The sequence below is a fragment of the Butyrivibrio sp. INlla14 genome (assembly GCF_900102515.1).
Classification (GTDB): Bacteria; Bacillota; Clostridia; order Lachnospirales; family Lachnospiraceae; genus Butyrivibrio.
Genome location: NZ_FMVS01000009.1, coordinates 1 through 57506 on the forward strand (window position 1 = coordinate 1; position 57506 = coordinate 57506).

Here is a 57506-nt window from a genome sequence, read left to right on the forward strand (position 1 = left end):
ATTATACTACCATTATTGAAATTGCAGATATATTTATACGGATGAAAAATGAATTAAAGAGAAAGGCAAGCATGAGAACTGCTTCTTTGGGAAGAATGACTTTTTTATACTTATTATTTATCCCTGCAGACATAAGTCTCCCAGGGTCAACTGTCATAGGGGGCTCTTTTTTTTATTGACATATATCGAACAACGATATAGTATATAGATAAGCAATATATAGACAATCTATATAAAGGAGGACATCATGGCAGTTGATAAGTCACTTTTGACCGGGAGCATGACGATGCTTGTGCTTAAGCTTTTGTCGGAAAAAGACATGTACGGATATGAGATGATCGATACTCTCAGAAAGAAGTCCCAGAATGTATTTGAGCTAAAGGCGGGTACTCTTTATCCACTTCTTCATGGTCTTGAAGAGAAGGGTATGCTTACTGTTTATGAGCAGGAGTTTCTTGGTAAAACAAGGAAATACTACAGCATTACTAAAGAAGGAAAAAAACTCCTCAAAAGCAAAACAGAAGAGTGGAATGAGTATTCAGGCGCAATAGCAAATGTTTTGGCATTGGAGGTGTGACAATGGAGGAGTATATCAGAAAACTTCTTGAACAGGTGAGGTTTAAGAAGGCTCATAAAGGCATTGAAGGGGAAATACGTTCTCATATTGAAGATCAGATCAATGACAACATGGGTGTTGGAATGGACAGGGAAGAAGCCGAAAAAGCAGCCGTAGCTGATATGGGAGATCCCATTGAGGTAGGAATTTCCATGGATAGGATACATAGGCCGAGGATTGCTTGGAGTGTAGTTGCTATCGCTGTTCTGATAGGAATTGCAAGCAGTGTAGTTCATGAACTCATGGTTTTAGATGCATCAGCACATGATGCAAGTATAAGTGTCATCGGAAGCCATGTTTTTTATACTAATGTCCTGGCAGGATTAATTGCCATGATCGTTATATATATGATCGACTATACTGTTATTGCTAAATATGCAAAGGTTATAGCTATTGCCATGTTCGTGGCTTTGCTCCTTGGAAGTCTGGGATTAACAATCAATGGGGTGCATATGTATCTGACAGTGGGACCGGTACGCTTTCTTACGTCAGCGTTTATGCTTTTATATGTTCCGCTTTATGGGGCAATAGTTTACAAGTATCGTGGAGGGAGTGCTGGCGCATTCCTTAAGGTGCTTATCTGGATGATAGTTCCGGCAGTATTTGTATTAAAATGGCCGAGATTTATGACGGCATTGGTACTTGTAATGACTATGGCAGTTCAGCTCTCAATAGCTGTTGCTAAAGGATGGTTTAAAGTTCCTAAGAAGATTACGATTGCTGTGCTATGGGCTTCAATCACTGTGCTCCCATTAGCCATACTTGCATTGCTTTACAGAACAGGCTCTCTGGCAAATTATCAGATGGAGAGGATCAGAGCGTTTCTTTATCTTGATAATGATGCTGCATTTTTAACACGAACTGTACGCTCATTTAATGAAGTTAACATGGTGGGGGATTCCGGAAAAGAGCTTTTGGGTGCGTTGCCAAATCCTAACAGTGACTTTCTTCTTCTTTATTTGGCTAACAAATATGGTCTTGTCATCGTGTTAGTTGTAGTTGCTGCTGTGGTAGCAATGATTGTAACCGGATGTATAGCATCAGCAAAAAGCAAAAATCAGCTAGGACTTGTAATGGGAGTTGGATGTATGAATGTCCTACTTGCAAATCTGATCATAAATGTGTTCCAGAATATGGGAGTGGTCCCATATGCAGATTCGTTTATGCCGTTCTTTTCAGCTGGCGGAAGCAATATTGTTTTGGCATATATCTTTTTGGGAATCATACTCAGCATATACAAATATAAGGATGCATATCCGCAGAATATGGATATAGGCATACGCGGAAGATTAAAGCTTGGTAATATGGAAATCATGAAAAACTAAGAATTGGTTAAAGGGCATTCCTTAAGCGGAGTGCTCTTTTTCGTTAGGTTATGTGAAATGGCAATATTCCGCTTTTTTCCCTGGTGTAAAAAGTATATAATATTCTTATGTGTTTTTGTTGGAGGGGCTTATGAAAAGAACTGTAATAGCGGCGCTAACGTTATTTATAGCCATAGCAGCTATTGGATGTGGTGCCAAGAAGGATGATAATTTAGATATAATTGGTGGTGCTGATGGACCAACATCAATATTTCTGGCATCAAAGAGCAAAGAAGACAAAGCTCTTAGCTGGTTATATGAAAAGGGTGGAATAAATGTAATTTGGGGAGATAAGATTTCCTCTAAGGACACTCACGGTGGCTTTCATGGAGACGGAAGCAGTTTATACAGCTATCAGTTTACTGATAGCTCGATGGAACCGGAAATGGAAGAATCTGAATACTGGAAAAGTTTTCCTATTTCTGAAGAGGTTTCCAATTTGATCAATAATTCCATCGGGGATGAATGTGCTGAAGCTATTCCGGAAATATCTAATGGCTATTATTTCTTCTATGATCGCCACACTGAAGCTGCGGATCCTTATGATGAGAGTGAATTATGGAACAGAGCTTCAATAAACTGTACTGTAGCTTTATATGATGCGGATGAAGATATACTGTATATTTTTATGAAAGATACATGATTAAGCTGAAAAGGTAAAAGCGTTGTCTTTATGGAGGGGAAAAGATGGCTTATGAAGATCCACAAATAGTACAGGAGTGGTTAGATGCACTTATCGAGCTTGATGTGAAAGTAAAAAAGATGTTTGGGTGCTATTGCTTGTATTGCGATAACCAAGCTGTTGGCTGGATTTATGATAGTGTCATGAGTTTAAGGGAAGTTGGGCTGGATTACTTACCAGACGATATCAAGAGACCCGGCAAGGACGACAAGATACAAGAGTTGGTTATTCCGCTTGATTATGTCAAAGCAGATTGGCTGCCTAAGGCAGTTCAGGATACTGCTGATATAAGAAAAGCTCAGGCATGAAGGCTTTAGCAAAAGGTATAGTGAGCGGAGTGATACTTATGAAAAGAGTAATGGCAAGTGCATTGACACTGGCTCTAATATTAGGAGCTGTGGGATGCGGGGAAAAGAAAGATGATAACGCTTCGATAATCGGGGGCGCAGACGGGCCTACTTCAATTTATCTGGCACCAAGTACTGGAAGTGATAAGGCTTCAGAAGACCAGACAGCGGATGTTCTCGAGGCGGAAGAAATAATTGTTACGCCAAAAGGAGTACCTGAAGAGACAACACACGAATATAAACCTGGCGAGGGCGGTTTTGGTAATCTACCAAACGCTGAAGGACAGGAAGGTGAGTGGATAGACCTTAACTATGCTTCTGTGTCGGAGTATTTTCCAGATCCACACGAGCATGAATCCATGAAGGATGGCTATACTAAAGAGGCAGACCTTGATGGAGATGGGACTCTTGAAAAGATCGTGATTGAGGATTTGAAATATAATGGCGGGGATGGAGGCTACCTTCCTCATGTATACAAGGCAGATGGAGAAGAGATAAAGCTGCCCATAGATTCTGAATCTAATCCTTATGCTACTCTGTGGGGAGATGAAGACGTAGAAATATTCCAGGAAGATGTAGGAATAGGAGCCCTCAGCTGGGATGAAGTTAAGCAGATATATCAGAGCAAAGGATATACTGAAGAGGCATTTGAGGAACTAAGGAACAATCTGAGCAAAGACGCATGGATAAGAGGCGATTTTGCCAGTGGCTTTGTTATCAATGATGATGGAAAAAAGCCGGAATTGATAATCAAGTTCTATATGCAGGGTATGGGTGGACATGCAGATACGCTTGGTTACGTCCTTATGCATCTGACGCTTAATAGTGATGGCACTTGGAATCAGGAGAAGGCCGAGTTTGTGCTGGATAAGTAACTTGCAGCTTATTGAATAAAGGAGATGCACATTATGGCAGGAACAATTATTTCCGGAGTAGTTTTTGGTTTTGTTGCACTGATTATGTTTGGGATAGGGATCAGCCAATTGAAGAGCAAAGATCCTGTTGGATTTTATACAGGAGAAAAGCCACCTGAAAAAGAACGATTGTCAGATGTAAATGCTTGGAATAAGAAGCATGGAATGATGTGGGTAATCTACGGAGGATGCATTTTATGCTCATGGTTGTGTTCAGCTTTTATCAGGAATAGTCTACATCCGGTGATTCCTTTGGTTGTAGGGGTTCTTGCACCTATAGTTATTATGGTGATTTGTCATCATATACTTGTAAAAAAGTATGTTTTAACTAAATAGTTATTTTCGTAAAATTCTATAGCATAATATATTACGATAAAGATGGTATCTGTCCTGCTTATCAAGAAGAATGGCAAAACAAAATGACATTTGACTAGTAAAATGATCAGAAGTACAACAAAAAATCACAACTGATATTTAACGCTGCCACGAGGCTGAACTCCAGTAAACAAGCGGATGTCAAAAACTTTTGACATGGCTATAAATGCTAATGTAAAAGCCTTTTGATGGCAGCATTTTCAATATCTCGGTATTCTGAGGTGGAAAGAGAGACATACGACTATGGAACTAGGAAGCAGAATTAAAGAATTAAGGAAAGCACAAAATATTAACCAGGATGAATTGGCTGAGAAGCTTTTCGTTTCAAGACAGACAATTTCAAATTGGGAAAATGATAAAAGCTATCCTGACATTCAGAGCGTATTGCTTCTAAGTGAAATATTTGGTGTCTCCGTAGACCAACTATTGAAGGGAGATGTTGAAAAGATGGAAAGAATCATCACGGAACAAACGCAGGCAGACATTAACAAGATGAACACCTATGCGATAGGAATGCTGATTTCTATAATAGCTCTTCTTATCACAACACCGGTGCTGGCGTTTACAATTGGCTTTTGGTTTTTTATACCATTTGCAGTGCTGTTTGCTTGCACAATGTATTTTGCAACAAGAATTGAGAAGTACAAAAAAGAATATAATGTCCAGACATACAAGGAGATTATAGCTTTTACAAAGGGAGAGATGCTTTCTAAAGAAGATCAGATAAGAGAAGAGGCAAAAAGACCTTATCAGAAAGTGTTATCCACCATATTGTCAGGCGTTATAGCTGCGGTTTTGTGTGGAGGTATAGGACTTATGCTAATGCTTTTATTTAAGTAATAAACAAGATATTGAAAATATAGAAGATTTAACTTTGAAGGATGAAAAAATGGCGAACTTTTTAAATAATAAATATGGATATGCAAATTTTGTTGGGCTTATGATGATTGTATTTGCAGGCTTTTTCAATATACCTGTATTCCTTAAAATGTTCATGCTGGCGGTTGGCTTTGGACTGTTTTTGGGTCCTATCATAATCACAATAGTTACGATATTCAAGCGTTACAATGAAGAAAAGAAAAAGGCAGAGCAGACCGAGGAATAAATCCCCTGTTGTGCTTCGATAAGGTCTCACATTGGCTGGTTCTCAGCTGATGTGGGGTTTTTTTTATATGCTGAAAAAGGATATAGTAGATGATAAGTGTTTATAATTATGCGGAGGAAGAGGTATGAATGCAAGGGAGTATTTGGAGATTTTACATGTGGCTGAGAGGTTAAAAGACACACCTCGTCACTGCACAACAACGAAGCGCAGGACAGAGAGCGTTGCAGAGCACAGCTGGCGTATATCACTCATGGCATTTCTCTTAAGACATGAGTTTAAAGATCTTGATATCGATAAGGTGGTTGATATGTGTCTTATTCACGACCTTGGCGAATGCTTCACGGGAGATATTCCTACATTCATTAAGACTGACGCTGACAGGGAAGTTGAAGATTCTCTTCTGGATCAGTGGGTCAAGTCTCTTCCCAAGGAATTATCGGATGATATAGCGGTTCTGTATAAAGAAATGGATGCGCAGGAGACGAAAGAAGCTAAGCTGTACAAGTCGTTGGATAAGCTTGAGGCTTTGATCCAGCATAATGAGTCTCCAATCGATACCTGGTCTGAAAATGAGTATGAGCTTAATAAGACATATGCATTTGATACAGTAGCCTTTTCAGAATGGCTTACAGATCTAAGAAAGGTGATTCTCGAAGATACCTTGGAAAAGATTAAAAAAGAAGGTCGGAAATGATTATCTTGGAAGATAATATCACTATTCTTTCAGCCGAATGGTTTTTAAAATGTATTCTGTTGGGGTCATTCCATACTCTTTTTTAAAACAGCGGTTGAAGTATGTAAGCAAGAGGTGACGCAAGCCGGCAAGCCTATTCACACTTTTTCAGAAGTAGAACTTGCCCAAATGTGATTGATCTGAATAGTTTAATATTCTATGAATTCTTTCAAAAAAGAAAAATGCTGCATAAATGGAGAAAATTCACAAATAACGTTAAAAATCTCCAAATATAAAGCGAATATTGACTATAATTGGCAGATGCGATATAATCCGTCTTGTGAAAAACTTTATACAAGGAGACTGCATATGGCCATTATAGGGCGAAAAGAAGAAATCAGAGAATTAGAAAAGTGTGAAAAATCAAAAAAATCGGAACTGATATGTGTATATGGCAGAAGGCGTGTTGGGAAAACATATCTTGTTGAACAGACATATGCGGATTATTTTGCGTTTCGTGCAACCGGAGTAGAAAGCGGCAATACACGCACACAGTTAAAATCTTTTAAGCAGAGGCTTGCAGAAGCTGGAGATAAAGAAAAACGCATTCCGGCAAACTGGTTTGAGGCATTCTCGAGACTTGAGAAGGTTTTATCTGCGGAGGAAACAAAACGTTCTGTTCATGGAAAGAAAATAGTTTTTTTTGATGAATTCCCGTGGTTCGCGACTGCAAGATCGGATTTTTTGGAGGCATTTGGAGAGTTTTGGAACAGATGTGGAACGGTTAATAGAGATTACGTATTTATAATATGTGGAAGTGCGACTTCGTGGATCATAAAAAATGTTTTAGAAGATTCAGGAAGCCTGTATGACAGAGTTACAAGCCAAATATTCCTGCGCCCGTTTTCACTGAAGGAAACAGAAATGTATATGCAGGACAGAGAGTTTGGGTGGTCGCGAAGACAAATAGCAGAATGTCAGATGGTATTTGGCGGGTTGCCATATTTTTTTAGTCTGTTGAATCCGGATGAGAGTCTGAATTGGAATATTGATGCATTGATATTCAAGCCTCATGCTTTACTGCGTCATGAATCAAAGAAACTTCTGGAGGCAACGCTAAAAAAATCGGCGGCATATAATACTATAATGGAATGCCTGTCTTCCCATCTTTATGGTATGACAAAAGCGGAGTGCTTTGAAAGTCTGGATATATCTCAAGGAACATTTTCCAGGGCTGTGGATGACCTGGTGAAATGCGGATATGTGCATGAGAGTGTAGATAATTATTCGAAAGGGCATCCATTAAGACTGCAGCTTGTGGATCCGTTTTTGCTCTTTCATTATAAATTCCTGACCAATGGCATATCCGAAAATACAAGATTTGAAAATTTTAAGAGCGACACCGGAAAGTATACGAATTGGCGTGGACATGCGTTTGAGATACTTTGCATGTATCATATAGATAGCATTAAGAATGCTTTGGGTATATCGGGAGTACAAACTAACGAGTATGCATGGGTCAGCGAAAAAAATGAAGCTCAGATAGACTTGTGCATAGAACGGGATGACGGGATAATAAACCTCTGTGAAGAAAAATATACTGATACTGCATTTTCTGTCAGCCCGGAATATGAGAAAAATTTATTAAAAAAGAGAGATATTTATCGTAAAGAAACTAAAACTGATAAGGCACTTAAAATTGTGGTTATATCAGCTGAAGATATAGCAGGAAAAGCCAATACGGAACATATTACAAGAGTCTTGACATTAGATGATTTGTTTATATAAGGCAACCTTGTTAAGGAGGTGAGTACGGTCAGAAAGATAAGATGATGGCTTGGGTTAATCTCATGAAGGAAAAAGCTGAGGGAAAACATGTTAATTCTAAAGATCTGAAAAAGCATAAAAATGATGTCTTTCAACTGTTTCAAATCCTCCCGGAAGGAGAACGGGTTGAAGTAACTGGGGATGTGGCTGATTCAGTGGACAGCTTTCTTGAGAACATTAAAGGAGAAAATATTGTTTTTGCAGATCTTGGCATTGATTCTGATATTGATACTGAAATAAGTGCGATAAGGGAAACATATGTAAGGGTTTGAAGATTATGAGCAATTGTTCTACGGCGGATTCGGAAGCGTGGATGCGGAGAGACTTCTGAAGAAATATCTGACTCCGGAGCTGTGGGAAATTTTGAATATGTAATTGCATGAAGATTTTACGTGGGCTGGAGCAATCCAGTCCATTTTTTGTGGGAGGAATAGGGCTGTTGGGGTTATAATGGATGTGTGTTATGAAAAAGTTGTATGTGTGTGGGGGCAAGAAGCTTTGTTCTTCTTGATGGTTTTATCATAGAACTTGAACTTTAATCCAAGCTTAAAACATTGTGAAAAGATTGTGACGAGAATTAACCAACCAACTAAGGGGATTGTTGTGGATTTTTTAGATGAGAGAATGAGCTTACCAATTCAAGGAGTAAGCGTTGACTGGGATAAGATAGATGGAGGCAGTTACCTTCGTGGGATAGAGGCAATCAAAGGTCTGGACTATCTTTCTTTTAATAATAAAATCACGATATTTGTTGGCGAAAATGGTAGTGGAAAGTCCACCATGCTGGAAGCGATTGCTGTGAATTATGGTTTTAATCCTGAAGGCGGAACCAAGAATTACAGCTTTTCAACGTATGATTCGCAATCTGAATTGTGCGATGCAATTAAGCTTTCCAGAGGGATTAGAAAGCCTAAATGGGGATATTTCCTGAGAGCAGAGAGCTTTTATAATGTTGCTACAGCAGAGGAAATGTACGCAAAAGAGGATCCGAGAGGCAGGCATGAACATTTTCATGAGAGATCACATGGGGAAAGCTTTCTGCAACTTGTACAATCCAATTTTCAAGGTAATGGATTATATCTTTTGGACGAGCCAGAGGCAGCATTATCGCCGCAGAGGCAGCTGACTCTTTTACTGGAGATTGTAAACTGTGCAAAAGAGGATTCTCAGTTCATTATGGTAACTCACTCTCCTATACTGTTAGGAATTCCTGGGGCGGAGATACTAAGCTTTGATGATGGGCAGATTCATACGATTGATTATGAGGACACGGATAGTTACCAGATTACAAAGATGTTTATAGAGAATAAGGAGCAACTTTTAAAGAGGTTGTTAAGTGATGAGCTTGATATAGATCCCTGGAATCTGGAGGATGAGTGATTGCACTAAGCAATGGAGGAGCCGTATGAAAAGATTATGTGTTGCTATGGTAATGCTTATGACGATTGCCGCTGTTGGATGTGGAAACAATAAAGTGGCAGATAGCAGAGCTGCTTCCAGCACAGTGAGTGAACCGGAAACAGTTGAAGTTGATAGTCTTGGCGTGCCTGCGGTTAAAGACGGCATTTTGAGACCAGGAGAAGACTGTGCAGAGGTTGTTTTCGATTGGGATCCGGTTGAGGGCGCTGATGGATACGAAGTCTCTGAGGAGAATAAGTACTATTCAGAAAAGGAATACAGAGAACCTGAAACTGTAGAGATTTCAGATAATTCTTATGTTACCGGTGCCCAGGATTATTTCGATTTCAGAATAAGAGTAAGGGCATTTAAAGGCAACGGAGCCGAGAGAGTTTATGGCGAATGGAGCTCTTTTGCCACAGGAAGTGCTTATGAAAAGCAGCTAGTTTCAGTGGGCGGACCCTATGGAGAGATGTCTATAGTTGTTCCGGAAGGATGGACAGCGGAGATTTCTGCAGTGGATGACGGGAAGCTCACTTATGGTCTATATGGATTGATACTAAAACCAAAATCTGCAGATGCAGGGCAGATAGAGCTCTTTTGCTCAGATAGCTTTGGCGTTTGCGGTACAGGTCTTTCCCAGGAAGAGATTACATTAGCGGGATATACCGCGCGTGTTGGCACATATGATGATCATGAGCACTGGGATTTCATTACGTTTGGCGATGAACGTCCGCAGATAGTTGCCCAGAGTATAGACTGCGATTCCTGGATAAGCCATATGTGGGAAGAAGCAGATACTATTTTGGATACGCTTAAGTTTGATCCCAGCAAGACTGAAGGCGGAATAGGACAGTACATTTCAGATTCTGAAGTTGAAGCTCTTGGGCTCATGATGAGCGTAAGTAATGTTACTCCTTCAGGACTGACTGTTCATTTCAGGCAATATGATGATAAGAATACCGGTGAGCTGATATATGGAGAAGACTACACCCTTGAGAAACGTGAAGGTGAGAAGTGGGAAGCGGTTCCAACGATAATCGATAATGGAGTTTTCACTGATATTGGCTACAATATTCCAAAGAATGGGGAAGCTGAGGTTGAAACTAACTGGGAGTGGCTTTACGGAAAGCTTGAACCTGGAACATATAAGATAACCAAGACAGTTTTGGATTCAGGAGCCAGCGACGAAGGGGATAGTTTAAATCGGTATACTATGAGCGCACAGTTTTTGATTGCCGGATGAGGGAGATTAAAATATGTCATATTGTTCCTGGGATCAGTCTTCTGAACTGATTATAAAGTATCACGACTCTGAGTGGGGCGTGCCTTTGCATGATGACAGGGGACAGTTTGAGTTCCCGATGATGGAAGTAATGCAGTGTGGCCTCAACTGGAACATGATGATCAATAAGAGGGAGATATTCCGGTGAGTAACGGCCTTTCAGATATGATTAGCAAGGATTTGAAGAAAAGAAGGCTTTAAGGTGGTATCAGCTGAGTTCCTAGAGGATGGAATTCCGCATGTTCAGATGGAACGGAGAATAGTATGAGAATAGATAAAAGAATGTTGGAAGATATTCCAGCGTGGCTTGAAAGACAAGATGACATCCCAAGTGGATGGCTTTATATCGGGGATGAGAAGGAAAGATATCTTCTTGGACAGCCCGGCAGAAGGAACATGCTCGTGTTTGGCGTGAATCCCAGCACAGCTTCTGCAGGAGAGAACAATCTGGATCCCACTATTAAAAGAGTGCGTAAGTTTGTTCAAAAAGATCCTGCCTGTGATGGATGGATCATGGCGAATCTTTACCCGCTAAGGGCAACAAATCCCGATGATCTGCCTGCCAAGGCAGACAAAAAACTTATCGAGAAGAACCTGAAGGTCCTGGAAGCTCTTCAGAAATCTTACTTCATTGATAAGGTATGGGCTGCATGGGGAGATCTTATTGATTCCAGGGATTATCTTGGTAACACACTTTTTGACATTCAGGATATGATAGAAGAGGCTGAGTGGTACCACCTTGGAACTACGACCAGATGGGGGAATCCCAGACACCCGCTGTATTTGAAAGGGAATTCTGAGTTTCAGTGGTTCCCGGTTTTTGATTATGCCTGCGAATGTAGAGATGGGGATATTTGGTGATGACTGAGGAGACTATTAAGTGAAAAGAAGATATTTAGCCATTGGGATGCTTACGCTAGCCATAGTATTGACGGGCTGCGGATCTAAAACTGAATCGGATGTAACAATTATCGGCGGGGCTGATGGACCGACATCTATTTTCCTTGCGTCAAAGAACGATAAAGACAGCTACACGCAGATTGATCAGGAAACAGCAAAGCTGATGATGGATCTTAATGATGGCCATGTGATTGTAGATGTCAGGCGCCAGGATGAGTATGATGAAGGGCACATTCCGGGAGCTATATGTATCCCTAACGAAAGTATTACTGATTCTATGCCATCGGAACTTCCTGATCTTGAACAGATAATTCTTGTTTATTGCAGGAGTGGAAGGCGCAGCAAAGAGGCAGCACAGAAACTTTTTGATATGGGATATACTAATGTCTTTGAGTTTGGTGGAATTATCGACTGGACTGGAGAGGTTATTACAGAGGAGGCAAAAGAGACAGCTATGACACTTTATATTGATGGAAAAGAAATGCAGGTTACATGGGAAGATAATGCCTCGGTAAATGAGCTGAAGGAAATCTTGCCTCTCAAAGTAAACATGTCAATGTATGGCGGCTTTGAGCAGGTTGGATCAATAGGTCAGAGCATAAGCCGGGATGATAAGCAGATCACAACAGAGTTTGGGGATATCGTGCTTTATTCAGGAAATCAGATTGTGGTTTTCTATGGTTCAAATTCCTGGGCATATACTAAGCTCGGGCATATTGATCTATCTGAGGAAGAGCTGACACAGCTTCTTGGTAATGGTGATGTTGTTTTAGAGATAAAGTAAGGGGCAAATTCGCACTTTTATGGAGAGTGAATCTGATGAAAATAGAGCAGATGGCTATGAAGTTGTCAGCGGGCCGCGTACTACAGGAGATGGATATTATAAACATCGTGCGAGAAAATCCCTTCCGATGAAATCGGTTGTGGGATGAATCGCACTAGCTTTTCTTTTTGTATTTCCCCGTCTTACTGTATTTGCGTTTGTGTTCTTCTGTTCGCTGATCTTCAATGTATTTCTTAACAGTATCAAGAGAAACGCTTCCGGTAGTTGCACAAAAGTAACTTGCACTCCAGAAGGGTGAATCTCTCCACAGATACTTTTCTATATGAGTCCTATATGTATTTCTCACTTCTTTGGAAAGCTGTGATTTTAACGAGTTGATGAGTTTTACAGGTGCCACATCAGGTGGCATGGAGATCAGCAGATGCATGTGATCGACATCTGTCTCTGCAGAAATGAGTTCACTGTTCATGCGTCCGCATAGGTAATGCTCTTACTGAAAAGAGGAACAGAAGGATAAAGGATCAGTTCCATAAGGTGAGCAGACAGCTTGCAGCCTATGCAAGGGATAACCATGTAGATGTAGTAGTGATGGGACATAATATATACCAGAAACAGGAGATAGGTATAGGACATGTCAATAACCAGAATTTTGTGCAGATACCAATGCTGATATTTGCAGACATGCTCAGATACAAACTTGCTGAATATGGTATAAAGTTTGTTCTCACGGAAGAAAGCTACACATCAAAGGCAGACTTTCTTGCAAAAGACTATATCCCTGCGTATAAGAACAGTTCAGGAAACTACTTTTTCTCAGGAAAGAGGATACAGAGAGGACTTTACAGGCACTACGATGGTACAATAACAAATGCAGACATAAATGGAGCTGCAAACATCTTAAGGAAAGTATTCCCAAAGGTAAGCCAATGGGATAGGGGCATAGTGGACATGCCCTGTTCTGCAGGCTGCATAGAGCATCCTACAGGTTCATGCCGCCATTCCGGCGTGACTTGAAAGACAGGATGAGGATATTTGGTAATGGATACGATTGATATTGTTGTAAAGCGTATTATTGAAATGGAATCCATTCTGGAAGAGGCATTGAGAAGAATGGATAAGGCTGAGGAGGTACCAGAAGCTCTTTTGGCCTATCAGTCAGAGATAAAGAAACTTGATGTGTATTACTCCAGCCAGGATTGGAAAGATGATTTTGCCTTGGATGAAGATGGGCGTTTACCAAAGGATTTGAAGCGTGGAGTTCTTTCTGAAGATGGAATCTATGATGCGCTTGAGCGGAACAAAGAATTGATGGAAAGGATAAAGGGAACGAGAATGGTTAAGCATGTGATTTTATGGACACTTAAGGATGAAATTTCAGCAGAGGAGAAGGAAACTATCAAGCAGGGAATAAAAGAAGGTCTTGAAGGATTAAAGGGCAAGGTTCCTGGAATTATTGATATCAAGGTTAATATCAATGGTCTTGAGTCCTCTAACGCAGACCTGATGCTTGATTCAACTTTTGAAAGCGTAGAGGCACTTAAGGGATATTCTGTACATCCTGAGCATGTAGCAGTAGCTGATTCCAAGGTAAGACCTTATACCAAGATCAGAAGCTGCCTGGATTATGAGGTTTAAGAGGCTTGTTTTGCATAAAGGAAAGGATAATTAAAATGGCAGAAAAAATCGTACAGACAGCTGGAAGAAATCAGCTTGGTGAATTTGCACCAATGTTTGCACATTTAAATGATGATGTACTCTTTGGAGAGGTATGGAATGAAGAAGCGATTGACGTTAAGACCAAATGCATTATTACAGTGGTTTCACTTATGGCTTCCGGTATTACAGATTCTTCCTTGACCTATCATCTTCAGAATGCGAAGGCTCATGGAGTTACAAAGGAGGAGATTGCTGCAATTATAACACATGCCACTATGTATGTAGGATGGCCAAAGGGTTGGGCAGTATTTCGTCTGGCTAAGGAAGTATGGAATGAAAAGTCAGATGACAATTACAGTTAATTGAAATACATATGAGACCAAAGCTGCACAGAAGTACACAGATGCTGATCTTAACTGGAATGAATTATGTAATAGGGGACATACACAATGATAAGCCCGATAAACATAATCATTGTTGCTTCTACCCACTGTTTGGTGGTAAGCGTAAATGCAGCTTCTCCCGACTCATATTTAAACCTACCGAATTCGGTAGGTTTAAAATTTGGATTATGCAACTGTTCCCATAATCCCAAAAAATCTATAGTAGACCGATTTCTTAGCCAATGGCTGATAACAAGAAATTCATCAGATCATCAACGAACAGACACTAATGTAATGAGGAAACTAACGAAGAATACAAATAAGGATGAGATATGAGCAGAGTTTTACGACCACATCATGGGATGTGTTTTCAGTTTTATGAAGGAAAAGGATACAGTGAGGACTTCACTGATCACATGGGCAGGATAATCAGGGAAATGGAGGCGGATCCTTCTCAGATCATAAAGCTTCAGGTGGAGACAGATATTGTCTGTGAGAACTGTCCCAACAATGAGGCAGGAGAATGCACTACCGCTGATAAGGTTAAAAGATATGACGAGGAAGTCCTCAAAGCTTGCAATTTAGTAGAGGGTGAAGAGATTTCTTTTGCTGAGTTCGCTAAAATGGTAAGGGATAAGATCATTAGCGCCGGTATTAGAAGTGATATTTGCGGAGATTGCAGCTGGGATTACATCTGTAGTGCAAAGTAAAATGAGAGCGAGAAAGGTTTCAAGGACTATAGATGAGTAAGTGTGCTAGAGGCTGCAAAAAGGAAGAGAGACAGCATATAATGGGATAGGACCGCGTAATTACGCGGCCCTATCGGAGATGTTCTCTGATGCCAGTTCACTGTTTATGGTGTCTTCACAAGCTAAGAAAACTAATAAAGTAGGAAGTATTGCTCTGAAAATGAAACATGGACCGGCATGGGAATAGTGGGAACGACATTACATAGAAGGAAAAGAGGTAAAAAAGTGGTATCGTTAATTATTTCTTTTGGCGTGTTGGTAGTAGGATATCTGACTTATGGTAAATTAGTCGAGAGGATTTTTTATCCTGATAACAGGAAGACTCCCGCGTATGAATTTAATGACGGAGTTGATTATGTACCACTTAAATCCGGCAAGGCTTTCTTGATTCAACTTCTAAATATCGCAGGCACGGGGCCGATCTTTGGGGCAATAATGGGAGCGTGCTTTGGACCTGTTGTATTTTTGTGGATAATCTTTGGGTCAATTCTCGCAGGTGCAGTACATGATTTTATGGTTGGCATGATATCTGAGAGAAACGAAGGCAAATCCATAGCTGAATTATCGGGCATTTACCTGGGACAAAAAGTTAAGTGGGGGATGAGGGTATTCTCGGTACTACTGCTACTACTGACAGGAACAGTGTTTGTCACAAGTCCTGCGGCGCTTATAGCCAAGCTTACACCAGAGAGCCTTGGAGTAACCTTCTGGGTTGTTGTAATCCTGATATATTATGTGCTTGCAACACTCTTGCCAATAGATAAGATAATCGGCAAGCTCTATCCGGTATTTGGAGTTGTTCTGATAACAATGGCTGTTGGAATTTTCGCAGGTATAATTATAGGCGGATATCACATTCCAGAAATAAGATTTGAAAATCTCCATCCAGAGGGGCTTCCTATATGGCCGTATATGTTTATCACAGTTGCCTGCGGGGCGATTTCTGGCTTTCACGCTACTCAGTCTCCAATGATCTCTAAGTGCATATCTTCAGAACATGATGGAAGAAAAGTCTTTTACGGAGCAATGCTCATGGAATCTGTTATTGCACTTATCTGGGCAGCAGGTGGCGTAGCTTTTTATGGAACTACACATGCGCTCAATGATGCAATCGGTACGCTGGGGCAGTCCGGAGTAGTATATGATATATCAACGGGTATGCTGGGAGAAATTGGCGGAGTCCTGGCTATAGTCGGTGTTATCGCCTGTCCTATCACATCGGGCGATACAGCCTTTAGAAGTGCGAGACTAATCCTAAGTGAAATCACAGGCCTGGAGCAAAAGCCTATAGTAAACCGTCTTATTATAACGCTTCCTCTTTTAGGAGCAGGGGCTCTTCTTACTCAACTTGATTTTAATGTTTTGTGGAGATACTTTTCCTGGAGCAATCAGACACTGGCCATGATAAGTCTGTGGGTATCAACTGCTTATCTTTTAAAAGAGTCAAAGAATAAATACCATAGTCTCATCACCGCAGTTCCAGCCATATTTATGTCAGCAGTCAGTATCACATACATTCTGATTGCTAAAGAGGGCTTTGGTGTCAACGTACACATTGCCTACTGGATAGGCATCGCCTTCGCAGCACTTTGTGCTGTAACGTATGCCGTTATCTGGAAGAAAAAATATTGAGGATGCTAGAAGAAAAATGAATACAATAATAAAAGAATATTAATACGTTACCTGATATACATCGTCATTGGAATGACTTTATATCTGCTATATTACATCACTCACCGGGGTATGATGTTCATTCCTTCGTATGCGTTGCTGATTGCAACGACATATTTTGCTGACTATCTCTTTCAGGATTGGCTGCATAAGAGATTTGGAAAAGCGGCTTTTTTTATCACAGTTATAGTATTGGTGGTAGGCTATTTTATAGGAGTTAAGATCATGGGAGCGATTAGCGACGCAGTTGAGGGATGGGGTGGCATAACGGTATTGATCATCTTTTTCATGATTCTTTTTGTCTACGTTAGTGGATATTTGGCCTATGAGGCAGAAGTCATGATCCGCAATTTTTTCACAACAAGGTAAAAGAAGTGCTATCCGAACATTGAAGACCATCAATCAAAGATTAAGATTTTTTTTACAGATACTTTATCGCATTACAGATGATTTTTTATGCGTAAAAATATATACTATGATATGTAAAACAAACATCTTTCAATGATAGGATGAAGTAACCATGGTAAAAGAATTTGATGAAAAAAGCGTAACTATCAGAAACCAGATATATGATGTTCCTCAGGGAATGACAATCCTAAAAGAGGGCGAGATCAATCTTGATATGTACAAAATTCTCAAGGGCCATGTAGAAATGTATACAGGTTATGGGACAGAAAATGAGGTTCTATTAGGGCTTCTTGGACCTGGAACCTGTTTTGGAGAATTTGGGATTCTGACTAAAAAGCCAGCTATATACACCATAATTGCTTATTCAGATATTAAAATCCTTCGTGTAACAGAAGAACTAATGATGGATTTTATGAAGGCAAACCCGGAAAATGTATTTCAGATCATGAAAAATATGGCCAATAATATGATGCGAATGCAGCATCAGATCGGGCAACTTACAACAGAAATTGCAAATTTGAGTAATGATCTAAATAATACAGAGAGCTATAAGACATCCATGATGATAAAAGACATGCTGAGAAACTATGCAATATATGATAATAACTCTTCAGATGAAGAGCATATTATCAGCGGATCAGGTATGAAATTCCTGGATAAGGAACATAGACAAAAAAACTTTTCGCAGAATTGACATATATTGCCAGGACTCTGATGACCAATATGGTGTCAGAGTCTTTTTTGTTGCACAAGACCGGCAAGCGTGTAATGATATAAAATTGAGAGAATAATTTATTTATGGAGCAATTCGAAGCTGATACAGGGGCTAAGCCCATGGAGGAAATATGGAATCAATACTTATAAAAGATACGACAAGAGAGCAAAGAGAACAGATAGTTGCTGAATCAATTGGAAACATCAGTGGTTCATGTGACGGATGCATGTCAGGCCTTGCGGACATGTATCAGGACTACATAGATGGCAAAAAAGAAATCCGCGAGATAAATATGGAATTCAGGGCCAATTACGAGTCTGGAGTTGAGGGCCCCAAGAAGGCTGATTGCGGGTATAAATTATGACAGAGAATCAGATTGAATGGTCCAGAAAACGAGATGAACTTGTGGCTGCCATAAGAAACCTTGGCTTCCCAAGGGAACTTGGTGAGCAGATTGCCAAACAACTTGGAAGCCCCAAGGCAATGGATAGAATGCTTGCATATCTATACAATGTAAAGCCCAGGACAGCAGAGCTTGTGGTTGATGAAATGCTGGCCATCTGCAGTGATATTGATAGCTGGCACAACAAAAAGGCTGCAGAAGAAGCTAATGCCAGATATAACGAAATGCTATACTATGGTCTTGGAACAGAGGACGAGTAAGTGGAAAGGGAAGAATTCGTAAATGAATGAAATTTGGGAAATATTACATAAACCGGACACAGTTGTGTTTTTTGATATAGATGGCACGCTGACCAGCTACAATTATGGCAGGCATCACGCCCATCATGAATTAGATGGCAAGCCTGAATTTCGAGATGTGAATATTTATGCTGACTGCAAGAGACTTGAGCCGCTCTATGCTTATATAAGCGGTCATGATGTCAACAGACTCTTTTGCATATCAAGAGAACCACATGGACACGAAGCCTGGAAGTCTGAGATGGTAGAGAGACTCTATGGTATTCCCGCTTCCCACTGCTTCTATACTCTGGAAGCCAGGGAGAAACCTCAGATTGTTATGGACAAGGTAAAGGAGTTATTTCCTAACATCTCACCGGAATCAGTAGTTCTAATGGATGACAACGATGATACTCTTGGTATGTACATGGCGCAGACACCTTTCTGCACAGCACATCCCATGCTATTTATGGAGCATCTGTAAAATCCCAGACCTTGTGTACGATCTGATCATCTTTCTGGCAGCATCTGCACAGATTTTTGATAGGTGACTTAAGCTTGTTTACAAGTATTGAGCTATTATACGAATAAATTTGCACTTTGGGAAAATTCAAATATCAGGCGGGGTGTAACTGATGGAAAAAAGATTTAGGCTATGCTTCTATGGGATAGTACAGGGCGTAGGCTTTAGGTATACAGCAAGACATGCAGCAAATATGTATAGGCTAACTGGCTATGTTAAAAATGAGTATGACGGCTCTGTAACCTGTGAAGTTCAGGGAGAAGAGGCGGCTATCAGTAGATTTGTGGAAACTATCAAAAGTGGCAGGTTCATAGAAATCTCCGGAATAGATAGAACAGAATTGGATATTATTCCAGACGAACGGTCTTTTGATGTTAGATATTAAACTTGTTGATACGATTATTGAACGTTTTATGCAGGGTAGATTATTGGACACGTTATCAAATATTATGAAAGCATAGAAAAAGTATTTAGGGGCGCGATAAGAAAGAGAGGTAGAAGATATGTTATTTTTTCTGATTTGTTTCGTGCCAGTTGCATTTGCGTTATGGATATATTGGCAGGCCATGGCTATCTGCGTACGTTACATAAGCTTTTATATCAAATGTGCAATGATAAAAAAGAAAAACCCTAAGCTGTACAGGCATCTTAGGAACAAGGAATTTAGAATGACAAATGGCTGCGGATGCTCATATTGGTGGCTTATTCATCATCATAAGTGAGCATGCAGTTTTTGGAGTATACTGTATTGTAGAGAGGTATAATGATCATGTGGAAAAATTGTTTGAATGAGATATTTGCAGAATGACAAAAGGTTCAATAACAAAAAATCTAGTATTATTTGCAATACCTCTTTTCTTCGGGCAGCTCCTGCAGCAGCTATACAATGTTGTGGATTCAGTTGTTGTTGGAAATGTGTTGGGAAAAGAAGCACTGGCTGCGGTGAGTACAACCGGCAGCCTTATATTTTTGATGGTAGGCTTTATTAATGGCCTGTTCATGGGAAATAGCGTTATCATAGGAAAAAGGTATGGCGCTGGTGATGATAAAGGAGTATCTATAGCATCGCATACCGGAATTGCCTTTGCTATCCTGATGGGAATAGTAATGACGGTCTGGGGATACTTTTTTACACCGACAATTCTAAAGTGGATGGGAACACCGGAAGATGTTATGCCAAGTTCAGTCCTGTATTTTAAGATATACTTTCTGGGCGGCTTGGGGAATATCCTCTACAGTGCATGCTGCGGCGTCTTTCAGGCTATGGGAGATTCTAAGCGGCCATTGTATTATCTGGTAGTTAGTACTGTTATCAATACCATACTTGATATAACTTTTGTTAAGTATCTTGACTTTGGAATAGGCGGAGCCGCCCTTGCGACTGTAATAGCGCAGGCTGTTAGTGCAGCCTTGGCCTTGTTTAAGCTGACAAGAGTAGAAGGACCGCATAGGATCTTTATCAGAAAGCTCAGGATGGATATTGAAACTTTGAAAAAAGAGCTGATGATAGGTTTTCCAACTGGTATCCAGAACAGTGTTATTGCTATAGGAAATGTAGTTGTTCAGTCGAACATAAATGCCTTTGGCTCTGTTGCTATGGCAGGCTGCGGAAGCTACTTTAAGCTTGAAGGGTTTGTCTTTTTGCCAATAACATGTATGTGCATGGCGATGACAACCTTTGTAAGTCAGAATTTAGGAGCCGGGGAATTTAAGAGAGTTAGAAAAGGCTCAGTTATTGGAAGCGTCATAGGAGTGTCATGCGCTGAAATCATAGGATTCATAGTATTTGCTTTTGCTCCAATACTTCTTCGGATGTTCTCAAGTGAAGCTGAGGTTTTGGCCATAGGAACAACTCAGGCCAGGACAGAAAGCCTCTTTTACTGCCTGCTGGCCCTTAGCCATTGCCTGGCAGGAGTATATCGAGGAGCTGGAAAAACTACAATTCCAATGATTGTAATGCTCTCTAGCTGGTGCCTTCTTAGAATTACCTACATTACAATCATTGTTCGCATAATTCCTGTGGTGAATGTAATATTCTGGGCTTATCCACTAACATGGTCTGTGAGCTCTGTAGTGTTCATCATCTACTATTTCAAGGGAAAATGGGTAACTGCGTGACACCTGGAAATGTCACCGTGCCCATAAAAAATATATATAAAAGAAAGGCAAGTAAGAAATTGAGAAAAGCACGTTCAGAAAAAGAAGCAGCAATGAGGGAGAAGATGATTCCGGAATTGTATGCTAATGAGTATAATAGTTTTATAGGATTTGAAATCATGGAGCTGAGCTCCACTTACAGTAAGGCCAGGATCAAGGCCGATTCAAGGCTTCACAATACCTATGGAAGTATCCATGGAGGAGCACTTCTTTCATTTGTGGATGCTATGGCCGGCGCTACAGCCAGCATGAGTGGATATTACGCAACTACTGTATCCGCAAACCTTAACTTTCTGCTACCTGCAGTAAACACTGAGTATATCTACTGCGAGTGTATGAAACTCAAGACTGGCAAGCATATCCTAGTGTTTGACATCAGGGTAACAGATGATGAGGGAAATCTTTTGGATAGCGGAGAGTTTTCGTTCTTTGCTAGTAAAGTCCCAGTTCTTGGAGATAACCTTAAGTTTGGCAAATAAGTAAATAGTTGCAAATACATAGAGACAATCAAATTACGGGAGGGCTTTTGAAATGAAATGTTGTATTGCTTATGCTTCAACACATCACGGAAACACCAAGAAGGTAGTAGATGCTATTGCTAAAGAGTTTGACGTAGATCTTATCGACGTCACTCAGGTACAGGAAAAAGATCTTTCTGAATATGATCTTATAGGCTTTGCATCCGGAATTTATGCGGCACAGTTTCATCAGCAGGTCAAGAATTTTGCACAAGTAAATCTTCCTCAGAACAAGAAAATCTTTTACATAATGACCAGTGCCATGAACAAAGATTTTTCCAAGTCAATGGCAGATTCTGTGAAAGGTAAAAATGCCGAAGTTGTAGGTAAGTTCACATGTCACGGCTATAACACTTTTGGGCCATTTAAACTGGTTGGTGGAACCAGCAAGGGACATCCCGATGAGAATGATCTGATAGATGCAGTTGAGTTTTTCAGAGGCCTTATAAGAGTAGGAAGAGCAGAATAAATAATAGAAATAGAAAGAGATTCTACCAGTCAGGTAGAATCTCTTTCTATTATTCTGCAGGGAAGACGTACCTCGCCCCGGAGAATGTCATCTTTATGTTCGATTTTTGAAATCAGACCCTCGGCTGATTTGTAGCCGATGTCGAAAAGTGGAGGCTCAACGGTTGTGAGTGTTGGACGACACACAGTTGATAATTCCCTGTTATCAAAGCCAATAAGTGCAATATCCTTGCCGACTTGGATTCCTGCATCATTGCAGGCATCTATTACGCCCATGGCCATTTCATCGTTATGGGAAAAAATAGCAGTAACATGCTGCTTGATAAGCTTTTTAGTAGCGCTGTATCCGCTGTCTCTTGACCAGTCTCCGTTGATCACATATCCGGGATTGTATGGTATGTTGTGATCATATAAGGATTCCTGATAACCTGTAAGTCGCCATCTGGTGTGAACACTGCTCACCTTGCCAGTTATGGTGGCTATTTTTTTATGTCCTTTTTTGATCAGAAGCGAAACAGCTTCATAGGCAGCGTGCTGGTCATCGTACAAGACAGAAGGGATAGCCAGCGATGGGGAGATGCAGTAGGCACATACAAAAGGGATGTTGTTATCAAATATGCTAGGAACTACTCGGTGAGAATGACAACCAAGATAAATAATGCCATCTACCTGCATGGAATTCATATGTGATACGGCATTATTCTTGATTTCTGAGTATCTGTCTTTGTCTTTATCAGGATCAATACCGAGAGTATTTATACGCAGATTTTCCAAGAGATAACGATAACCCTTTTCCTCGCAACAGGCACCGATTCCATCTATTACAGGAGGTGTATTGAATACTGTAAGATCTTCCGCAAGGATACCTATTGTTTTGCTGGAACCAGTCTTCAGGTTCCTTGCATAGAGGTTGGGATGATAATTAAGTTCCTCAGCAATGTCCAGAATTTTCCTGGTGGTTTCTTCACTTATATTTCCGGTGCCATTTAAAACCTTGGATACTGTTGCGACAGATACCTGGGCCTTTTTGGCAATGTCCTTCATGTTAGGCACAATTCATCCTCACTTCCAAAATACAAATTATAAACTAATGGTAAACGTTTTCTTAATAAAAAACAACCAAAAAATTGCTTGTATTATTATTGAAAATTGCTATTTACATATATAATGCAACAATATAAAATCCAAATCAAGGTAAACGTTTACCTAAAACAATGGTGGGGATGAGTTAAAAGAATATCGTGAGTTGTAGCGAATACTACAACTTTAAATATGAAAAAGGAAAACGTTAACTTTGCACACAACTAGAAGGAGGAAAAAATGGGGAAAAAAGTTGGTGTGGGTAAAAAACGTGGCGCAAAATGCCTTGCAGCAATCCTTTCAGCTGGAATGCTTGTGTCACAGATGTCTATTGGGGCAATGGCTGCGGATCAGGGGAATCTGACCACGATTGCAAGCGCAGCTGATGAGGCATCTGAAGAATTATCTGTAGGATCGACAGACAGACAATCTGACGAATCATCAAAAGAATCATCACGAGAAACAAAAGAAGAAAGTAAAGAAGAGCCTGGAGATGCATCTAATGAGGCAGCAGGCAACTCATCAACCGAGGAGGCTGAAGATAATGCGTCAAACAATACGTCAGGCAACGCATCATCAGTGGCTTCATCAGAAGCATCATCCGATAGCGCATCGGCGGAAGAGTCAGCAGAAGCATCTACAGAATTATCGTCACAAGAAGCTACAGACAGTGCATCAACTGAGAATTCTGCAGATCAGGAGGTGCTTGGAGCAAGGAAACTTGCCGAGAACTATGACGGCGAACTATCAGAAAACGGTGGAACAATTTCTAACGAATATTTCAAGGTTTCAGTTGGCAAACACGGCCAGATCACAACTCTTAAGCTGGTTGGAGATGAGTATGACACCAACTATGTTATGAATGAGAGTAACACTCCTTCCCAGAACACGTCAGGCCATGAATGGCTTGGAGAATTGATGCTGGCAACCAAGAGTGGAAATGACACATCATATAGGGATGAGAGAACTGCCAATTCTGCTGATATCCGCAGAATTTATGTTGACGATCAGCAGAACAAGATTACAGTTGTCTACAATCCTTTAATGGACGATAGCGTTTCTACAAAAGAAATAAATGATCTTCTTATTGTTGAGACCTATCAACTGGTAGGTGAAAAGCTAAAGTGGGATATCAGTTTAAAGAACGTGACAGATAGTGATGTCACTGTTGGAGATTTGGGACTGCCTCTTCCTTTCAATGAATTTTGGACAAGAGGAGATCAGATTTATGAGACAAGATCCGTTGATCACAGCTTTGTGGGACAGAATGGTTCTTACATTTATGTAACAAGGCCAAGCGGAGAGGGAAGATACCTTCTGATGACACCAGACCAGAGTACTGATGCAGGATTTGAGTATCAGGATCACTGGCGCACTAATGAGCGTGAAAGCTATGAAGCTGCGTGGTGTCAGGATCAGTCAGGATGGCAGAACGGACTTAATGTCTTTTACATTCATTCTGATAACATCAAAAAGACTAACAGGGGATACCTGCCTAATACCAGTCTTACCCTTGGACAGGGAGAGGAAAAGAACTACACCTTTAACTTCAGTGCAGTTCCAAACCAGGAGTCTCTTGGATCAGCCCTTTACAACGAAGGAATTATTGATGCAGTAGCTGTTCCAGGCATGACTTTTGCAAGAAATATGCCTGCGAAAATGTACCTTCACACGACAATAGATCCAGAAGATATTTCTATAGACATAAAGTGTCCGGATCAGCTTAATCTTTTTGCAGGGCACGCCTCTACTGTAAGTTCAACACTTCCTCATCAGGGCGATGCAACAATGACCTATGAAAAGACGGTAGAAAAAGACGGTGAGCAGTATCACGTATATGATCTTAAGTTTTACGACCTTGGTCACCATAACGTTACTGTGAGCTGGCAGGATAAAAAGACAACCTTTCAGTTCTACATCATGGATGACATAGACGGGGCGCTGGAAACTCATTCAACTTTTATGGTCGACAAAACGCAGCTTGATCTTCCAGGCCAGACCGGAGATAAAGTCTTTGATGATTGGATGATGGATCAGAAGACAACCAGAAATAATGTAGAGCGTGACTACTTTAACATGAGTTATTGGGGCTGGGGAGATGACTGGGGATTGACCCATGGAACTTTCCTTGCTGAAAAGAATGTATATCAGCCCAAGGCATCTGAAGTTGAAGCTCTTGATGAATATCTGGATAAAGCTATTTGGAACGGTCTCATGCAGGAACATCATAATGACTACCTGGTACATGATTTCCTTATGAATGAGCCAAACGCATCACCTACTTATAGAGGATATGCTTATCCTCATATTTACAATACATACTTTATGATGTACAAGATAGCCAGCAAGTATCCTGATCTTGTGGACTATAAAGAAACGCCAGATACATACCTTTTAAGAGCTTATAATATTTTGAACGCTCTATATTACGGAAACGGCGTAGCTTATAACTGGAGCACTGGTGTAATGGGAGAGAGTACAACACCGGCAATCATCGATGCTCTCAGAGCAGAAGGCTTTGAAACTCAGGCACGTAATGTGGAAGCAATAATGAACGAGAAATATAGTAGCTTCAAACGCCAGAGATATCCGTATGGTTCTGAATATTCATACGATAATACAGGTGAAGAAGCCGTTTATGTGTTGGCTAAGATGCAGCTTGAGGCGGGAAAAGATACAGCTAATGCCGCAAGAATGTTGTCAGCTATCGACCTCAAGACAAGAGCCTGCAGAGGAACTCAGCCTATATGGTACGAGTACAGTGTTCCTGTAACTAACTGCGGTGAGAACTGGTGGCAGTTCCAATACTCGATGTCTCTGGTTGGATTCTGTATGGATGACTATATCCGTTATCAGAATAACGGTCTGTCTGACGCTGAAAAGGCAGAGGCTCAGAGACTTAGCTATGCAGCCAAGCTTGGAAATCTGACCTGTATCAATTCAGGACAGATAGATGCAGATGCAGAGAATATTGGTGCCGCAGCCTGGACCTATCAGGCTGAGATGGGTAACCTTGGCGGACAGGGAACTGGCGGTGGAAAACTCCATAATGGCTGGAGACAGATGACAGGAGAAGCAGACCTTGGATTATTTGGTGCTGTACAGATTCTTTCATCAGATGTGGCTGAGGATCCTATATTTGGACTCTTTGGATATGGCTGTGAAGTATCTAAGAATAACGGTCAGTATGTAGTAACACCACTTGATGGCCTTTATACAAAATTAAATCTAATAAATGAAGAATTATATCTTGAACTTGAAAGAGATCAGTATACTACCGCAACCATAAGTGACAGCAAAGACGCTCTTTCTTTTACCATCAAAAATCTAGAGGAAACAGGTCACACTTCAGAAGTTACTCTATATGGTTTAAACGAAGGGGCCTACACACTTCTGGTTGATGGGCAAGCTCAGTGCGGATTTGTAGTTAATTCTTCAAAAGAAGAAGTTACAGTGCCTGTAAGACTTTCAGGTGTTCAGTTCCAGGAGGTGCAGGTAGTGGCTGGAGCCTTTGAAGGCGGCGTGGTAGTAGATGCAGGTAAAGATTTAACAGCTGATATCTATGACGAAGTAAAGCTTACAGGAACTATAACAGATAGCAGTAATGCAGCTAATAAGGTTTCTGGAACATGGACAGTTACAGCATCTCCAGATGATGGAACTGCAACTCTTGCAACACCCGATAATCTAAGCACTTATGTAACCTTTAATAAGTCTGGCGTCTATGAGTTTACACTTACAGCTTCTACTGGAGAGTCAGACAGCGTAGTAGTTACTATTACAGATGACAATCAGCTTCCTGAACTTATAGCAGAGTATACCTTTGACAATGTAAGCGGCAAAAAGATATTAAACGAAGTTGAAGGTGGCAAGGCTGCTGAGGCAGTTGGAAACTTTGCTACAGGAAATGGAAAAGATGATACAAAGGGCCTAAGCGTAAATGGAAGCAATTCAAGTGGCTATGTAAGACTTGAGGAGAGCCTGTTCAAGAGGCTTAGCGCAAGCACCATAAGTGCAGATATTAAGCTCAACGCATCTCAAGGTAATGGGGCCAAGGTATTTAGCCTTGATGATAATGCAGGCAAAAAGATTGCAATTTCCTTTGAAAATGGAAATGAACTTGTTCTTTCAATAAATGGAACAGCCTACAAGACAGGAGTGGCTATATCCAAGGATTTCTGGAAGAATGTAGCACTTACACTTGATGGACAGACAGCAGTTGTTTACGTGGACGGCTATGAAAAGTTCAGTGAGCCTTGCACACTTACGCTTGGACAGCTTTCTTCTAACCAGTCAGATTACATTGGAAGAGGAACAAATCAGACCGATCCATACTTTGATGGAATTATAGATAATTTCAGAATCTATTCTGTAGCACTGGATTCCCAGAGAGCACTTGATATTTTTGGAACCGGTGAAGAAGTTACAATAACTTCCGCGATAGCAGGAGATGTGGTTACTCCAGTAGGTAAGGCACCTAAGCTTCCTAAGCAGGTACAGGTTCTATATTCAAATGGACTGTTTGAAAAAGCAGATGTTACATGGGATGAGATCGATCCTGAGAAATATAGCAAGGCTGGAGTATTTACAATAACTGGCCAAGTAGCAGGATATGATGTAACAGCTACAGTAACAGTAATGGTTGTAAATGGAAGCCTTGTAAATCTGGCTGAAAATGCAGTGCCTTCTGCTATTTACGAAAACAGAAACGATCTGGGCGGATGTCCTACACTTAACGATGGTTATGAACCAACCTCCAGTAGAGATACAAGCCATGGCGCATGGCACAACTGGGGTGGCAATAATGGCGCACAGGCATGGGTACAGTATACTTGGGAAGAGGAACAGATACTTACAGAAACTGACGCTTATTATTTCAGAGATGGAAATGGAAACTTCAATCCTGCATCAGTCAATTACTATTATCTTGATGCTGACGGAGTAACATGGAAGAACTTTACAGGTGTTGAGGGACTTGGAGTTGAACTAAACAAGTATAACAAGACCACATTTGATCCTGTCAAGACTACAGCAATCAGGATGATCATGAATCCACAGAACCTTGGAAGTGGCGTTATCGAGTGGAAGGTTTATGGATATGGAGATGCACTTTCAGCAGCCAAGCAGGCGCTAAAGGATGATATCAAGGCTTATAAGCTGGTAAAAAAGACACATGTAACAGAAGGCTTTGATGATCTTACAGATGCAATAGCTGTTGCAGAAGAACTTCTCAAGAAAGAAGATGCAAGTGATACAGAGCTTAGAGCAGCTGATGATGCTATGGCTTTAGCATTTGCAAATCTTAAGGTTGAAGGAGATAACCTTGCATTTATCGCACAGCTATCAGCTTCCTACACATCCAGCTGGGAATCACTTCCTGCAGTTAACGACGGCAATCTTCCAATAGATTCCTACAACAGCAGGTATGGTCACTGGGGAACCTGGGGGAATACTTCTGCAAGGGAGCATCTAACATACCTTTGGCCAACAGAAGTTACTTTTAATACTTCCAATATGTACCTGTGGTATGACGGATCTGAGATTGATAATGGCGGAATCAAATATCCTTCACAGATTACCTACGAGATCATTGATGAAGATGGTAAATGGCAAGAGATTGCAACTGTATCTGATGGTGAGCTGATGGTTGATGACTTTACTGTATCAGAATTTGAGAGCATCACTACAAAAGGTATCCGTGCTACATTTACAAAACTCGAAAACGACTACACAGGAGTAGGTGTTCATGAGTGGCAGATAGTAAATGTGGTAAAAGAGGAACCTGTAAAAACGACACTTATAAATAAATACGGTTCTTATTATCTACTTACTGAGGATGGAACAAAACTCACAGGACTGCAGATGGTAGATGGCTCTTATCGCTATTTCAAGGAGCCAAGGGGCACAATGGCTATTAGCCAGTTTGTAACGATTGACGATAAGACCTACTACTTTGACGCAGAGGGCCGTATGGTTACAGGATTTATGACCAAGTGGACAAGCACCTATTATTTCGATGAAAATGGTGTTCAGGTTTCAGGCAGAGTTTATGAAGTAGACGGCGAAAAGTACTACTTTAATGAAAAGGGACATATGGTAGTAAGTTCCTTTGTTGACCTTGAAGATGGAAGACATTATTTCGATTCGGAAGGTCATATGGTAATAGGCAAAACTATTACAAAATGGTTTAAGAAGTACACCTTTGATGAAAACGGAGTACTTATTAACTAAAAAATATGAAGGGGCATTGGGCATGGAAAAAGAAATAAGGCCATTGAAACTTCAGCAGGTAAAAGTCACTGATCCTTTATTCGGGCATTACATCAATAAAGTAAGTGAAGTCATGCTGGTTCATCAGTGGAAAGCTTTAAATGATGAACTGGAAGGAACTGACCCTACGGGGTGTATCAGAAATTTCCGCATAGCTGCCGGACTACAAGAGGGAGAACGGCAAGGAGTAGTTTTTCTTGATACTGATCTATATAAGTGGATTGAGTCAGCTGCCTATTGCATAGCAATAGGTAGCGGGGCTCAGTTTGAAACCAAAATTGATCAGGTGATAGATATTTTGGAAAAAGCTCAGGAAAAAGACGGATATTTGAATACTTACTTTCAGATAACAGCTCCGGAAAAGAAATGGACTAACCTGGTTGAGGGACACGAATTATATACCTCAGGGCATATGATTGAGGCAGCAGTTGCTTATGCACTGGCCACTAATAAGGAGAAGTTTCTTCAAATCGCAATCAGGAATGCAGATCTTATTTGCAAGGTCTTTGGAACCCAAAAAGGACAGATTCCTGGAGTCCCTGGGCATGAAGAAATAGAACTGGCTTTGATAAAGCTTTATAGGTGGACCAAGGATGACAAGTATTTAAAGCAGGCTGATTATTTTGTCAGGCAGAGGGGAACTACACCCAATTATTTGCAGAATGAGATTGATGGCAGAAAAGGCCCGGAGTTCTTTCCTGAGTTCAGAAACTATTCCATGAAATATGCACAGGCTCAGAAGCCTCCGGTAGAACAAACTGAAGCAGAAGGCCATGCCGTAAGGGCAATGTACCTATACAGTGCTATGGCTGACCTGGCTGATTGGCAGCAGGATAAAGAAATGGAAAAAGCCTGTGACAGACTATGGGATAACATGGTAGGCAAGAGAATGTACATTACTGGAGGAATTGGTAGCAGCGGATTTTTAGAGTGCTTTACCACAGATTACGATCTGCCTAACAGTACAAATTATTGTGAGACCTGTGCTTCTGTTGGAATGATGATGTTTGGACAAAGGATGGCGGCATTAAAGAAAAATGCAAGCTATTATGATACTGTTGAAAGAGTATTGTACAACACTATTTTAGCAGCTATGAATCTTGAAGGAGACAGATACTTTTACGTAAATCCATTAGAGATGGTTCCGCAGTTTTGTACTGAGAACACCTATATGGATCATGTCAAACCTACCAGACAGAAATGGTTTAATGTAGCCTGTTGTCCACCCAATCTTGCAAGGACTTTGGCTTCTTTATCACAGTATTTATACTCCTGTGACGAAAAGGGCATTTTCATTAATCAGTTTGTATCATCTACAGTTTTAATAGATGATCCGGGGCAGGAAATATCTGTGAATCTTAAGTCATCTCTTTTGACAGATGGAACAGTAGATATCAGGATTTCAATTTTGCAAGCTGCAGATATCAGGATAAGAGTTCCTGCCTATGCCAAGGATATGACGATAGTCCTTGATGGTGAAAAGCTTTCCTATAAAGCTGAAAATAATTATGCCGTAATTTCTCTTGAGGGTGGCAAACACGCAATCGAGCTTAATATGGGAGTTCATCCAAAATTTGTGGCAGCAGACCACAATGTCAGAGCTGATGCAGGGAAGGTTGCTGTAATGCAAGGACCTATGGTTTATTGTTTGGAGGAGGCAGACAATGGACAGAACTTATCAGATATCTATGTGGATGCTGGTGCCAATCTGCACATGGGCAAGGCCTGTGAAGAATTCCCGGGAGATGTACCGGCGATAGAGTATGAGGGATACAGGGTAAGTGCTGTAGGAATCAAGGACGGAAGCCTTTATGGAGAAGCAAGATTTACTAAAAAGCCTGTGAAAATCAGAGCTGTTCCCTATGCTTTTTGGAATAACAGAGGTATTGGAGAGATGGAAGTATGGCAGAACATTTCTATTTGAAGGATAGAATATTACTGCTGAAAAATAATTTTCTAAAGGAGGATATTTCAAGTATGCAAAAGAAAAGATTGTTGAGCATGGCATTAACAGTTGTTACTACTACGGCAATGTTGGTAACAGGTTGCGGTGCAAGTTCTCAGAGCGCACAGGGGGAAGCACAGGACACAACGCAGAACGCAGTAGAGACACCTAAAACAGAGACAGAGACTGAGACACCTGCTACGACAAGTGAGAGCACTGGAGACAAAGTACATATTACTTATGCGCAGTGGGGCAATGAGACAGAGACTGCTGCAACTCAGGCAGTGGCTGATAAATTCAATCAGTCACAGGATGAAATTGAAGTAGAAGTAATCAAGATTGACCACGATACTTATGTTACTAAGCTAAATGCAATGGCTACAGCAGGAGAACTTCCTGATACAGCCATCATGAGCGAAGCTGGCGTTTTGAAATTTGCAGAGAATGGCCTGCTTGCAGACATCAGCTCAATGTACGGTGAAGGCGATTCCAAGCCTCTTGATTCCATAACCTTTAAATATCAGGGAACACCTGTGGCATATTCAGCAGCTAATGAGGTACTTAACCTTTGGTACAACATAGATCTTTTGGAAGAAATATGTTCAAAGCAAGGATTAAATGTTGCTGATTTCACACCTCCAGCAAGTGCAGACAGTGCATGGGACTGGGATACATTTGTTAAGATAGCTCAGACACTTACTGTTGATATTAACGGCAATAATGCGCTAAGTCCAGATTTTGACCCAGCAAACGTTGATGTTTATGGCTGCACAGTAAACACTCTTCCATGGCAGCTTGAAGTATGGGCAAAGAGTAATGGCGGTGGATATTATAGTGCTGATGGCAAGGAATGTACTATTAACGATGATGCTACAGTAGAAGCACTGCAGAAGATCGCAGACCTTTCAGATGTGTATCACTGTGCACCTCCTGTAACAAGCGCAGCTAACGCACTTGAATCCTCACTTGGTTCCAAGAAGGTTGTTATGGCAACAGATGGAACCTGGAATGTAGGAACCTTCCTTGGACCATCTGCTGATTTTAAATATGGCGTAGGCGTTCTTCCTTACATGAAGGAGAAGGTTACAATTTGTACTGGCGGACCAAACGTGGTATTTGCTACAACCAAGCACCCTGAAGAAGCTATGACATGGCTTAAGTGGTACTACCAGGAAGAAAACAGCTGGTCACTTATTGAAGCAGGAACATGGATGCCTATCCTTGATAAGTGGTACACAGATGATGAATTTACAAACAAGTGGATTGATAATCCTAATTACCCTGACCATGATATGTACAAGAGTGCTGTAGTTGACTACGCAAGAGAAAATTCTCAGTCAACAGCCTGGTATTATATCAACGCAACAGATGAGTTTAATGCAACACTGGATTCTGCATTCTCAGCTGTTTGGTCTGGTGATCAGACAATGAAAGAAGCAATTGATGAGTATTACGATGAGTTAAATGATATTTTCAGTACAAATAATTAATATTTGATATAGTGCCGTGCGAAGACAGTTCATGTAACTTTTGAAACATGGTCAAAAGTGCAGTGTAACTGTCTTCGCCGGCGTTGATATCAGGGGAGAGGGATTATACAATGGAAGTTGCGGGGATATATAGTACAAGCGAGGCGAAGAGTATGAAAAGAGCATCCGGCAAAAGAAAAATACGTACTTCTCAGTCCAAATATAATAGAAAAGAGGAAAGATGTGCCTATTTGTGCCTGATTCCGGCATTCCTTGGAATCACCTTTATTAGTTATCTTCCTACAATTGCTGTGTTTGTGCTAAGCCTTTTTAGCTATAACGGTTTATCCAGCCCGGAATTTGTGGGCTTGGACAATTACATAAGAATTTTTACTAAAGATGTATATTTTGCAAGTGCGGTAAAGGCAACAATTTTGTATGCATTTTTGGCGGTTATCGGCGCGGTTATCTATTCTCTGGTTATAGCCCTTATTCTAAACATGGATATTTTTGGAAGAACAATCTTCAGATCTATTTTCTTTATACCCTATCTGCTACCGGCAATAGGTGTTTTCAAAGGCTGGCAATGGCTTTATGAGCAGAACTACGGACTTTTTAATTTCATCTTCAGGATGCTAGGAATTCCACCTCAGAGATTTTTGGACAGTCCAAGGCAGGTAATACCGTCCCTTGTCCTCATTGCAATATGGGCCAGTGGAAACCTCATAGTAATATTCCTTGCAGGACTGCAGAATGTTCCTACAGTGTACAAGGAAGCGGCTCAGATAGACGGTGCCAACTCCTGGCAGAGGTTTTGGAACATTACCATTCCATGCATCAAGCCTATTATCTTTTATAACATACTGACTGCCCTTATTACGCATCTGCAGGTAGTTAATCCGGCTTTAGCCCTTACAAATGGAGGTCCGGCCAAGAAATCTATGTTTTTGTCTTATGTTATCTACATGTATGGATTTGAAAAAAATAAGCTTGGATATGCAGCAGCTTTTTCAGTTATATTCTTTGTTCTAGTAGGTATTTTCACAATAGTATTATTTGTAACACAAAAAAATAGCATCTTTAGTGATGAAGCATGAGAAAGGGGGAGCAAATATGACAGCAAAAGAAAAAAGGAAACTGGCAAACCGCTCAGTTGTAACATTGATTGCCTTATTTTTTGCATTTCTAACACTCCTTCCAATATGGTGGATATTCAGATCTTCACTTATGAGTGTTGCGCAGGTTAACGCTTATCCGCCATCCTTTATTCCAACTGAGTGGCTGTGGTCCAACTATGCCAAAACTCTTCAAACCTTCGAATATTGGACATATTTTAAAAATACATTTTCAATTATTATTCCGGCTGTGACATTTGGCGTTATTACTGCTATTTTTTGTGGATATGCTTTTGCCAGACTGAGATTTAGAGGTAAAAACCTTATATTCAAGATCTGCGTCAGCACAATCCTCCTTCCAGGTATGGTTACTCTGATTCCGCTTTACATTGTGTGGACTAAATTTTTTGGATTGGGTGACACATATTGGCCTCTGATCCTGCCGTTTTTAACAGGTGGAGGATTCTTTAACATTTTCTTGATAAGGCAGTTTCTGATGACGATACCAAGGGATCTTGATGAAGCTGCATCTATAGACGGCGCCAGCCGCATGAGGATATTGTGGACAATTCTTGTCCCTGCAATAAAGCCTGCAGTAGTCGTTGTTGGAATGATGTTATTTATACAGATCTGGAATGATATGCTCCAGCAGATAATCTATATTAACAGTATGAGCAAGTTTACTTTTGCTATCGCACTCACTAATTTCACAGGTTCTTTTGGAACAAACTGGCCAATGGCTATGGCGGCCACTTTTATGACTATCCTGCCTGGTATAGTAATCTATATATTTGGGCAAAAGAGCTTTGTTGAAGGTATAGTTCTGACCGGTATGAAAAATTAATATATAGGGGAAAAAATGAAATATTTGAATCGTTTTATGAAATGGTATCTTGGAGAAAACGATGTGGAAAAAGAGCCGCCCAAGGACGGCTTTTTCCGCATCTTATATCTTGTTGTTAATTTTCCCGGAAAGATGCTAATGATAAATCTTGTATTTATCATCACCTGCATTCCCCTGATTACAATTCCGTCAGCATGGGCAGCACTTTGCGCCTTTACCGGCAAAATGTTCTTAAAGGGTTATGACTTTACTCTTGAGGATTATCTTGCAGAATTTAAAGAAGGCTTTGTTAAAAAGCTTGTCTTGGGCATTATAGGGTTTGCTGTCATTTTCTATGGCTATTATCTCATGAGTCTTGCTGGAAATTATAAAGCTTTATCTGACAATATATCCTACATGATCATTATGGGAGCTGGGTGCGTAATATTTGGCACTGGTACTCTTTTTTCTGTATGGACCTTTGTGATGGCTGCTCATCTGCGCCTTGGATTATCAGGAATAATCAAAAACGCAGCCATACTCCTTATTCTGGAGTGGAAGAGCAGCCTAAAGCTTATTATATATACAACAATTTATCTATTCATAATTCTTGCATTTATGCCGTACTCAATTCTTGTTCCAATGATAATTGGTAACTCTCTTTATAGCCTGATCTGCAGCAGCATAATATGTCCAGTGATAAAGCGGAGAATTACTGATCCTTATGAAGAAGCTGTGACGCCATCCACTCCCACATATTAACGCCGTTTTCCTCACACTGATTGTTGAAGAAATAAATCCATGACCAGTGGCCCATGTACTGATATGCGCTGCCATCTTCTGCAGTGTAAGTGCCGGTTGTATCGTGTACATCTGCAAAGACACTTGTGTGAACATCGGCATTTATAGCACGAAGCCTCTCGATTGTAGGAGCTTCAAATGTCTTAGGATCAACTGTTGGGTCATTTTCAGCGTACACAAACCAGATAGGAAGGTCCTTGATAGCCTCTAGCTGATCATCTGTGATACCTGCATCCATGTAAGCTTCGCAGATTGGATAAGCAGCTGCAAAATAATCAGGATAATTAAGAACCATATCCATAGTCATGTAGCCACCATTTGAGCAGCCGCCGATGATGATTCTGCTAGCATCAACATCTTCGTGTTCGGCAACATAAGCATCGATAAGTTCTTTGAGATCGCCAAGGTAAACAGAATCTACGCCCTTATTATCTGCCCAGTTTCCCTCCTCGTCATACTGCATCCAGAATGTTGGACACTGTGGAGCCAGGATATAAGCGCCTCCCATGACCTTCTGGAATTCATCACCAAAAAGAGAAGTAACTTCATTGCCAAGAGTATTAAGTCTTGGATCACTTCCGCCCTCGCCTGCGCCGTGGAGCCAGATTACAAGAGGATGCTTGGCACCATCACTTTCAGGAGTAAATGATGCATATTTAATTGTGTGGCCCTGACTTCCTGTAAATTGGCCGTTCATGTCAACTTTTTCAAGCTGTGGATAAATCGCAGAGTCAAGATCTACTGTATTTGAAATGGTAAAAGATGTAATCTCACTTCCATCAGAAGTCTTAATAACGGAACTATCCTTTAAAGATACTGCGAGCTCATAAGGTGAGCAGATTGTATTATTACCTACAAAGATATCGTAGCAGAAAGGATTTCCTGTGTTAGGATCATATCCAAGTTCAAGAGTTATATACTCAGAATCCCCACTCTTATTACCCAAATCATCACTAGTATAAGCAGCAACTACAGTAAGCTCTGTGTCGGCTGTGACGTGCTTACTGGGATCTTCTGTAGATCCTTCTGCAAGTGCTGCCCAGTTAAAAGATTCCTTGGTTTCAACAACAGAGAACAGATCACTGTTGATTGAATCTGCTGAAACTGAAGTGTTTAGCTTGATAATAGTCTTTGTTACTGCAGGACCCCAATCCTGCCCTTCAACAACAACCATCTGATTGCCAGTCAGCTCTGTGACTGCATCTGCGATTGTCTGATTTTCACTTGATGCCATTACGGTTACCTCCTCTGTACTTTCTGTACTAGTACTTCCGCATCCTACTGCCTCCATAACAACTGTTAATGCCAGCAGTGTTGCCATTACTCTTTTCTTCACGTATGTGACCTCCCAATAGTTTTTTTTGCATTTCCAATTCTAGCAGTAAAGAAACAGAATAGAGTGATTTGTCACAAAATGTATTAAAAGTGGCATGAAATGCAGGTTATTGGTGAAGCCACCTGGTGGAAATTAATTTCAATTATAACACATTTTACACAATTAAATTACGTGTTGACGTTTATCTTTCGTTATGGTAATTATATTGTCCGTAGCAAAAATAAATTTTTAATAACGTTTTTATAAAAATGAAATTACGAGGTGAGAAATGGAAATAAATCAGTTAACCGTGCTGGACGGAGAAGCTGTAGACAGTTCACAGGCTCTTATAGTCGGAGTTAGAAATGAAAGACTGGCAATTGCCCTTTCATCAGTTACTGCAATTGAAAAGGTGCCTGTTTCAGACATTAAATCTGTTGATCAGGAAGATGTTTATGACCATAGAGGCAGGGTAATTCCTCTTGTATATCTTGATCAGGTGTTTGAACTAAAGGGAGATAGCGAGGATAAGGATTTTATCAACGTTGTGGTCTGCACTAAAGATGATGCTGCAGCAGGTCTTGTTGTAGATTCTCTTTACGGACAGTCAGAGATTGAGAGTAAATCACTAGGGGCGCTTAGCGACAACGAGTATTTTACAGGTGTATCAATCCTTCCAGAAATGGATGAGGTTGCACTTATTCTTAATCTTGAGTCTCTTGTGGCTTAAATCATGGAGGATTGAAATGGAAGAGTTAGCAGTTTATCAGGAAAAGAAAAAAGAAGAAAAGAAGTATGTTGTTTTTGGAATAAAAAATGAAAATTTCGGAATAGATATTTCTTTTGTCAATTCAATCATACAGATGCCTCATATAACGAGTGTTCCGAAATCTCCTGAACACTATAGCGGGATCATAACTCTTAGAGGTGAGGTTGTTCCAGTTATCAGCTTGAGGCGAAAGATGAATCTTGATGATGAGGCATATACAGACAATTCAAGGATCATCATAACAGATATAGAAAAAGATAAGCAGGTTGGCCTTATTGTTGATGAGGTAAAAGAAGTTGTGGAGATTCCAAGTGACGAGATCATGGAGCCATCTCCATTTCTCAAGAAAGAAGAATCTCTGATAAGTGGAGTAGGCAAAAAGGATGATGAGCTTATTTCAGTTTGTAACATTGAAATGTTGATATAACAAGAAACAGGAGGTCATATGAACAGGAAAATTAAGGCGCTTAGCCTTTCAATGATCATGACAGCCTTATTACTAACAGCTTGTGGTAGCTCAGTAGAAGCTGCCTCAGCCAGTAGTAAAGGACTGACAAACAGCCAGGTTGTTGGAAGTGTTTCCAATGACGCTGTTAAACCAGCATCCATAACTATTATGGTGGATGGAACTTTGGTTACCCAGGAAAATGGAAGGGATGAATTTGAAAAAAGGTGGGAAGCCCTTACAGGGATTGATCTTATAATAATCCAGCCTGAGCATGACGTGTACTACGAGGAAGTTTCAAAAGCATTCGAAGAGGGTAATCTTCCAGATGTGGTTCTTTTAAGCTCTACTTACTACACCACTTATGCTGCCCAGGAAATGCTTGCTGATATCACACCTTACTACAGCGGATCTGAACTTGAAAAGAGAGTAAGCGATGCAGGAAAAAGCGCTCTTATTGATGGGCTTAAGATAAACGGTAAGTTATTTGGAATTTCTCCTACAAGAGGAAACGGCTGTGTAACTTATATTAAAAAGGCATGGCTTGATAATGTGGGGCTTGATGTACCTACAAATTATGCGGAATATCTTGATGTGTTGAAGGCTTTTACTGAGGGCGATCCTGATGGAGACGGTGTAAATGGAAATACTTACGGTGTGTCAGCTGCTGGAATCATAAACAACGAGGCTCCATACATCAACTATCTTCCAGAGTTCTACCAGGATGCATATCCATCTTTTTATCAAAAAGAGGATGGAACCTGGGCTGATGGATTTACTGAAGAAGCTATGAAAGAAGCGCTTACAAGACTTCGTGATGCATATTCAAAGGGCTATATAGATAAAGACATCGTGGATAATGGAACAGGCGACTGTAGAGATAAATTCTATGCTAATGAGTATGGTATTTTTACTTACTGGGCTGGAACCTGGGCCAAGACTTTGTCAGGTAAGCTAATTGACGCAGGTGTTGATGGAGAGCTTGTCACAATGCCTCCTATAGAGGAGACAGGTAATTATCTTGAGAGAGTTGCCCCAGTATGGTGTATTACTTCAGCCTGCGATAATCCTTCCGGAGTATATAAATACTTTTTGGAAACTATGAATGATGGTGGTGAAGTTGAGGAGCTTTGGACCTATAGTCCTATTTCAGACAGCTATGCCAAGAACCATATAGATCATTTGCTTGCGACTGTAGCTCTTACAAATGATCCTGGAGCAGACAGCATTACTGAGGAACAGGCTAATGCTCTTAAGATATTTAATGATAACAGTAAAATGGCGGATCTTCCCTATAGTACAGATGCATATTCCACCTATAACGAGGATCTGATGGGGCTAAAAAAAGAGCTTATTAAGAAGGTTGTAGTAGAAGGAGCAGACATAGAGACTTCTTTTGCCGAGTTTGAGGCTGCAAACGGAGCTTATATGTCACAGGCAATTGTGGATTCACTCAATGCAGAGTAAGGAGCAGAAAATGGAAAAGAATAGAGGAATGAGATTTAGCATTAAGGCTAAGATCATGCTGGGAAGTATATTGTTAAACATCATTACATGTGCTGTAATGGGAGTTTCAATTTATGGATTTGTACAAAGCAGTTATGTTGAGAGCGAAGCAGCTAATACTCTTGCAATAACTCAGATTGCTGCTAATCAGCTCAATGGAAATCTTTTGGGATTATTGGAAGCAGGCTCTGATGATAGTTATGCAAACACAGTAATGCTGGAAGACATGGGTAAAGTAGTTAGTTCTGCAAATGTCAGCTCTATATATACTGTAGGTGAAAGAGGAGGCTCACTGGTTTACCTTTCTCGTCCTGCATCTGATGGTGTAAGCATTGGAAGCGCAGTTGAAAGTGAGTATATGGAAGGGATGAAGACAGCCCTTAGCTCAACAGGATATGTTTCAACTGATATTAAGAAAACACCTGCCGGAGTAAACTATATTACAGCTTATGCGCCTGTATTTAACAAGGCGGGTGAGGCAGTTGGTATTCTTGGAATAGATTATATTGTTGATGAGCTTGTAGCTTCACTTAATGCAATTGTTAGAACTACAGTCCTTATTGGTGTGATTATTTCACTCCTCTCAGCAGTAGTTTCTATTATCCTTGCAAATGGAATTGCAGGCGGACTTAAAAAGGTAGATGACAAGATTGATGATCTTGTAAGTAATAATGGTGATCTTACGCAGAAGATTGAGGTTAAAGGTAATGATGAAGTTTCTGATATTGCAGATAGCATAAATCACCTTCTTGAGTATATAAGAGAAGTGGTAAGCTCTATTTATACAAGCTCAACAAGCCTTTCTGGTTCTGTTGATACTGCGCTTACTACTACTATTAAGACAAATGATCAGCTTGATGGCGTTTCAGCAACTATGGAAGAGATGAGTGCAGCTATGGAAGAGACTTCTGCATCACTTCAGCAGGTTCAGAATTCAACCAGCAAGATAAAAGACGATGTTCAGGGCATGTATGCAAGCGTTCGTGAAGGTACAGATTACGCAAGCAATATGGAACAGAGAGCTATGGAGATGAGACGCAATGCTGAAGAGGAGACAGAGTCCGCCAAGGCAGCAGCTGATGAAATGACAAACAGCCTCAATGAAAAGATTGAAAAATCTAAGGCTGTAGAGGGAATCAGTAATCTTACACAGACTATTCTGGATATCGCTTCTCAGACAAATCTTTTGTCACTTAATGCAAGTATCGAGGCGGCAAGAGCTGGTGAGCATGGCAAAGGATTTGCAGTTGTTGCTGGAGAAATCAGTTCACTTGCAACAAACTCTGCTGATACAGCCAAGAAGATTCAGACAATCTCTCAGGAGGTTATCGGAACTGTTAAAGAACTTGCTGATGAGGCAACCAAGATGGTTGATTTTGTACGTGAAAAGACAGTTGGCGGATATGTTCAGCTTATGGATACAGGACTTCAGTACCAGGAAGATGCACAGAAGATTTCAGAGATGTTAAAGAATGTAGAGAAAGCTTCTCATAATATCGAAGGATCTATGAATGTTGTTTCTGAAGCTATGAGTGATGTTTCTACAGCTGTAGATGAGAGCGCAAGAGGAATCAGCGATGTAGCTGGAGCTGTTGCTGAGATGTCTGATAACATGAAGCAGAACAAGGACGTAGTCAATGAGAATGCAAATATTGCACAGCAGCTCGATGATGAAGTAAATAAGTTCAAGTTCTAAAACTGTATAAGACTAAAAGATAAGGGACGAAAACCTGTGGCTAATAATCATGCCATGTGGCTTTCGTCCCTTTTATTCTTAATAAAATTCAATTATTTACCAATTGTGGCGTTCATGCTGCCAACCTTGTAACCCTTCATGTCTATAGTCACGAACATGAAGCCAATCTTTTTAAGCTCTTCATAGATTTCTTCTCTGACACCATCAGCTGAAAGTCTCATGATATCCTTGGCTGGAACTTCAATCCTTGCAAGGTTCTTGCCGTGAAGTCTGACTCTTTCTTCCAAAAAGCCATGCTCTATAAGAACCTGTTCGGCTCTATCAATCATATCAAGCTTCTCTGGGGTGATCTCTTCACCATAAACAAATCTGGAAGCAAGGCAGGCATAAGCAGGCTTACTCCAGGTAGGAAGCCCCATAGCCTTGGAAATAAGGCGTATATCCTGCTTGTACAGGCCTGCTTCTCTTAATGGGCTCTTTACCTCAAGCTCCTCTACAGCTCTAAGACCTGGCCTGTAATCACCAAGATCATCCATATTGGAGCCCTCAGCAACATATTCAATGCCGTTTTCCTGGGCAATCTTTTTTATCTCAGTAAAGATACCTTTTTTACAGAAATAGCACCTGTCCTTGCTGTTATGCCTGTATTCCTCTTCCTTAAAGGGATCAGACTGACAAAAGAAATGCCTTATTCCTCGCTCTTTACAGAAATCTTCAGCTTCCTTGATTTCTCTTTTTGGAATGGCTGGATCTGCCTCTGTTACAGCTATAGCTTTATCTCCTAGAACTTCGGCTGCAACTGCCAAAAGAAGCGCGGAATCAACGCCTCCAGAAAATCCCACAGCAAGGGAGCCGTAGCCTCTTAATACATTCTGAAGCTTTGTAAGCTTATCTAAGAGTTCCTCATTTAAACCGTATTTGTTATCCATAGTAAACCTTTCTACGAGTAATTGGACTTTATTATTGATTGAGCAAAATTATATTGTGCCTACTATTATAACAAGTATTTTTTGTCAGTAAAGCCCCTAAGGTATGATCATGTTTAAACTATAGAATACTGCATGAACTCGTACTTTAGCTGAGTCCCTTCAGCTATTCCCTCTGGTAAAAGAGCTCTCGCAACCAGCTTTAAGTCTTCGGATTCAATATCTGTTCTTTTTAAATTGGCGTAATCGCCGTCTATACTTACTACTACGTAATACCAGGTTTCCATTTTTCTTTTACCTCCAAGATAAAGATAAGACTATTATACTTCTATAACACTCATCAATTATTGCTACAACATAATCAAAAGTTGCTATTTGAATCCATTTAGTATATCATGGACAACGGTGCCAATTTAGGTGACACCGTGGTTCATAAAATGGAATGAGAGGTAACAAGTTTTAATGGAAATGAAAAATGTTATTGTAGCTCAGTCAGGCGGGCCAACCTCCGCAATCAATGCTAGTCTTTCGGGTGTTCTGAAGGCTGTTTTGGATTCTCCCAACTATGATATATGTTACGGAGCAGTGAATGGTATCTTGGGTGTTTTGTCAGAAAATTATTTAGACCTTACCAAGAGAGCTCAAAATGAATCAGATTTTATAGATCTTTTAACACATACCCCTGCAATGTATTTGGGAAGCTGCAGATATAAACTTCCGGATTACAGGGATGATGATTCTTCTTATTCTTTTATTTTTTCCCAGTTTAGAAAACTTAATATTGGTGCATTTTTCTACATTGGTGGAAATGACAGTATGGATACTGTACTTAAATTATCTGATTACGCCAGAGTGATTGGCTCAGATGTAAAGATAATTGGCGTTCCCAAGACTATAGATAATGACCTGTGTAATACAGATCACACACCGGGCTTTGGCTCTGCAGCCAAGTATATTGCATGTTCTATGTTAGAGATTGCGCATGATACTTTTATCTACGCAGTCAAATCTGTTACTATCGTCGAGATCATGGGCCGTGACGCAGGCTGGCTTACAGCAGCAGCTTCTCTTGCGCGTAATGGCTATTCTTCAGCTCCACATCTTATCTATCTTCCAGAAGTTCCATTTGATAAAGAAAAATTCCTTGCAGATGTTCGCGGTGAGCTTACAAAGCGCAACAACGTTATAATTGCTGTTTCTGAGGGCATTAGGGACAAGGATGGCAACTACATAACATCAAGTAAGGCCATGGCCGATACTTTTGGGCACCAGCAGCTTTCAGGCGCAGGAAAGGCTCTTGAATTTCTTGTAAAAGAAAACATTGACGTCAAGGTTCGTAGCGTGGAAATAAATGTACTGCAGAGATGTGCCGCTCATATGGCCAGCAAAACTGACCTTGAGGAGTCTTTTGCCCAGGGAAAAAAAGCAGTTTCTCTTTCAGAGGAAGGAAAGACAGGCTGTATGGTTGTTATAAAGAGGTTATCTAATTCACCATACCAGGTGGATTACAGCTATGCTCAGATAAAAGATATTGCCAATGAAGCCAAGTCTGTTCCTGTAGACTGGATAAATGCTGAGGGCAACGACATCACAGAGGAATTTGTGGAGTATTTAAGGCCCCTTATTATAGGTGAGGCCAGCCACATTTTTGAGAACGGGCTTCCTAAGTTTCTTGATATTTCTCATCTAAATGCTAATAGTTAGTTATCTTAAGAACTGCAGCAGAAAAATATTATAATCTGTTGCAGTTCTTTTATCGTGTATTGTCTAATGTAGTTTTAAAGGACATCAATCTCTTTGTGAAAAGAGGGGAGGTTGTGGTAAGTTCCTTAAGACCTTTGCCTGGTGATGGGTCTTAGTCTACATTTATGAGCTCGTACTCTTTTACCCCATAGCCCATTTCTGCGGCGGCATCAACAGTGTGCTCGCCGTTTCTGGTTTGAACTCTTTCAAGGAAGTGGTCTTTTCCAGGATCATCAGACTTGTAGATGAGGTCAAGGCAGGCCCTGTCTATAGCGACAGGATCAGTAGATATGAGAATACCTACATCCTGCATGCATGGGTCCTCAGCTACTGCGCAGCAGTCGCAGTCAACGGACAGATTCTTCATAACATTTATAAAGACCATATTGCCATGGAAGTGATCAACTACCGCAGAAGCGGCCTCTGCCATGGATTCAAGGAAAGCATTCTGCTCTGCGTGGTTATCCCAGACAATTGCCTGGTCATCAGTTTTGGTGAGCTTGCCGCCAGAGTGGATATTAACCTTGCCTGCGGTGGAAGCGCAGCCGATTGAGAGCTGTTTGAGTGCTCCGCCATAGCCACCCATTGGGTGCCCCTTGAAATGAGATAGTACCAGCATGGAGTCATAGTTTAAAAGATTCTTGCCCACAATATCACTCTTTAAGTGATTGGCATGAGCGATTGGAAGCTCAACATCCGGGCCTTCTTCGTCCATAAGATCAACAACAAAAAAGTCATTCCAGCCATGCTTCTTAATGAGCTTTTTGTGCTTTTCTGAGTTATTTCTTGCTCCGTCATAAGCTGTGTTACACTCTACTACAGTGCCATTTACGTGCTCAACCATAGGACGCCAGAACTCAGGTCTTAAGAAGTTCTGATTGCCATCTTCTCCGGAATGGACTTTTACAGCAACCTTTCCATCAAGCTTTTTTCCTAGTGTGTCAAACATTTTTACCACTTGTTCAGGTGTTATTGTCCTTGTGAAATACACTTTAGAAACAGAACCCATAGGCTAATGACCTCCTTGATATTTTTAATTTGAGTTTTCATACAACTATTATCTGTTTTTAGTTAGCTCTATGTCAAGAAATATGCTAGGGTACGGTGGTGCGCTAGATAAGGTAAAGCCCTGGTTTAATATTTTTTTTATACTTATCTTCAGCATATAGGGTGTAACATAAAAAGGTAATGTTCACATGAGGAGAAAATAAGAATGAGAAAAAGTATAGTTCCGGTAATTTTGTGCGTAGTAGCAATTCTGTCAGCCTGTGGTGGCAGCAAGGCAGAGGAGTCAGCTTCAATATTTGAGACTGTAGAAGCAGGAAATATGGAGCAGGAACCTGTTCAGCAGGAAACAGCGCAGCAGACTAAGGTACAAGATAGCAGTTCAGATCAGATTAGTAATGAACAGGCTTATAACGCAGTTATGAATTACTGTAAGTCAATTGATCCTGATTTTAGTGCGGAGATAAATACAGAAGGCTACAATGAGTATTGGGACACTACAACAGATGAGTCTGGTGAAATACTCGTAATATATCGTTCCTATACAGGAGCGCAGACACGTTACCATATAGATCCGGTTTCAGGAGAAGCTTATGTAACAGAGCTTGTACCTGGAATAATCGACGAGGAGCAGGCTACAGGAGAGACCTTCAACGCAAGGGAGTATCTAAAGTAAAGCAGTGGACTTGGTGGGCCAAAAATATTATCAAGAAATTTACGAAAAAATGATCATCGGGTGCATTACAGTAGTATAATCAAATAGTAATACATCAGAACAACACTCATAGGAGGGGGATCATATGCCAAGAGTAAATTTATCACTTAGTCAGGAACTGTTTGACCGCATTGAGAAAGAGGCCAAGAAGGAAAACGTAACTGTCAACTATTATGTTTGCGAGATGTTAGAGGAGCAGTTTGGTAAAAGAACAACCTATGACTATTCTGTAGCAGTTGGCGAGATGATAAAAGAATCCAGAAAGATGGAGAAGGAGTTCACATTATCTGATCTTCCTACTTTTTCTGATGTGGATGCAGTTCTCAAGGAGTACAAGATAAAGGAGTCTCCTGCGCAGGTTAGGGCAAGGCTTGGCAAGATGTTCAACGAAGCAGTTAGAAAGGGCGTTGCCAAGGATGTTAAAAGAGCTACAGTTGTAAAGGACGGCAAGGAACAGCTTAAGTTCTATTGCAGAGCGGCTGTGTATGAGAATAAGCTGAGCAAGGGCAAAAAATAAATTTTCATATTTTTATCGGGGTTATGCAACATTTTTTCCTCTTCTGCTGAATATATGATAGAATGCAAAATATATTAAATATTGGAGGATATAGTAATGAATCAGAGTAAAGGCACAGGAAAGCTAGTTGGTGGAATCTTTTGTGGAATCATAGCAGTTATAAATCTTTTGTTGTTCCTTGTTTTTGGAGTTACAGCTATCGCCATAAAGTCAGAACCAGAGTTGATTGAAGAGTCTCTTGCTGCACAGGGATATGGACCAGAGCTCATGGGACCTGTAACATCAGTTATCAATGGATTTGCTATTTTTGCATTTGCAATTATGGTGATCATGATCATTCTTTGTGTTAAGCTTTGCGGCGCTTATTCCAAGCAGGCCAAGCTTGCCAAGCAGAATGCAGCTATGGGCTACAATCAGTTCCAGAACGGACAGATGCCATATGGACAGATGCCAAATGGACAGTTCCAGAATCAGCAGTTTGCAAATCAGCAGTTCCAGAACCAGCAGTTCCAGAACCAGCAGTTCCAGAATGGACAGACTACAGGCGGTCAGTTCTCAGGACAGAACCAGAACAACACTACAATGTAATTTTTGAAGACTACGGGCGTGCATTTCTGCACGCTCGTTTTTTATGCTCATTTTTTTCACTTTTTTGCTAAGAAATGTATCTAAGTACGGATGTATAATTAAGCTATGATCACATTTAATACACGGATAAAACTAAATTCAGAACTAGAAGCCTTATCATCGGTAAAGATGGCAGTATCGGCGCTTCAAAGGGATATTGCTAATACTTGCTATAAGACAGCTACTCCTGGAATGGATATAATCTTGGAACAGGCACCGGATATTAAGGGGGAGTGCTTTATCATCAAGGAAAAAGACAATACTCTTTCCATAGCTGCTTCTGATGAACTTGGTTTTATATACGGAATCTACCATGTTAGTAAGACCTTTTTGGGAGTGCATGAATTCTGGTTCTGGAATGAGCAGAAGTTTTCCAAAAGGGAAGGATATCAGGTGCCTTCAGACTACTATTTTGCTTCAAAGCCTTTTGCAGTAAGGTTCCGCGGATGGTTTGTTAACGACGAGGTTCTGATAGACGGTTGGCAGATAGATGGCAGCAGGCAAAAGCCTTGGGAGATGGCCTTTGAGGCTCTTCTTCGCTGTGGTGGAAACATGACAATACCAGGAACAGATGAAAATGCCCATATATACTGCGATCTGGCTTCCAAGATGGGATTGTGGATAACTCATCATCACGCAGAGCCTCTTGGTGCACAGATGTTTTTACGAGCTTACCCTGATCTTGAACCTTCTTATGACAAGCATCCTGATCTTTTTGAAAAGCTCTGGATAGAAGCAATAGAAAAGCAAAAGGACAAAAAAGTTCTATGGAATGTGGGCTTTAGAGGCCAGGGTGACAGGCCGTTCTGGGCAGATGATCCTGCTTATGACACTGACGAAAAAAGAGGAAGGCTTATCAGTAAACTTATAAGGCGCCAGATTGATCTTTTAAAGTCCTATGACAAGGATGCTATTTGCTGCAGTAATCTCTATGGCGAGACTATGGAGCTTTACAAGAAAGGATTTATAGATATCCCTGAGGATGTCATCTTCATCTGGGCTGATAACGGCTTTGGAAAAATGGTTTCAAGACGTCAGGGCAACCACAACCCGAGGGTTCCAGCACTTCCAGAAGTAGGAGCTAAGGGACGCCATGGTATCTACTATCATGCATCCTTTTATGATCTTCAGGCAGCAGCGCAGATGACTATGCTTCCTAATTCTCCAGAGTTTGTTGCAAGAGAGCTTGCAAGAGTTTGCGACCATAATGCCAAAGATTACTGGATAATCAACTGCTCAAATGTTAAGCCACATGCCTATATTCTGTCCCTGATTGCGAGATTGTGGGAAAAGGGCCCTGATGGCGATGGCCTAAATATGGATGAATTCTGCACACAGTATTGCAGTGATTATTTCGGACGGGAAAATGCCGGTCTTGTATCTGAACTTTACATGTTGTGGTCTTCGTACTGCCCTAAGTACGGACCTAATGAGGATGACAGAGCAGGAGAACAGTTTGCACAGCATGGTGCGAGAGTGTTAATGACTGGACTTGTTACTAATTTCAATGTGGATAATCCTGCAGATACTAAAGCGGCAGCCCAGTGGCGCTGGTTTTCCGACAAAGACAGGCTTATAGAGCAGGTTCAGGATTATAAGAAAATTGTAGAGGGCGCAGTAAGCGGCTATAGAAAATACCTTGATAAGTGCCTTGATGCAGAAAGCAAGATGGATTCTCAGGGAAAAGAGCTACTAGAAGACCTTCTTATCTGGCAGGTTCAGTACCACTACTACGGCTACCTTGGCGCACTTCATATATGTAACGTGGTTGAGAAAGCTCTTTTACCTCAGCCAGATTTCCTTGATGCCTTCTATGAGGCGGGGCTTGCGGCCAAGGCTTTTTACGAAGGCTATGATAATATGCGCACCCATGAAAATGGAGCGTTTGAAGGATTTTTTGATAATGACTGTGAAGCTGACATAAGGCAGTCCTACTATGCGTCTAAGTCTCTTATGGGATTTTTGAGATTCCACGGGGATGGACCGCACTTTTATGAATGGCAGCGCAGATTCCAGCAGGGAGCCGGAGGAGAGAAAGTGCATCTGATCCTCAGGATCAAAAAGCACCTACCTGATGATGAATTGTGGAAAATGATACATGAGCACAAGGAAAGACCATCCACTTGAGGATGGTCTTTTATTGGCACATATTATGCTTTCTTTCTTCCAGACTCTATAAGCTCTTTTTCAAAAGCCTCAGGATTTTTCAGGTAATAATCCTGATGGTATTCCTCTGCTTCGTAGAAGTTCTTGTAGGGTAAAAGAGCTACCTGGGCCTTCTTGCCAGATGCGGCTTCAAGAGCATTTATCTTGTTCTGGGCTAGTTCTTTTTCCTCGTCGCTGCTGTAGAAAATAGCGAGAGTATAGGAAAAGCCTTTGTCGATGTACTGGCCTTCGCCGTCATAAGGGTCAACGTTGGCAAAATAAATATCAAGGAGCTTATCATAGGCTACTTTCTCAGGGTCATAGACAAGCTTGATAGTCTCTCTATGTCCTGTTTCCTGGTGCTTGACCTGCTCGTAAGTAGGATTTTCTTCATCGCCACCTGCGTATCCGCAGATTACCTTGTCAACTCCGTACATTTTATAGATTGGCGTAACGCACCAAAAGCATCCGCCAGCAAAATAAGCTTCTCTCATTATGTCTCCTTTTTAATGGCCAATTATTTATTTGCTGATTCTGTGAAGTTCACTTGTTTCAATGATTACTAAAAGAGTAGTCTCTTCTGTGAGCTTTCTGTTTGGATCGATGAAAGCCCAGTTACTGCCTCCGTTGCGGACAGCTACTACATTGAGCTTATATTTTTTTCGAAGTTCAAGTTCTATTAGACTTTTGCCAACCCAACTCTCCCTAGGCTTGATCTCAATCATGGACAGGTTATCATCTACCTGGAAGTAGTCCATGAAGTTATCTGACAAAAGAATCCTTGCAGACTGATTTCCTCCGAAATCCTCCGGGATAATGATCTTGTCTGCACCGACTTTCCTAAGGATGGATGACATTCTCTCTGATGAACTTTTGGCAACTACAAGGGGAACACCCAACTCTTTTGCCACAGCTACGATCATGATGCTGGCAGCAAGGTTCCTGCCCATGGCACAGACAACAGTGTCCATATTCTTGATGTCCAGAGCCTTTATCTCTTCTTCATTTTCAAGGTCAGCGCACACAGCAACGGTGCAATGATCCTTCATTTCCTCAATCTTATCTTCATTTATATCTGCGACCAGAACGTCTGCGCCCATGTCGTAAAGACTCTTTGCAAGGCTTGTTCCGTATCTTCCAAGTCCGAGTACTGCAACTGATTTTTTCATATATCCTCCTTAACCTACGTAGAATTCGCCATCTGCGTATTTGCTGGTATTATTGCTTTTCTTGGGGTTGGCAAAAAAGATCGCCATTGAAATAGGGCCAATCCTGCCAAGGTACATAGAGATAATGATGATGATCCTTCCTGCCAGATTTAATGAGGGAGTCAGATCTCTCGTAAGGCCTACTGTAGCTGATGCACTTACAACTTCAAACAGAGCATTGGTGATTCCAAGACCTCTATTTGTTGCCATAAGGGCAAGTGTCATTACTACTACGGTAAAAGAGCTGACAGCTACGATAACTGTGGCCTTTCTCATGAGGTCGTCATCAACCCTTCGGTGAAATACCAGGTTCTTTTTATCCTGATTGATATAGGTGATGATATTCATGGTGGCCAGGAAAAATGTTACTGTCTTGACACCACCTGCAGTACCTATTGGAGATCCACCTATGAACATTAATAAATAAGATACTATGCAAGAGGTTTCAGTCATGCGGCGCTGGGAAAAGCTGGCAAATCCAGCTGTCCTAAGGGTTACTGACTCGAAGAAGCTGTTTATTATCTTATCTGGAAGAGACATATTTCCAATAGTTCCAGGATTGTCGTATTCAAATATGAAAATAGCAACAGCACCTAAAAGGATAAGTGAAAAGGTCAGTGACAGCACAAGTTTAGTGTGCTCCGAAAAACGCTTCCAGACCTGGACTGGGGTATAACCTTTTTTAAAGCCATATTTGACGCCAGATGAAACATCAAACCATACAACGTAGCCAAGACCGCCCATGACGATGAGCAGCATAGTTGTAAGGAGCATACCTGGCTGGCTGCTAAATTGTCCCATACTGGTGGGACCTATGATGTCCATTCCTGCGTTACAAAAGGCAGATACTGAGTTAAAAACTGAGGCCCAGATTCCTTTTTTTACTCCTAGTAAAGGTACCAGCGTAAAAGAGTAAAGAACTGCACCGATAAGTTCGACGGTGAAGGTCCCAAGCATGATGCGGACCAGTTTGCCAAGAATTCCTGACCTTGTGTTTAAGTTAAGGGCATCCTTGAGCATCATCCTCTGGCCCATTGAGAATTTTCTCTTGGTTACCAGAAGAAGCATTGAGAAAACGGTGATGATTCCAAGACCGCCAATCTGTGCCAGGACCAGAATAACTGCCTGACCAAAGACGCTCCAGTGGCTGTAGGTATCAACAACTACAAGGCCGGTTACACAAACTGAGGTTGTAGCTGTGAAAAGAGCTGTTATAAAATCTGTACTCTGACCTGATGCGGCAGAAAATGGCAGCATCAAGAGGATTGTTCCTAATATAATTGCCCCAAGAAAACTTAGTGGTATTAAGTGTTCTGAGGATAAACTCCACTTTTTCAAATTCTTCTCCTAAAAATGCGTATTAGCAATGGATAAATTGCTAATACGCATTATAGCAAATAATCATAGAAATCGCTTTATACAGTTTTACCAAGTTTATTGCTTATCAAGGCGCTCAGGAAGAAATACTTACAGAAGTAGCATGGTTATCAGCAATTTCAATTTCAAAATATAGCTGGGAGTCCATAAGCTGGGTGAGGTAATTGTCAAAATCTTCTTTGCTTACGATTTCCGGGCCTTCTTCTCCGCCAACCATCTGAAAAGTGGTGTCATCTGTGATGGTAAATGCATAGATTCCATTGTCGGAAACAGATACTATATCCTGATCCTGGAAGTTTCTATATCCGAAATTTCCGTAGATAACAAGGTTGTTGTCGATTATCTGGGCCTGATAGATGATAGTGTACAAAGAACCATATTCATTAGCTGCTCCAATTTTATCTTTTCCTGAGGATTGCAGAGTACCGGAATAAAAGCCATCTGCTGTGTTAAATTCAACGCCTTCCGGAAGAGAAGAAGAGGTGTCTTTGTCAGTATCTTTATCCTGAGCGGCAGCTGAGTCATCTATTGGCTCAAAAATACTTCCTGTTTCAGTGTTTGCTGTCACATCAGCATTTTCTTTTTTTGATCCGCAGGCTACAAGGCTAATACCAAGTGCCAAAGTCAGAATTACTCCAAGAGTCTTTTTTTTCATATTTTTTTCATTCCCCTCTCAAAATGAAATTACCTATTTATTATACAAGATTCTACGGTAAATAATTAAGTAGAAATTAAGTAAATCATAAAAGTTGATAAAATCACATTATTTTGATGCTTATATGATTAGTTTTATGATTTTTTGGCGATATCTAAATATAAGATAAAGTTAACAACTGGCCGAAAATATGGTCAACAGTATGATTCAAAGAGAGGGGATATTCATGCAGGAACGTAGAAGTATTAACAGAGTGGAATTTATAGCTAATAGTGTGATTGTAGACAAAGAGACACTTACCAGATACTACGGGCAAGTCAAGAATATCAGCCCTTTGGGAATTGCGATAACTGTTGATAAAAGAATTCCTGATCTAGTAGGCAGGGATGTGATCATTGTTGCAGAGACAATGATCATGTACGCAGAGGCTGTGCGTGAAGACAAAGAAGAAAATGGCAAGAAGACACTTGCTTTTAAATCCAGAAAGTTTACGCCTGATGTACTACAGTATCTGTTTACACAGATAGGACTAGAGGATGCTTCTGAGTAAAGTGAGAGGACACGCTTATGAAGAACAACACTCTTACCAACAAAAAATTAGTATCTGCACTGATGATCGGTATTTCAGCCATGATAACCTTGCAATCGCCTGTAACAGCATATGCAAGTGGGCCAAGTGAGGAATTGCCAGATAATACTGGTCCGGAACCGAATACCGAGACACAGGCAGAAAGTGTCGATACTTACGAGTCAGTAACTTCTGATGCCCAGAGTCAGGCAGACACAGCTAAGGAGGCAATTGCCGTAAACCAGGAGCAGGCTCCTGCGGCAGAGGGGCAGAAGGCAGCTGATGCGGTGGTGACAGGCGGCGCAGCCCATGACGCTCAGGAAGCAGCAAATCTGATCCTCTCTGGAAATGAGGAGGCAGGAATCCCTGCAGCATCCGTATCAGAGGAAGGAACAAAGGCTGGCGGAGAGATAGGAAAACTTGTAGAAGCTGCTGAGGCTATCGTCAACGATGGCCCGCAGGAGGATGGAAGTATTGCGCCATCTGCAGTTTCTGATTTTTCAGAAGCTGCTTCCAAGGTGGCAGAAGTTAAAGGTGATCTTATTCAGGCTGAAGAAGTCAACAAAGAGATAGAAGCATCTTATAGTCAAGTTCAGGAAGAGTCAAAAGAGATAACAGATTCAGCCAGTGAAATGATAAAAACTGCCGACGGAATGAAGCAGGATACAGAAAATGCTGATACCAAGGCTGCTGAGCTTGTAGAGAAGGTCCAGAATGCTACAAGTGAAGAAGATGCCCAGAAGGCCAGGAGTATAACTACCACGAGTTTAATTTCAAATATAGGGATAAAGACGGTAATATTCATGAAGCAACCAGATACTTTAACTGGGATTCACTGACCAAGTTAAACCTTGGTGCTCTTAATCTTAATAGTAACGCAGGTGTGGTTATCTTTGAAAAGACTGAGGATGAGATTGAGGCAGACAAAAAGGTCAAGGAGTACTATAAGGGACAGTCAATCCTCAATAATAATAACAAGAAAAATGCTTATAATCAGGGCAAGTTTGATGTCTTTGTATACACAGATGATACAGGTCAAAAGAACTATCTCATCCGGGATGAGATTGAGAACCCACAAGATGCAAGCAAGTTCTCTTATGGAGATGATGGAACACCACTTAGCTATGATGGTCATGAGCTTAAAATGGTTGTTCAGAACCAGAACAACCTTCTCCGTGATGGAAACTGCCTGATTGTAGCTTCCGAAAAGAATATTGTGAAGTACACTACTCAGAATACAGATGTCCGCAATAAAGTAATCTGGAATGATGGAGTACAGAGACTTTCAGATGAGAAAGTTAAATCGATCATTGAAAACAGCAGGGCACTTAATAACTTCATTGCCCAGAACAGCGTGGCTAAAAATCCTAATACTGCGGAGCTTATGTCCAAGTACGCCCAGTATAAAGAGGCTACTATGGAAGCTAAGGCTGCTGCGGCTGCGGCAACAGATGAGGTTGATAAGCTGGCTGATGCAATTGACACCATCAAGGAAAAGAGCAGAAACAAGAAATCCAGAATGGCGGTGGATGTCCTAGGGGTATCTGATATTGCAATACATCTTGGAATCACTGTTTCTGCAGAAGAAGCCACAAGGCTAAATGGCATGACTATGTCAGAGCTTGTAAATGAGCTTAATGGACTGAAAGTTCAGGCTGATGAAAAGGCTACAGCTGCTCAGGAAAAAGCTAATGAGCTTCAGGCCAGATTCGATAATGCTGCTGGAGCAGGCTTTGGCGATGTGGTTGAGATTGGAGAAGAGGAAGTTGCACTATCCGATGGTATTACAGATCCTTCTGCCGAAATAGATTCAAGACCGACACTAACAGCTCAGCAAAACGTGGTAAAAGCCGATACTGAAAAGGTTGTTACTATTGAGGAAGAACATACAGCTCTTTCGGCATCAATAGAAAGTGGAACATTACCAATCAAGAAGAACTGGTTCTGGCTCATTGTCATTGCTGTACTTGGAAGCACCGGAGAAATGCTCTACAAGAGACACATGGAAAAGAAGGAAGAAAAACTTCGAAAAGAAGATGATGAGTGGGGCGATTGATAACAACCCATGTAAATGATACTAAGATAATAAAAAGGACTGCAGCTTGAAAACTAGCTGCAGTCCTTTTTGAAGAACTACTGATATGAAATATGTCAGTCAAGCGAAGCGCTTCTTTTGCATAAATACTGCATTAAAGAAGACGTCCTACAATCGAGTCAAACAAGCTAAAGCCTAGCTGGACTGAAATAATTGAGAATAACCAGTATGCGATGAATACCAGCATACCTACATTGAGGATAGCAGTGCTAAATCTCTGGCCTTTTGGTATTTCCTCTTCATGATGCTGGAATACAAATTTTTTGTGGAACACGATCATGAGTATGATACCAGCGATAACAAGCATGAAAATGAATATTGAGAATAAGCCAAGTGTAGCAAAGACATCAATATGTTCCATTACATATTGGTTGTATTTTTCCATATCTCCACTGTAGTAGAGATCCATAAATTCTGATAAGTTTATTTTTGAACTCAGGATCAATGTAAGTGTAGTGCTAAAGCCATTTACAAACATGTGGAAGAGGATAGTATACCAGATTTTGCCTGTTCTAAGGTAGATAAAGGCAAAAAATATGCCAATGCCGAAAGCATAGACAAACTGAGCAAGATTGCCATGATAAAGTCCAAACATCAGCGCAGAAACCAGCATTGCCGTAACTTCACCGTAGTTTACCACCCTGTCGATGATGAACTTTCTAAAGAGAAGCTCTTCGCAGATTGGTGCAAGTATAGTAACGACAACAACCTGTACTACAGGGGATATGTTTCCCAGGGCATCAATAAGCGGATTCACATTTCCAAGACCTGTGTATTTCCCAATGAAATTATTGATAAGAATGCCAACGATATTGAAAAGAATCATTGTTGCGTAGGTTATGCAGATTGAAGTGAGAATTCCGCCAAATCCCAGTTTGTTTTTTTGAATGTCAAATTTGGGGAGCTTTCTGATAGCAAGATACATAGCAGGGTATAACAGGCCTACGCGGACAGCGTAATTGATTATTATGTTTGCATCCCCTTGAAGTCCTTCTTTTCCTGCAATCCTGGAGTATACAATATAGCAGATAGCCATAACAACAAGATAACAAAAGTAAAGAAGAACGTAACTTAGCCCGATACGGGAGTAAGTTTCCTTTGCTTTATTTTTTTCCATATAAACCTCCATAAAATCAAAAAATATATGGTTATTATAAACTAAAGATACTTCCTGAGGAATTATCTATTTTGTGAATAATTTGTGCATAATTTGTTATATGTGGCAATAAAAAATCAATTGCCACAAGTTCTTTTTTTTCGTATAAATAAATGTAAAAGAAAACATGAATGCAATATCATTTATTGATAATAGGAGGCATACCATGGAAAAGAAGTTATCAAGGCTGTTTGACTATCAGAAATTCGCACACAGTAGTGAACTTGCAGATGTTCTTGCGGATGTGGACTCGCGATATCCAATGGCCAGAGAACTGTCGGATGATGATCTTATGAATGTAGCAGCTGCAGGGTCTATGATGGACAGCTGTAATGGTAAAGGCGAAAGACCAAAGAAGCGCACATAAAAATTTATCGGAGGAGTAAGTAGAGGTATGATAAACGAAAGTTTCAAGGCCATGTTGGGGGCCAAGTCGGTTATCCGAGAGCTGTCGGAGTATGCCACAGCAAGGGGGAAGGAGATCGGCTACGAGAACGTTTTTGATTTTAGTCTTGGAAATCCAAGTGTAGCGGTACCACAGGAGTTTACAGATGAGATGGTAAGGCTCCTTAAGGAGGAAGATACCATGACGCTTCATGGTTATACTCCAAGCCTTGGAAATCCTTTATATAAAGAGAAGATTGCGAAGTCCTTAAATGAAAGATTCGGAATGAATTACGGACCTGAACATATCTTCCCTACTACCGGAGCAGCGGGAGCAATAGCTCACGCTGTTCGTGCTGTTACTAAGCCTGGAGATAAGGTCATTACCTTTGCACCTTTCTTTCCTGAGTATGGACCATATATAACCGGAGCTGGTCTGGAGCTTAGCATAGTTCCAGCGGATACAGAATCTTTTCAGATCAATTTTGATAAATTTCAGGAGATGCTTGATGAGAAGGTTATGGCTGTACTTGTGAATACGCCCAATAATCCATCTGGAGTTGCTTATTCTACAGCAACTCTTACAAGACTTTCCGAGATTTTAAAAGACAAGTCAAAAGAGTTTGGACATACAATTTTCCTTCTTTCAGATGAACCATACAGAGAGATTGTGTTCAAGGGGGCAGATGCACCTTACGTTTCCAAATTCTATGATCATACCCTTAGTTGTTATTCTTTCTCTAAGTCTTTGTCACTTCCTGGAGAAAGAATTGGTTATGTTGCAGTTAATCCTGCCTGCGAGGGAGCAGAGTTCATCGTGCCAATGTGCGGCCAGATATCAAGAGGCACAGGACACAACTGTCCTCCATCCATCATTCAGCAGGCAGTTGCCAAGGTATGTGGCATGACAGCAGATCTTTCTGTTTATGAGACTAATATGAATATTATTTAT

General features: G+C 40.8%; 61 protein-coding genes and 3 pseudogenes (1 of these 64 running past the window's edge). 52 read left to right on the forward strand and 12 right to left on the reverse strand.

What is annotated here, in order from left to right; genetic code table 11:
* Positions 1-247 precede the first annotated feature (247 nt).
* The 9 genes from BLO53_RS07230 (at position 248) to BLO53_RS07270 (ending at position 6097) form a co-directional block, all read left to right on the forward strand.
* Complete coding sequence (locus BLO53_RS07230; RefSeq protein ID WP_074891996.1) at positions 248-577, forward strand: PadR family transcriptional regulator; 330 nt, start codon at positions 248-250, stop codon at positions 575-577.
* Between the two features lie 2 nt (positions 578-579).
* The gene (locus BLO53_RS07235) at positions 580-1941 is read left to right on the forward strand and encodes an FtsW/RodA/SpoVE family cell cycle protein (RefSeq protein WP_092060110.1); all 1362 of its coding nucleotides are present in this window, start codon (positions 580-582) and stop codon (positions 1939-1941) included.
* A gap of 130 nt (positions 1942-2071) precedes the next feature.
* On the forward strand, positions 2072-2623 hold the full coding sequence (locus BLO53_RS07240; protein ID WP_092060112.1) for a hypothetical protein: 552 nt from the start codon (positions 2072-2074) through the stop codon (positions 2621-2623).
* A gap of 44 nt (positions 2624-2667) precedes the next feature.
* On the forward strand, positions 2668-2970 hold the full coding sequence (locus BLO53_RS07245) for a hypothetical protein (protein ID WP_092060114.1): 303 nt from the start codon (positions 2668-2670) through the stop codon (positions 2968-2970).
* A gap of 38 nt (positions 2971-3008) precedes the next feature.
* A complete protein-coding gene (locus BLO53_RS07250) occupies positions 3009-3884 on the forward strand; it encodes a sodium ion-translocating decarboxylase subunit beta (protein WP_143003222.1) in 876 nt (291 codons plus the stop codon).
* Between the two features lie 33 nt (positions 3885-3917).
* Positions 3918-4259, forward strand: a complete 342-nt coding sequence (locus BLO53_RS07255) for a hypothetical protein (RefSeq protein WP_092060118.1) — start codon at positions 3918-3920, stop codon at positions 4257-4259.
* 282 nt (positions 4260-4541) lie between these two features.
* Positions 4542-5138, forward strand: a complete 597-nt coding sequence (locus tag BLO53_RS07260; protein ID WP_092060120.1) for a helix-turn-helix domain-containing protein — start codon at positions 4542-4544, stop codon at positions 5136-5138.
* A gap of 49 nt (positions 5139-5187) precedes the next feature.
* The gene (locus BLO53_RS07265; RefSeq protein WP_143003223.1) at positions 5188-5403 is read left to right on the forward strand and encodes a hypothetical protein; all 216 of its coding nucleotides are present in this window, start codon (positions 5188-5190) and stop codon (positions 5401-5403) included.
* Between the two features lie 124 nt (positions 5404-5527).
* The gene (locus tag BLO53_RS07270; protein WP_092060124.1) at positions 5528-6097 is read left to right on the forward strand and encodes an HD domain-containing protein; all 570 of its coding nucleotides are present in this window, start codon (positions 5528-5530) and stop codon (positions 6095-6097) included.
* 21 nt (positions 6098-6118) lie between these two features.
* Here the strand turns inward: BLO53_RS07270 and BLO53_RS20005 are convergent, their stop codons facing one another.
* Positions 6119-6238 carry a helix-turn-helix transcriptional regulator gene (locus BLO53_RS20005; RefSeq protein ID WP_092060126.1) on the reverse strand — a complete coding sequence of 40 codons (120 nt, stop codon included), beginning with the start codon at positions 6236-6238 and terminating at the stop codon, positions 6119-6121.
* A 207-nt stretch (positions 6239-6445) separates the two neighbouring features.
* Here BLO53_RS20005 and BLO53_RS07280 point away from each other — a divergent pair, with 207 nt between their 5' ends.
* The 8 genes and pseudogenes from BLO53_RS07280 (at position 6446) to BLO53_RS19790 (ending at position 12418) form a co-directional block, all read left to right on the forward strand.
* Positions 6446-7864, forward strand: coding sequence for an AAA family ATPase (locus BLO53_RS07280; RefSeq protein ID WP_176757205.1), 1419 nt, complete (start codon positions 6446-6448; stop codon positions 7862-7864).
* Between the two features lie 41 nt (positions 7865-7905).
* Positions 7906-8175: a hypothetical protein gene (locus BLO53_RS07285; protein WP_092060130.1), complete on the forward strand. Its 270-nt coding sequence runs from the start codon at positions 7906-7908 to the stop codon at positions 8173-8175.
* Between the two features lie 352 nt (positions 8176-8527).
* A complete protein-coding gene (locus tag BLO53_RS07290) occupies positions 8528-9283 on the forward strand; it encodes an AAA family ATPase (RefSeq protein ID WP_092060353.1) in 756 nt (251 codons plus the stop codon).
* A gap of 25 nt (positions 9284-9308) precedes the next feature.
* Complete coding sequence (locus tag BLO53_RS07295) at positions 9309-10547, forward strand: immunoglobulin-like domain-containing protein (RefSeq protein ID WP_092060132.1); 1239 nt, start codon at positions 9309-9311, stop codon at positions 10545-10547.
* 13 nt (positions 10548-10560) lie between these two features.
* Positions 10561-10731 (forward strand): annotated as a pseudogene (locus BLO53_RS07300) (DNA-3-methyladenine glycosylase I); the annotation flags it as partial.
* A 119-nt stretch (positions 10732-10850) separates the two neighbouring features.
* Positions 10851-11447 (forward strand): DUF1643 domain-containing protein, encoded by a 597-nt coding sequence (locus tag BLO53_RS07305; RefSeq protein ID WP_092060134.1) that lies wholly within the window; start codon positions 10851-10853, stop codon positions 11445-11447.
* 19 nt (positions 11448-11466) lie between these two features.
* Positions 11467-12270: a cyclophilin-like fold protein gene (locus BLO53_RS07310; RefSeq protein ID WP_242875329.1), complete on the forward strand. Its 804-nt coding sequence runs from the start codon at positions 11467-11469 to the stop codon at positions 12268-12270.
* Between the two features lie 19 nt (positions 12271-12289).
* Complete coding sequence (locus tag BLO53_RS19790; protein ID WP_255363886.1) at positions 12290-12418, forward strand: hypothetical protein; 129 nt, start codon at positions 12290-12292, stop codon at positions 12416-12418.
* A gap of 6 nt (positions 12419-12424) precedes the next feature.
* Here the strand turns inward: BLO53_RS19790 and tnpA are convergent, their stop codons facing one another.
* Positions 12425-12739, reverse strand: coding sequence for an IS200/IS605 family transposase (gene tnpA, locus BLO53_RS07315; protein WP_092060136.1), 315 nt, complete (start codon positions 12737-12739; stop codon positions 12425-12427).
* 44 nt (positions 12740-12783) lie between these two features.
* On the opposite strand from tnpA, the gene BLO53_RS07320 reads away from it, so the two are divergent.
* From BLO53_RS07320 to BLO53_RS07395, 15 genes and pseudogenes are all read left to right on the forward strand, one after another.
* The gene (locus BLO53_RS07320) at positions 12784-13284 is read left to right on the forward strand and encodes an IS200/IS605 family accessory protein TnpB-related protein (protein ID WP_255363887.1); all 501 of its coding nucleotides are present in this window, start codon (positions 12784-12786) and stop codon (positions 13282-13284) included.
* Between the two features lie 63 nt (positions 13285-13347).
* Positions 13348-13575: pseudogene (locus BLO53_RS19935) on the forward strand (DUF4298 domain-containing protein); the annotation flags it as partial.
* A gap of 27 nt (positions 13576-13602) precedes the next feature.
* Entirely contained in the window at positions 13603-13905 is a 303-nt protein-coding gene (locus BLO53_RS19940) for a Dabb family protein (protein ID WP_092060357.1), read from the forward strand.
* A 35-nt stretch (positions 13906-13940) separates the two neighbouring features.
* Positions 13941-14276: pseudogene (locus tag BLO53_RS07335) on the forward strand (carboxymuconolactone decarboxylase family protein); the annotation flags it as partial.
* 365 nt (positions 14277-14641) lie between these two features.
* Positions 14642-15019: a DUF1284 domain-containing protein gene (locus tag BLO53_RS07345; RefSeq protein WP_092060142.1), complete on the forward strand. Its 378-nt coding sequence runs from the start codon at positions 14642-14644 to the stop codon at positions 15017-15019.
* 264 nt (positions 15020-15283) lie between these two features.
* On the forward strand, positions 15284-16690 hold the full coding sequence (locus BLO53_RS07350) for a carbon starvation CstA family protein (RefSeq protein ID WP_092060144.1): 1407 nt from the start codon (positions 15284-15286) through the stop codon (positions 16688-16690).
* A gap of 264 nt (positions 16691-16954) precedes the next feature.
* A complete protein-coding gene (locus BLO53_RS19185) occupies positions 16955-17098 on the forward strand; it encodes a hypothetical protein (protein ID WP_176757206.1) in 144 nt (47 codons plus the stop codon).
* Between the two features lie 151 nt (positions 17099-17249).
* Positions 17250-17831 carry a Crp/Fnr family transcriptional regulator gene (locus BLO53_RS07360; protein WP_092060148.1) on the forward strand — a complete coding sequence of 194 codons (582 nt, stop codon included), beginning with the start codon at positions 17250-17252 and terminating at the stop codon, positions 17829-17831.
* 151 nt (positions 17832-17982) lie between these two features.
* Positions 17983-18216, forward strand: coding sequence for a purine biosynthesis protein PurH (locus tag BLO53_RS07365; RefSeq protein ID WP_092060150.1), 234 nt, complete (start codon positions 17983-17985; stop codon positions 18214-18216).
* Positions 18213-18515, forward strand: coding sequence for a hypothetical protein (locus BLO53_RS07370; protein ID WP_092060152.1), 303 nt, complete (start codon positions 18213-18215; stop codon positions 18513-18515). The genes BLO53_RS07365 and BLO53_RS07370 overlap by 4 nt, the downstream gene beginning before the upstream one ends.
* A gap of 22 nt (positions 18516-18537) precedes the next feature.
* Positions 18538-19017, forward strand: a complete 480-nt coding sequence (locus BLO53_RS07375; protein ID WP_092060154.1) for a hypothetical protein — start codon at positions 18538-18540, stop codon at positions 19015-19017.
* Between the two features lie 151 nt (positions 19018-19168).
* A complete protein-coding gene (locus tag BLO53_RS07380; protein ID WP_092060156.1) occupies positions 19169-19441 on the forward strand; it encodes an acylphosphatase in 273 nt (90 codons plus the stop codon).
* Between the two features lie 419 nt (positions 19442-19860).
* A complete protein-coding gene (locus tag BLO53_RS07385) occupies positions 19861-21174 on the forward strand; it encodes an MATE family efflux transporter (protein ID WP_092060158.1) in 1314 nt (437 codons plus the stop codon).
* 59 nt (positions 21175-21233) lie between these two features.
* Positions 21234-21692, forward strand: coding sequence for a PaaI family thioesterase (locus BLO53_RS07390; RefSeq protein ID WP_029231764.1), 459 nt, complete (start codon positions 21234-21236; stop codon positions 21690-21692).
* 52 nt (positions 21693-21744) lie between these two features.
* Positions 21745-22200, forward strand: a complete 456-nt coding sequence (locus tag BLO53_RS07395; protein ID WP_092060162.1) for a flavodoxin family protein — start codon at positions 21745-21747, stop codon at positions 22198-22200.
* A gap of 29 nt (positions 22201-22229) precedes the next feature.
* On the opposite strand, the gene BLO53_RS07400 is transcribed toward BLO53_RS07395, so the two are convergent.
* Positions 22230-23243, reverse strand: coding sequence for a LacI family DNA-binding transcriptional regulator (locus BLO53_RS07400; protein WP_242875341.1), 1014 nt, complete (start codon positions 23241-23243; stop codon positions 22230-22232).
* 276 nt (positions 23244-23519) lie between these two features.
* Between BLO53_RS07400 and BLO53_RS07405 the strand changes: the two genes are divergently transcribed.
* From BLO53_RS07405 to BLO53_RS07430, 6 genes are all read left to right on the forward strand, one after another.
* Positions 23520-29510 carry a DUF5695 domain-containing protein gene (locus tag BLO53_RS07405; RefSeq protein WP_092060166.1) on the forward strand — a complete coding sequence of 1997 codons (5991 nt, stop codon included), beginning with the start codon at positions 23520-23522 and terminating at the stop codon, positions 29508-29510.
* 22 nt (positions 29511-29532) lie between these two features.
* Positions 29533-31473, forward strand: a complete 1941-nt coding sequence (locus tag BLO53_RS07410; protein ID WP_242875331.1) for a glycoside hydrolase family 127 protein — start codon at positions 29533-29535, stop codon at positions 31471-31473.
* A 53-nt stretch (positions 31474-31526) separates the two neighbouring features.
* The gene (locus BLO53_RS07415) at positions 31527-32984 is read left to right on the forward strand and encodes an ABC transporter substrate-binding protein (RefSeq protein WP_092060361.1); all 1458 of its coding nucleotides are present in this window, start codon (positions 31527-31529) and stop codon (positions 32982-32984) included.
* 152 nt (positions 32985-33136) lie between these two features.
* Positions 33137-34060, forward strand: coding sequence for a carbohydrate ABC transporter permease (locus tag BLO53_RS07420; protein ID WP_242875332.1), 924 nt, complete (start codon positions 33137-33139; stop codon positions 34058-34060).
* A 16-nt stretch (positions 34061-34076) separates the two neighbouring features.
* On the forward strand, positions 34077-34922 hold the full coding sequence (locus BLO53_RS07425; protein ID WP_092060170.1) for a carbohydrate ABC transporter permease: 846 nt from the start codon (positions 34077-34079) through the stop codon (positions 34920-34922).
* 15 nt (positions 34923-34937) lie between these two features.
* Complete coding sequence (locus tag BLO53_RS07430; RefSeq protein ID WP_092060172.1) at positions 34938-35663, forward strand: DUF624 domain-containing protein; 726 nt, start codon at positions 34938-34940, stop codon at positions 35661-35663.
* Here BLO53_RS07430 and BLO53_RS07435 read toward each other — a convergent pair.
* On the reverse strand, positions 35614-37038 hold the full coding sequence (locus BLO53_RS07435; RefSeq protein ID WP_092060174.1) for a prolyl oligopeptidase family serine peptidase: 1425 nt from the start codon (positions 37036-37038) through the stop codon (positions 35614-35616). The genes BLO53_RS07430 and BLO53_RS07435 overlap by 50 nt on opposite strands.
* 268 nt (positions 37039-37306) lie before the next feature.
* Between BLO53_RS07435 and BLO53_RS07440 the strand changes: the two genes are divergently transcribed.
* Genes BLO53_RS07440 through BLO53_RS07455 form a run of 4 tightly spaced genes read left to right on the forward strand, consistent with a single transcriptional unit; the run spans position 37307 to position 41433 of the window.
* Positions 37307-37747: a chemotaxis protein CheW gene (locus tag BLO53_RS07440; RefSeq protein ID WP_092060176.1), complete on the forward strand. Its 441-nt coding sequence runs from the start codon at positions 37307-37309 to the stop codon at positions 37745-37747.
* A gap of 16 nt (positions 37748-37763) precedes the next feature.
* Complete coding sequence (locus tag BLO53_RS07445) at positions 37764-38213, forward strand: chemotaxis protein CheW (RefSeq protein WP_092060178.1); 450 nt, start codon at positions 37764-37766, stop codon at positions 38211-38213.
* A gap of 18 nt (positions 38214-38231) precedes the next feature.
* Positions 38232-39698 (forward strand): extracellular solute-binding protein, encoded by a 1467-nt coding sequence (locus tag BLO53_RS07450; RefSeq protein ID WP_092060180.1) that lies wholly within the window; start codon positions 38232-38234, stop codon positions 39696-39698.
* A gap of 10 nt (positions 39699-39708) precedes the next feature.
* A complete protein-coding gene (locus BLO53_RS07455) occupies positions 39709-41433 on the forward strand; it encodes a methyl-accepting chemotaxis protein (protein WP_176757207.1) in 1725 nt (574 codons plus the stop codon).
* 92 nt (positions 41434-41525) lie between these two features.
* Here BLO53_RS07455 and larE read toward each other — a convergent pair whose 3' ends face one another.
* Together larE and BLO53_RS07465 are read right to left on the reverse strand one after the other, a co-directional pair.
* Entirely contained in the window at positions 41526-42362 is an 837-nt protein-coding gene (gene larE / locus BLO53_RS07460) for an ATP-dependent sacrificial sulfur transferase LarE (protein ID WP_092060184.1), read from the reverse strand.
* A gap of 113 nt (positions 42363-42475) precedes the next feature.
* Positions 42476-42646, reverse strand: coding sequence for a hypothetical protein (locus BLO53_RS07465; RefSeq protein ID WP_026488971.1), 171 nt, complete (start codon positions 42644-42646; stop codon positions 42476-42478).
* Positions 42647-42821: 175 nt separating this feature from the next.
* Here BLO53_RS07465 and BLO53_RS07470 point away from each other — a divergent pair, with 175 nt between their 5' ends.
* A complete protein-coding gene (locus tag BLO53_RS07470) occupies positions 42822-44063 on the forward strand; it encodes a 6-phosphofructokinase (protein ID WP_092060186.1) in 1242 nt (413 codons plus the stop codon).
* Positions 44064-44214: 151 nt separating this feature from the next.
* On the opposite strand, the gene BLO53_RS07475 is transcribed toward BLO53_RS07470, so the two are convergent.
* A complete protein-coding gene (locus BLO53_RS07475) occupies positions 44215-45111 on the reverse strand; it encodes a DUF362 domain-containing protein (protein ID WP_092060188.1) in 897 nt (298 codons plus the stop codon).
* A gap of 204 nt (positions 45112-45315) precedes the next feature.
* Here BLO53_RS07475 and BLO53_RS07480 point away from each other — a divergent pair, with 204 nt between their 5' ends.
* The 4 genes from BLO53_RS07480 (at position 45316) to BLO53_RS07495 (ending at position 49093) form a co-directional block, all read left to right on the forward strand.
* On the forward strand, positions 45316-45783 hold the full coding sequence (locus BLO53_RS07480; protein ID WP_092060190.1) for a hypothetical protein: 468 nt from the start codon (positions 45316-45318) through the stop codon (positions 45781-45783).
* A 124-nt stretch (positions 45784-45907) separates the two neighbouring features.
* Entirely contained in the window at positions 45908-46339 is a 432-nt protein-coding gene (locus BLO53_RS07485; RefSeq protein ID WP_092060192.1) for a hypothetical protein, read from the forward strand.
* 96 nt (positions 46340-46435) lie between these two features.
* On the forward strand, positions 46436-46927 hold the full coding sequence (locus BLO53_RS07490) for a hypothetical protein (protein WP_092060194.1): 492 nt from the start codon (positions 46436-46438) through the stop codon (positions 46925-46927).
* 105 nt (positions 46928-47032) lie between these two features.
* Positions 47033-49093, forward strand: coding sequence for a glycosyl hydrolase 115 family protein (locus BLO53_RS07495; protein ID WP_092060196.1), 2061 nt, complete (start codon positions 47033-47035; stop codon positions 49091-49093).
* Positions 49094-49116: 23 nt separating this feature from the next.
* Here BLO53_RS07495 and msrA read toward each other — a convergent pair whose 3' ends face one another.
* From msrA to BLO53_RS07515, 4 genes are all read right to left on the reverse strand, one after another.
* On the reverse strand, positions 49117-49605 hold the full coding sequence (gene msrA / locus BLO53_RS07500) for a peptide-methionine (S)-S-oxide reductase MsrA (protein WP_092060198.1): 489 nt from the start codon (positions 49603-49605) through the stop codon (positions 49117-49119).
* Positions 49606-49632: 27 nt separating this feature from the next.
* On the reverse strand, positions 49633-50280 hold the full coding sequence (locus tag BLO53_RS07505) for a potassium channel family protein (protein ID WP_092060200.1): 648 nt from the start codon (positions 50278-50280) through the stop codon (positions 49633-49635).
* Positions 50281-50289: 9 nt separating this feature from the next.
* Positions 50290-51657 (reverse strand): TrkH family potassium uptake protein, encoded by a 1368-nt coding sequence (locus tag BLO53_RS07510; protein ID WP_242875333.1) that lies wholly within the window; start codon positions 51655-51657, stop codon positions 50290-50292.
* 115 nt (positions 51658-51772) lie between these two features.
* Complete coding sequence (locus BLO53_RS07515) at positions 51773-52351, reverse strand: hypothetical protein (RefSeq protein WP_092060204.1); 579 nt, start codon at positions 52349-52351, stop codon at positions 51773-51775.
* 226 nt (positions 52352-52577) lie between these two features.
* Between BLO53_RS07515 and BLO53_RS07520 the strand changes: the two genes are divergently transcribed.
* The 3 genes from BLO53_RS07520 to BLO53_RS07530 are packed head-to-tail and all read left to right on the forward strand — an operon-like array spanning position 52578 to position 54975.
* Positions 52578-52901, forward strand: coding sequence for a hypothetical protein (locus BLO53_RS07520; protein ID WP_092060206.1), 324 nt, complete (start codon positions 52578-52580; stop codon positions 52899-52901).
* Positions 52902-52918: 17 nt separating this feature from the next.
* Complete coding sequence (locus BLO53_RS07525; protein ID WP_092060208.1) at positions 52919-53758, forward strand: hypothetical protein; 840 nt, start codon at positions 52919-52921, stop codon at positions 53756-53758.
* Between the two features lie 44 nt (positions 53759-53802).
* Positions 53803-54975, forward strand: coding sequence for a hypothetical protein (locus BLO53_RS07530; protein ID WP_092060211.1), 1173 nt, complete (start codon positions 53803-53805; stop codon positions 54973-54975).
* A gap of 133 nt (positions 54976-55108) precedes the next feature.
* On the opposite strand, the gene BLO53_RS07535 is transcribed toward BLO53_RS07530, so the two are convergent.
* Entirely contained in the window at positions 55109-56131 is a 1023-nt protein-coding gene (locus tag BLO53_RS07535) for a CPBP family intramembrane glutamic endopeptidase (RefSeq protein WP_176757208.1), read from the reverse strand.
* A gap of 205 nt (positions 56132-56336) precedes the next feature.
* Between BLO53_RS07535 and BLO53_RS07540 the strand changes: the two genes are divergently transcribed.
* Complete coding sequence (locus BLO53_RS07540) at positions 56337-56537, forward strand: hypothetical protein (protein ID WP_092060215.1); 201 nt, start codon at positions 56337-56339, stop codon at positions 56535-56537.
* Positions 56538-56564: 27 nt separating this feature from the next.
* On the forward strand, positions 56565-57506 hold the 5' portion of the coding sequence (locus BLO53_RS07545; RefSeq protein ID WP_092060217.1) for a pyridoxal phosphate-dependent aminotransferase. It continues 255 nt past the right edge of the window; only the first 942 of its 1197 coding nucleotides appear in the window; its start codon is at positions 56565-56567; its stop codon lies off the right edge, out of view.

Bases quoted from the DNA above. Each gene is read 5' to 3' on its own strand.
- BLO53_RS07405 (WP_092060166.1), top strand. From the start codon at position 23,520: ATGGGGAAAAAAGTTGGTGTGGGTAAAAAACGTGGCGCAAAATGCCTT.
- BLO53_RS07375 (WP_092060154.1), top strand. From the start codon at position 18,538: ATGAATGAAATTTGGGAAATATTACATAAACCGGACACAGTTGTGTTT.
- BLO53_RS19790 (WP_255363886.1), top strand. From the start codon at position 12,290: ATGGAGAGTGAATCTGATGAAAATAGAGCAGATGGCTATGAAGTTGTC.
- BLO53_RS07475 (WP_092060188.1), bottom strand. From the start codon at position 45,111: ATGGGTTCTGTTTCTAAAGTGTATTTCACAAGGACAATAACACCTGAA.
- BLO53_RS07290 (WP_092060353.1), top strand. From the start codon at position 8,528: ATGAGCTTACCAATTCAAGGAGTAAGCGTTGACTGGGATAAGATAGAT.
- BLO53_RS07370 (WP_092060152.1), top strand. From the start codon at position 18,213: ATGACAGAGAATCAGATTGAATGGTCCAGAAAACGAGATGAACTTGTG.
- BLO53_RS07470 (WP_092060186.1), top strand. From the start codon at position 42,822: ATGGAAATGAAAAATGTTATTGTAGCTCAGTCAGGCGGGCCAACCTCC.
- BLO53_RS07535 (WP_176757208.1), bottom strand. From the start codon at position 56,131: ATGGAAAAAAATAAAGCAAAGGAAACTTACTCCCGTATCGGGCTAAGT.
- BLO53_RS07430 (WP_092060172.1), top strand. From the start codon at position 34,938: ATGAAATATTTGAATCGTTTTATGAAATGGTATCTTGGAGAAAACGAT.
- BLO53_RS07540 (WP_092060215.1), top strand. From the start codon at position 56,337: ATGGAAAAGAAGTTATCAAGGCTGTTTGACTATCAGAAATTCGCACAC.
- BLO53_RS07250 (WP_143003222.1), top strand. From the start codon at position 3,009: ATGAAAAGAGTAATGGCAAGTGCATTGACACTGGCTCTAATATTAGGA.
- BLO53_RS07255 (WP_092060118.1), top strand. From the start codon at position 3,918: ATGGCAGGAACAATTATTTCCGGAGTAGTTTTTGGTTTTGTTGCACTG.
- BLO53_RS07260 (WP_092060120.1), top strand. From the start codon at position 4,542: ATGGAACTAGGAAGCAGAATTAAAGAATTAAGGAAAGCACAAAATATT.
- BLO53_RS07280 (WP_176757205.1), top strand. From the start codon at position 6,446: ATGGCCATTATAGGGCGAAAAGAAGAAATCAGAGAATTAGAAAAGTGT.
- BLO53_RS07245 (WP_092060114.1), top strand. From the start codon at position 2,668: ATGGCTTATGAAGATCCACAAATAGTACAGGAGTGGTTAGATGCACTT.
- BLO53_RS19185 (WP_176757206.1), top strand. From the start codon at position 16,955: ATGGGAGCGATTAGCGACGCAGTTGAGGGATGGGGTGGCATAACGGTA.
- BLO53_RS07415 (WP_092060361.1), top strand. From the start codon at position 31,527: ATGCAAAAGAAAAGATTGTTGAGCATGGCATTAACAGTTGTTACTACT.
- BLO53_RS07305 (WP_092060134.1), top strand. From the start codon at position 10,851: ATGAGAATAGATAAAAGAATGTTGGAAGATATTCCAGCGTGGCTTGAA.
- msrA (WP_092060198.1), bottom strand. From the start codon at position 49,605: ATGAGAGAAGCTTATTTTGCTGGCGGATGCTTTTGGTGCGTTACGCCA.
- BLO53_RS19940 (WP_092060357.1), top strand. From the start codon at position 13,603: ATGGTTAAGCATGTGATTTTATGGACACTTAAGGATGAAATTTCAGCA.
- BLO53_RS07495 (WP_092060196.1), top strand. From the start codon at position 47,033: ATGATCACATTTAATACACGGATAAAACTAAATTCAGAACTAGAAGCC.
- BLO53_RS07285 (WP_092060130.1), top strand. From the start codon at position 7,906: ATGATGGCTTGGGTTAATCTCATGAAGGAAAAAGCTGAGGGAAAACAT.
- BLO53_RS07505 (WP_092060200.1), bottom strand. From the start codon at position 50,280: ATGAAAAAATCAGTTGCAGTACTCGGACTTGGAAGATACGGAACAAGC.
- BLO53_RS07360 (WP_092060148.1), top strand. From the start codon at position 17,250: ATGGTAAAAGAATTTGATGAAAAAAGCGTAACTATCAGAAACCAGATA.
- BLO53_RS07410 (WP_242875331.1), top strand. From the start codon at position 29,533: ATGGAAAAAGAAATAAGGCCATTGAAACTTCAGCAGGTAAAAGTCACT.
- BLO53_RS07455 (WP_176757207.1), top strand. From the start codon at position 39,709: ATGGAAAAGAATAGAGGAATGAGATTTAGCATTAAGGCTAAGATCATG.
- BLO53_RS07295 (WP_092060132.1), top strand. From the start codon at position 9,309: ATGAAAAGATTATGTGTTGCTATGGTAATGCTTATGACGATTGCCGCT.
- BLO53_RS07400 (WP_242875341.1), bottom strand. From the start codon at position 23,243: ATGAAGGACATTGCCAAAAAGGCCCAGGTATCTGTCGCAACAGTATCC.
- BLO53_RS07345 (WP_092060142.1), top strand. From the start codon at position 14,642: ATGAGCAGAGTTTTACGACCACATCATGGGATGTGTTTTCAGTTTTAT.
- BLO53_RS07465 (WP_026488971.1), bottom strand. From the start codon at position 42,646: ATGGAAACCTGGTATTACGTAGTAGTAAGTATAGACGGCGATTACGCC.
- BLO53_RS07240 (WP_092060112.1), top strand. From the start codon at position 2,072: ATGAAAAGAACTGTAATAGCGGCGCTAACGTTATTTATAGCCATAGCA.
- BLO53_RS07480 (WP_092060190.1), top strand. From the start codon at position 45,316: ATGAGAAAAAGTATAGTTCCGGTAATTTTGTGCGTAGTAGCAATTCTG.
- BLO53_RS07380 (WP_092060156.1), top strand. From the start codon at position 19,169: ATGGAAAAAAGATTTAGGCTATGCTTCTATGGGATAGTACAGGGCGTA.
- BLO53_RS07425 (WP_092060170.1), top strand. From the start codon at position 34,077: ATGACAGCAAAAGAAAAAAGGAAACTGGCAAACCGCTCAGTTGTAACA.
- BLO53_RS07395 (WP_092060162.1), top strand. From the start codon at position 21,745: ATGAAATGTTGTATTGCTTATGCTTCAACACATCACGGAAACACCAAG.
- BLO53_RS07445 (WP_092060178.1), top strand. From the start codon at position 37,764: ATGGAAGAGTTAGCAGTTTATCAGGAAAAGAAAAAAGAAGAAAAGAAG.
- BLO53_RS07265 (WP_143003223.1), top strand. From the start codon at position 5,188: ATGGCGAACTTTTTAAATAATAAATATGGATATGCAAATTTTGTTGGG.
- BLO53_RS07230 (WP_074891996.1), top strand. From the start codon at position 248: ATGGCAGTTGATAAGTCACTTTTGACCGGGAGCATGACGATGCTTGTG.
- BLO53_RS07490 (WP_092060194.1), top strand. From the start codon at position 46,436: ATGAATCAGAGTAAAGGCACAGGAAAGCTAGTTGGTGGAATCTTTTGT.
- BLO53_RS07485 (WP_092060192.1), top strand. From the start codon at position 45,908: ATGCCAAGAGTAAATTTATCACTTAGTCAGGAACTGTTTGACCGCATT.
- BLO53_RS07440 (WP_092060176.1), top strand. From the start codon at position 37,307: ATGGAAATAAATCAGTTAACCGTGCTGGACGGAGAAGCTGTAGACAGT.
- BLO53_RS07270 (WP_092060124.1), top strand. From the start codon at position 5,528: ATGAATGCAAGGGAGTATTTGGAGATTTTACATGTGGCTGAGAGGTTA.
- BLO53_RS07520 (WP_092060206.1), top strand. From the start codon at position 52,578: ATGCAGGAACGTAGAAGTATTAACAGAGTGGAATTTATAGCTAATAGT.
- BLO53_RS07385 (WP_092060158.1), top strand. From the start codon at position 19,861: ATGACAAAAGGTTCAATAACAAAAAATCTAGTATTATTTGCAATACCT.
- tnpA (WP_092060136.1), bottom strand. From the start codon at position 12,739: ATGAACAGTGAACTCATTTCTGCAGAGACAGATGTCGATCACATGCAT.
- BLO53_RS07235 (WP_092060110.1), top strand. From the start codon at position 580: ATGGAGGAGTATATCAGAAAACTTCTTGAACAGGTGAGGTTTAAGAAG.
- BLO53_RS07420 (WP_242875332.1), top strand. From the start codon at position 33,137: ATGAAAAGAGCATCCGGCAAAAGAAAAATACGTACTTCTCAGTCCAAA.
- BLO53_RS07365 (WP_092060150.1), top strand. From the start codon at position 17,983: ATGGAATCAATACTTATAAAAGATACGACAAGAGAGCAAAGAGAACAG.
- BLO53_RS07450 (WP_092060180.1), top strand. From the start codon at position 38,232: ATGAACAGGAAAATTAAGGCGCTTAGCCTTTCAATGATCATGACAGCC.
- BLO53_RS07515 (WP_092060204.1), bottom strand. From the start codon at position 52,351: ATGAAAAAAAAGACTCTTGGAGTAATTCTGACTTTGGCACTTGGTATT.
- BLO53_RS07525 (WP_092060208.1), top strand. From the start codon at position 52,919: ATGAAGAACAACACTCTTACCAACAAAAAATTAGTATCTGCACTGATG.
- larE (WP_092060184.1), bottom strand. From the start codon at position 42,362: ATGGATAACAAATACGGTTTAAATGAGGAACTCTTAGATAAGCTTACA.